The sequence below is a fragment of the Pseudomonas lurida genome (assembly GCF_002563895.1).
GTDB lineage: Bacteria > Pseudomonadota > Gammaproteobacteria > Pseudomonadales > Pseudomonadaceae > Aquipseudomonas > Aquipseudomonas lurida.
Genome location: NZ_PDJB01000001.1, coordinates 5,992,812 through 6,049,398 on the forward strand (window position 1 = coordinate 5,992,812; position 56,587 = coordinate 6,049,398).

The 56,587-nt window shown below is 61.2% G+C and carries 54 protein-coding genes and 1 other RNA gene (2 of these 55 only partly in view); 23 read left to right on the forward strand and 32 right to left on the reverse strand.

The genetic code is table 11. From position 1 onward, the window contains the following. The 9 genes from gcvH to ATH90_RS27470 form a co-directional block, all read right to left on the reverse strand. A protein-coding gene (gcvH, locus tag ATH90_RS27430) for a glycine cleavage system protein GcvH (protein ID WP_034110119.1) crosses the window boundary here: on the reverse strand, positions 1-122 show its 5' portion. Its footprint begins 262 nt before the window's first position; 122 of the gene's 384 nt are visible here — the first part of the coding sequence; its start codon is at positions 120-122; its stop codon lies beyond the left edge, outside the window. Positions 123-175: 53 nt separating this feature from the next. After that, positions 176-1,258 carry a glycine cleavage system aminomethyltransferase GcvT gene (gene gcvT / locus ATH90_RS27435; protein ID WP_098467547.1) on the reverse strand — a complete coding sequence of 361 codons (1,083 nt, stop codon included), beginning with the start codon at positions 1,256-1,258 and terminating at the stop codon, positions 176-178. A gap of 156 nt (positions 1,259-1,414) precedes the next feature. Next, positions 1,415-3,031 (reverse strand): ABC transporter permease, encoded by a 1,617-nt coding sequence (locus ATH90_RS27440; RefSeq protein ID WP_098467548.1) that lies wholly within the window; start codon positions 3,029-3,031, stop codon positions 1,415-1,417. Positions 3,032-3,194: 163 nt separating this feature from the next. Continuing rightward, positions 3,195-4,199, reverse strand: coding sequence for an extracellular solute-binding protein (locus tag ATH90_RS27445; protein ID WP_034110126.1), 1,005 nt, complete (start codon positions 4,197-4,199; stop codon positions 3,195-3,197). A 327-nt stretch (positions 4,200-4,526) separates the two neighbouring features. Beyond that, positions 4,527-5,747, reverse strand: a complete 1,221-nt coding sequence (locus ATH90_RS27450) for a 2-octaprenyl-3-methyl-6-methoxy-1,4-benzoquinol hydroxylase (protein WP_164403475.1) — start codon at positions 5,745-5,747, stop codon at positions 4,527-4,529. Positions 5,748-5,756: 9 nt separating this feature from the next. Continuing rightward, positions 5,757-6,242, reverse strand: coding sequence for a DUF4442 domain-containing protein (locus ATH90_RS27455; protein ID WP_034110130.1), 486 nt, complete (start codon positions 6,240-6,242; stop codon positions 5,757-5,759). Further along, the gene (gene ubiH / locus ATH90_RS27460) at positions 6,235-7,422 is read right to left on the reverse strand and encodes a 2-octaprenyl-6-methoxyphenyl hydroxylase (protein WP_034110132.1); all 1,188 of its coding nucleotides are present in this window, start codon (positions 7,420-7,422) and stop codon (positions 6,235-6,237) included. The genes ATH90_RS27455 and ubiH overlap by 8 nt, the downstream gene beginning before the upstream one ends. After that, on the reverse strand, positions 7,419-8,741 hold the full coding sequence (gene pepP / locus ATH90_RS27465; RefSeq protein ID WP_034110134.1) for a Xaa-Pro aminopeptidase: 1,323 nt from the start codon (positions 8,739-8,741) through the stop codon (positions 7,419-7,421). Before pepP ends, ubiH begins: the two co-directional genes overlap by 4 nt. A gap of 20 nt (positions 8,742-8,761) precedes the next feature. After that, positions 8,762-9,319 (reverse strand): YecA/YgfB family protein, encoded by a 558-nt coding sequence (locus ATH90_RS27470; RefSeq protein WP_025857400.1) that lies wholly within the window; start codon positions 9,317-9,319, stop codon positions 8,762-8,764. Between the two features lie 138 nt (positions 9,320-9,457). Here ATH90_RS27470 and ATH90_RS27475 point away from each other — a divergent pair, with 138 nt between their 5' ends. The 4 genes from ATH90_RS27475 (at position 9,458) to ATH90_RS27490 (ending at position 10,877) form a co-directional block, all read left to right on the forward strand. Continuing rightward, entirely contained in the window at positions 9,458-9,667 is a 210-nt protein-coding gene (locus ATH90_RS27475; protein ID WP_007982902.1) for a TIGR02449 family protein, read from the forward strand. Then, on the forward strand, positions 9,664-9,981 hold the full coding sequence (locus ATH90_RS27480) for a cell division protein ZapA (RefSeq protein ID WP_010207385.1): 318 nt from the start codon (positions 9,664-9,666) through the stop codon (positions 9,979-9,981). Before ATH90_RS27475 ends, ATH90_RS27480 begins: the two co-directional genes overlap by 4 nt. Before the next feature lie 30 nt (positions 9,982-10,011). Continuing rightward, positions 10,012-10,190, forward strand: a non-coding RNA gene (gene ssrS / locus ATH90_RS27485) — 6S RNA. A 57-nt stretch (positions 10,191-10,247) separates the two neighbouring features. Beyond that, positions 10,248-10,877 carry a 5-formyltetrahydrofolate cyclo-ligase gene (locus ATH90_RS27490; RefSeq protein WP_034110138.1) on the forward strand — a complete coding sequence of 210 codons (630 nt, stop codon included), beginning with the start codon at positions 10,248-10,250 and terminating at the stop codon, positions 10,875-10,877. 7 nt (positions 10,878-10,884) lie between these two features. Here the strand turns inward: ATH90_RS27490 and ATH90_RS29440 are convergent, their stop codons facing one another. Next, a complete protein-coding gene (locus ATH90_RS29440) occupies positions 10,885-11,034 on the reverse strand; it encodes a hypothetical protein (RefSeq protein ID WP_010207387.1) in 150 nt (49 codons plus the stop codon). 195 nt (positions 11,035-11,229) lie between these two features. Between ATH90_RS29440 and ATH90_RS27500 the strand changes: the two genes are divergently transcribed. From ATH90_RS27500 to ATH90_RS27515, 4 genes are all read left to right on the forward strand, one after another. Next, entirely contained in the window at positions 11,230-11,679 is a 450-nt protein-coding gene (locus tag ATH90_RS27500) for an EVE domain-containing protein (protein WP_034110140.1), read from the forward strand. Between the two features lie 69 nt (positions 11,680-11,748). Then, positions 11,749-12,714, forward strand: coding sequence for an HlyD family secretion protein (locus ATH90_RS27505; RefSeq protein ID WP_098467549.1), 966 nt, complete (start codon positions 11,749-11,751; stop codon positions 12,712-12,714). Beyond that, on the forward strand, positions 12,711-15,437 hold the full coding sequence (rbbA, locus tag ATH90_RS27510) for a ribosome-associated ATPase/putative transporter RbbA (protein ID WP_098467550.1): 2,727 nt from the start codon (positions 12,711-12,713) through the stop codon (positions 15,435-15,437). Before ATH90_RS27505 ends, rbbA begins: the two co-directional genes overlap by 4 nt. Further along, positions 15,437-16,555, forward strand: a complete 1,119-nt coding sequence (locus ATH90_RS27515; protein ID WP_098467551.1) for an ABC transporter permease — start codon at positions 15,437-15,439, stop codon at positions 16,553-16,555. The genes rbbA and ATH90_RS27515 overlap by 1 nt, the downstream gene beginning before the upstream one ends. 64 nt (positions 16,556-16,619) lie before the next feature. Here the strand turns inward: ATH90_RS27515 and ATH90_RS27520 are convergent, their stop codons facing one another. Further along, entirely contained in the window at positions 16,620-17,027 is a 408-nt protein-coding gene (locus tag ATH90_RS27520; RefSeq protein ID WP_015886451.1) for a flagellar basal body-associated protein FliL, read from the reverse strand. Between the two features lie 150 nt (positions 17,028-17,177). On the opposite strand from ATH90_RS27520, the gene ATH90_RS27525 reads away from it, so the two are divergent. Both ATH90_RS27525 and glpT read left to right on the forward strand, forming a co-directional pair. Continuing rightward, a complete protein-coding gene (locus tag ATH90_RS27525) occupies positions 17,178-18,155 on the forward strand; it encodes an NADPH:quinone oxidoreductase family protein (protein WP_034110148.1) in 978 nt (325 codons plus the stop codon). A 230-nt stretch (positions 18,156-18,385) separates the two neighbouring features. Next, positions 18,386-19,723 (forward strand): glycerol-3-phosphate transporter, encoded by a 1,338-nt coding sequence (glpT, locus tag ATH90_RS27530; RefSeq protein WP_034110150.1) that lies wholly within the window; start codon positions 18,386-18,388, stop codon positions 19,721-19,723. Here glpT and ATH90_RS27535 read toward each other — a convergent pair. Together ATH90_RS27535 and ATH90_RS27540 are read right to left on the reverse strand one after the other, a co-directional pair. Beyond that, positions 19,720-20,373, reverse strand: a complete 654-nt coding sequence (locus ATH90_RS27535; RefSeq protein ID WP_034110152.1) for a gamma-glutamylcyclotransferase — start codon at positions 20,371-20,373, stop codon at positions 19,720-19,722. The two genes, glpT and ATH90_RS27535, sit on opposite strands and share 4 nt — an antisense overlap. Before the next feature lie 26 nt (positions 20,374-20,399). Next, positions 20,400-22,787 carry a TonB-dependent receptor plug domain-containing protein gene (locus ATH90_RS27540; RefSeq protein ID WP_098467552.1) on the reverse strand — a complete coding sequence of 796 codons (2,388 nt, stop codon included), beginning with the start codon at positions 22,785-22,787 and terminating at the stop codon, positions 20,400-20,402. A gap of 327 nt (positions 22,788-23,114) precedes the next feature. Between ATH90_RS27540 and ATH90_RS27545 the strand changes: the two genes are divergently transcribed. Further along, entirely contained in the window at positions 23,115-23,597 is a 483-nt protein-coding gene (locus ATH90_RS27545) for a sn-glycerol-3-phosphate transporter (protein ID WP_069078528.1), read from the forward strand. Between the two features lie 103 nt (positions 23,598-23,700). On the opposite strand, the gene ATH90_RS27550 is transcribed toward ATH90_RS27545, so the two are convergent. From ATH90_RS27550 to ATH90_RS27575, 6 genes are all read right to left on the reverse strand, one after another. Next, complete coding sequence (locus ATH90_RS27550) at positions 23,701-24,669, reverse strand: CDP-6-deoxy-delta-3,4-glucoseen reductase (RefSeq protein ID WP_034110159.1); 969 nt, start codon at positions 24,667-24,669, stop codon at positions 23,701-23,703. After that, positions 24,669-26,135 (reverse strand): 4-hydroxy-3-polyprenylbenzoate decarboxylase, encoded by a 1,467-nt coding sequence (gene ubiD, locus ATH90_RS27555; RefSeq protein ID WP_003176824.1) that lies wholly within the window; start codon positions 26,133-26,135, stop codon positions 24,669-24,671. Before ubiD ends, ATH90_RS27550 begins: the two co-directional genes overlap by 1 nt. Before the next feature lie 59 nt (positions 26,136-26,194). Next, complete coding sequence (locus ATH90_RS27560; protein WP_098467553.1) at positions 26,195-28,177, reverse strand: acyltransferase family protein; 1,983 nt, start codon at positions 28,175-28,177, stop codon at positions 26,195-26,197. Positions 28,178-28,333: 156 nt separating this feature from the next. Beyond that, the gene (rho, locus tag ATH90_RS27565) at positions 28,334-29,593 is read right to left on the reverse strand and encodes a transcription termination factor Rho (RefSeq protein ID WP_003176825.1); all 1,260 of its coding nucleotides are present in this window, start codon (positions 29,591-29,593) and stop codon (positions 28,334-28,336) included. A gap of 234 nt (positions 29,594-29,827) precedes the next feature. Further along, complete coding sequence (gene trxA / locus ATH90_RS27570) at positions 29,828-30,157, reverse strand: thioredoxin TrxA (RefSeq protein WP_034110164.1); 330 nt, start codon at positions 30,155-30,157, stop codon at positions 29,828-29,830. Positions 30,158-30,279: 122 nt separating this feature from the next. Beyond that, entirely contained in the window at positions 30,280-30,975 is a 696-nt protein-coding gene (locus ATH90_RS27575) for a FadR/GntR family transcriptional regulator (protein WP_098467554.1), read from the reverse strand. A gap of 264 nt (positions 30,976-31,239) precedes the next feature. Here ATH90_RS27575 and ATH90_RS27580 point away from each other — a divergent pair, with 264 nt between their 5' ends. From ATH90_RS27580 to ATH90_RS27595, 4 genes are read left to right on the forward strand one after another with little or no spacing between them, the layout of a single operon-like run. Next, positions 31,240-32,025: a transporter substrate-binding domain-containing protein gene (locus tag ATH90_RS27580; protein WP_034110168.1), complete on the forward strand. Its 786-nt coding sequence runs from the start codon at positions 31,240-31,242 to the stop codon at positions 32,023-32,025. Between the two features lie 14 nt (positions 32,026-32,039). Further along, positions 32,040-32,708 (forward strand): amino acid ABC transporter permease, encoded by a 669-nt coding sequence (locus ATH90_RS27585; RefSeq protein WP_034110170.1) that lies wholly within the window; start codon positions 32,040-32,042, stop codon positions 32,706-32,708. Beyond that, the gene (locus tag ATH90_RS27590) at positions 32,705-33,355 is read left to right on the forward strand and encodes an amino acid ABC transporter permease (RefSeq protein WP_034110172.1); all 651 of its coding nucleotides are present in this window, start codon (positions 32,705-32,707) and stop codon (positions 33,353-33,355) included. The genes ATH90_RS27585 and ATH90_RS27590 overlap by 4 nt, the downstream gene beginning before the upstream one ends. Then, positions 33,342-34,079, forward strand: coding sequence for an amino acid ABC transporter ATP-binding protein (locus ATH90_RS27595; RefSeq protein WP_034110174.1), 738 nt, complete (start codon positions 33,342-33,344; stop codon positions 34,077-34,079). Before ATH90_RS27590 ends, ATH90_RS27595 begins: the two co-directional genes overlap by 14 nt. Here ATH90_RS27595 and ATH90_RS29800 read toward each other — a convergent pair. From ATH90_RS29800 to ATH90_RS27615, 4 genes are all read right to left on the reverse strand, one after another. After that, positions 34,051-34,299, reverse strand: coding sequence for a hypothetical protein (locus ATH90_RS29800; RefSeq protein ID WP_342352881.1), 249 nt, complete (start codon positions 34,297-34,299; stop codon positions 34,051-34,053). The genes ATH90_RS27595 and ATH90_RS29800 overlap by 29 nt on opposite strands. A gap of 289 nt (positions 34,300-34,588) precedes the next feature. After that, entirely contained in the window at positions 34,589-37,090 is a 2,502-nt protein-coding gene (locus tag ATH90_RS27605) for a fimbria/pilus outer membrane usher protein (protein ID WP_280523651.1), read from the reverse strand. 7 nt (positions 37,091-37,097) lie between these two features. Continuing rightward, complete coding sequence (locus ATH90_RS27610) at positions 37,098-37,814, reverse strand: fimbria/pilus chaperone family protein (protein WP_098467556.1); 717 nt, start codon at positions 37,812-37,814, stop codon at positions 37,098-37,100. 97 nt (positions 37,815-37,911) lie between these two features. Then, positions 37,912-38,571, reverse strand: a complete 660-nt coding sequence (locus ATH90_RS27615; RefSeq protein ID WP_034110177.1) for a DUF1120 domain-containing protein — start codon at positions 38,569-38,571, stop codon at positions 37,912-37,914. 447 nt (positions 38,572-39,018) lie between these two features. Here ATH90_RS27615 and ppx point away from each other — a divergent pair, with 447 nt between their 5' ends. After that, on the forward strand, positions 39,019-40,521 hold the full coding sequence (gene ppx / locus ATH90_RS27620; RefSeq protein ID WP_069078533.1) for an exopolyphosphatase: 1,503 nt from the start codon (positions 39,019-39,021) through the stop codon (positions 40,519-40,521). Positions 40,522-40,581: 60 nt separating this feature from the next. Here the strand turns inward: ppx and ppk1 are convergent, their stop codons facing one another. Together ppk1 and hemB are read right to left on the reverse strand one after the other, a co-directional pair. Beyond that, the gene (ppk1, locus tag ATH90_RS27625; protein WP_034110181.1) at positions 40,582-42,804 is read right to left on the reverse strand and encodes a polyphosphate kinase 1; all 2,223 of its coding nucleotides are present in this window, start codon (positions 42,802-42,804) and stop codon (positions 40,582-40,584) included. An 18-nt stretch (positions 42,805-42,822) separates the two neighbouring features. Then, a complete protein-coding gene (gene hemB / locus ATH90_RS27630; RefSeq protein WP_034110183.1) occupies positions 42,823-43,836 on the reverse strand; it encodes a porphobilinogen synthase in 1,014 nt (337 codons plus the stop codon). A gap of 207 nt (positions 43,837-44,043) precedes the next feature. On the opposite strand from hemB, the gene ATH90_RS27635 reads away from it, so the two are divergent. Further along, positions 44,044-44,679, forward strand: coding sequence for a DedA family protein (locus tag ATH90_RS27635; RefSeq protein WP_098467557.1), 636 nt, complete (start codon positions 44,044-44,046; stop codon positions 44,677-44,679). Here ATH90_RS27635 and ATH90_RS27640 read toward each other — a convergent pair. After that, entirely contained in the window at positions 44,660-45,895 is a 1,236-nt protein-coding gene (locus ATH90_RS27640) for a sterol desaturase family protein (protein WP_034110187.1), read from the reverse strand. The two genes, ATH90_RS27635 and ATH90_RS27640, sit on opposite strands and share 20 nt — an antisense overlap. A 116-nt stretch (positions 45,896-46,011) precedes the next feature. On the opposite strand from ATH90_RS27640, the gene elbB reads away from it, so the two are divergent. Further along, positions 46,012-46,677 (forward strand): isoprenoid biosynthesis glyoxalase ElbB, encoded by a 666-nt coding sequence (elbB, locus tag ATH90_RS27645; RefSeq protein ID WP_098467558.1) that lies wholly within the window; start codon positions 46,012-46,014, stop codon positions 46,675-46,677. Between the two features lie 104 nt (positions 46,678-46,781). On the opposite strand, the gene ATH90_RS27650 is transcribed toward elbB, so the two are convergent. Next, positions 46,782-47,237, reverse strand: coding sequence for a YaiI/YqxD family protein (locus tag ATH90_RS27650; protein ID WP_098467559.1), 456 nt, complete (start codon positions 47,235-47,237; stop codon positions 46,782-46,784). A gap of 2 nt (positions 47,238-47,239) precedes the next feature. Next, a complete protein-coding gene (locus ATH90_RS27655; protein ID WP_034110192.1) occupies positions 47,240-49,135 on the reverse strand; it encodes an FTR1 family protein in 1,896 nt (631 codons plus the stop codon). A gap of 267 nt (positions 49,136-49,402) precedes the next feature. On the opposite strand from ATH90_RS27655, the gene ATH90_RS27660 reads away from it, so the two are divergent. From ATH90_RS27660 to ATH90_RS27675, 4 genes are read left to right on the forward strand one after another with little or no spacing between them, the layout of a single operon-like run. Next, positions 49,403-50,797 carry a COG3014 family protein gene (locus tag ATH90_RS27660; RefSeq protein WP_098467560.1) on the forward strand — a complete coding sequence of 465 codons (1,395 nt, stop codon included), beginning with the start codon at positions 49,403-49,405 and terminating at the stop codon, positions 50,795-50,797. A 10-nt stretch (positions 50,798-50,807) separates the two neighbouring features. Further along, the gene (locus tag ATH90_RS27665; RefSeq protein WP_034110196.1) at positions 50,808-51,179 is read left to right on the forward strand and encodes a YcfL family putative periplasmic lipoprotein; all 372 of its coding nucleotides are present in this window, start codon (positions 50,808-50,810) and stop codon (positions 51,177-51,179) included. Between the two features lie 35 nt (positions 51,180-51,214). After that, on the forward strand, positions 51,215-51,802 hold the full coding sequence (gene lpoB, locus ATH90_RS27670; protein ID WP_098467561.1) for a penicillin-binding protein activator LpoB: 588 nt from the start codon (positions 51,215-51,217) through the stop codon (positions 51,800-51,802). Between the two features lie 3 nt (positions 51,803-51,805). Further along, positions 51,806-52,546 carry a penicillin-binding protein activator LpoB gene (locus tag ATH90_RS27675; protein WP_098467562.1) on the forward strand — a complete coding sequence of 247 codons (741 nt, stop codon included), beginning with the start codon at positions 51,806-51,808 and terminating at the stop codon, positions 52,544-52,546. 138 nt (positions 52,547-52,684) lie between these two features. On the opposite strand, the gene ATH90_RS27680 is transcribed toward ATH90_RS27675, so the two are convergent. The 3 genes from ATH90_RS27680 to ATH90_RS27690 all read right to left on the reverse strand — a co-directional run bounded on the left by ATH90_RS27680 (position 52,685) and on the right by ATH90_RS27690 (position 55,888). Continuing rightward, entirely contained in the window at positions 52,685-53,317 is a 633-nt protein-coding gene (locus ATH90_RS27680) for a LysE family transporter (protein WP_034110202.1), read from the reverse strand. Between the two features lie 88 nt (positions 53,318-53,405). Next, entirely contained in the window at positions 53,406-53,978 is a 573-nt protein-coding gene (locus ATH90_RS27685) for a mechanosensitive ion channel family protein (RefSeq protein WP_025857438.1), read from the reverse strand. Further along, positions 53,978-55,888, reverse strand: a complete 1,911-nt coding sequence (locus tag ATH90_RS27690) for an ATP-binding cassette domain-containing protein (RefSeq protein WP_034110205.1) — start codon at positions 55,886-55,888, stop codon at positions 53,978-53,980. Before ATH90_RS27690 ends, ATH90_RS27685 begins: the two co-directional genes overlap by 1 nt. Before the next feature lie 50 nt (positions 55,889-55,938). Between ATH90_RS27690 and ATH90_RS27695 the strand changes: the two genes are divergently transcribed. Next, entirely contained in the window at positions 55,939-56,406 is a 468-nt protein-coding gene (locus tag ATH90_RS27695; RefSeq protein ID WP_098467563.1) for a TIGR02444 family protein, read from the forward strand. Here the strand turns inward: ATH90_RS27695 and ATH90_RS27700 are convergent. After that, positions 56,403-56,587, reverse strand: partial view of an AlgP family protein gene (locus ATH90_RS27700; protein ID WP_098467564.1) — the 3' portion only. It continues 1,000 nt past the right edge of the window; the window shows 185 of its 1,185 coding nt (coding positions 1,001-1,185); its start codon lies beyond the right edge, outside the window — the gene reads right to left on this strand; it ends in the stop codon at positions 56,403-56,405. The two genes, ATH90_RS27695 and ATH90_RS27700, sit on opposite strands and share 4 nt — an antisense overlap.

Consider the following 56,587-nt stretch of genomic DNA (forward strand, 5'->3'; position numbering starts at 1 on the left):
ACCACGTCACCCAACGCTTCCTGAGCATGGTCGGAAATACCGACGGTCACGGTGCCGTCAGCTTCCAGGCGCGCCCATTCGTGGCTTTCGGCAAAACGCAGGTCGGCAGGGATATCGCTCATAGTCTGTGTCCTCAAGAAGTAATGTCAGCGGCCATTGGCCTGCCGGAAATAGGTTAGATCAAGGTTTTGCCATGGCGCACGAAGGTCGGTTTGACCACTCGAACCGGGTACCACTTACCGCGGATTTCCACTTCGGCCCGATCAGCGGTTGCCGTCGGAACACGCGCCAGGGCAATGGATTTGCTCAGCGTAGGAGAGAAACTACCACTGGTGATCTCCCCTTCGCCAATATTGGCGATACGAACCACCTGGTGAGCGCGCAAAACCCCGCGCTCTTCCAGTACCAGCCCGACCAGTTTCCACTGCACGCCGGCGGCTTTTTCCGCTTCCAGCGCGGCACGACCAATGAAATTGCGCTCGACAGGCTCCCAGGCGATGCTCCAGGCCATGTTCGACGCCAAGGGCGAAACATCCTGATGGATATCCTGGCCGTACAGGTTCATGCCGGCTTCCAGGCGCAGGGTATCGCGGGCGCCGAGGCCGATGGGTGAAATACCAGCGCCCACCAGGTCGTTGAAAAAGCCCGGCGCCTGATCGGCCGGCAAGACAATCTCCAGGCCGTCTTCGCCGGTGTAGCCCGTACGAGCGATAAACCAATCGCCATCGGCCTGAGCCTCGAAGGGCTTGAGCTGGTGAATCAGGGTGCCGCGAGACTGGGTCACCAACTCGGCAATCTTCTGCCGGGCGTGGGGCCCCTGGATGGCCAGCATGGCCAACTCGGACCGCTCATGCAGGTGCACCTGATAGTCGCCCAGTTGCGCGTGCATCCAGGCGATGTCCTGATCGCGGGTGGCAGCATTGACCACCAGCCGATAGGCCGCCTCGGTGCGGTAGACAATCATGTCGTCCACCACGCCGCCCTTTTCGTTGAGCATGGCGCTGTACAACGCACGGCCGCAGCCATGCAGACGTTCGACATCATTGGCCAGCAGGTGCTGGAGCCATTCCTTGGCCTGGGGGCCGGTGACATCGATCACGGTCATATGAGATACATCGAACACCCCGCAGTCGCGTCGCACCTGATGGTGCTCTTCAACTTGCGAGCCGTAGTGCAAAGGCATATCCCAACCGCCAAAATCGACCATTTTCGCGCCGAGGGCGAGATGCAGGTCATACAGAGGCGTACGCTGTCCCATGGGTTTCTCCTTCCGGGCTTGGCGAAGGTGCGCAGCCTTGCCGTTCGTGCCGGACACCTTGAATTACAAGGCCTGCAGCCACGCCCAGCGACTCGATCCGAAAGACGGACCGCACCGAATGCCGCGCATTGTAGCTGCAAGCCGTAGGACTGGCACCTAACCGATTTGCCGGGCGGAGCGTCGGATCAGCCCGATCACCGGTAACAGGCCCACAAGCACCAGGGTCAACGCCGGCAAAGAGGCCCGTGCCCACTCGCCTTCGCTGGTCATTTCAAAGATCCGCACCGCCAGGGTGTCCCAGCCAAATGGGCGCATCAGCAGGGTAGCGGGCATTTCCTTGAGCACATCGACAAACACCAGCAGCGCCGCGCTCAAGGCCCCCGGCATCAGCAACGGTAGATACACTTTGCAAAACAGTCGTGGGCCACTGACGCCAAGACTGCGTGCAGCCTCCGGCAAGGACGGCCGGATACGCGCCAGGCTATTTTCCAGCGGCCCATAGGCCACCGCCAGGAAACGCACCAGATAAGCCAGCACCAAGGCCGACAGGCTGCCTAACAGCAACGGCTTGCCCGCACCGCCGAGCCAACCGGACAGCGGCACCACCAGTTCACGGTCCAGGTAGCTGAACGCCAACATGATCGACACTGCCAGCACCGAGCCCGGCAGCGCGTAGCCGACATTGGCTAGGCTGATGCCGGAGCGGATCGCGCGGGTCGGCGCCAGGCGATTGGCGAAGGCCAGCACCAGTGCCACGCTGACGGTAATCAAGGCGGCGATACCCCCCAAGTAAAGGGTATGGATGATCAAGCCGGAATAACGCTCGTCCAGATCGAAGCGGCCGCGCTGCCAGAACCAGGCCACCAGTTGCAGCATCGGGATGACAAAGGCGCAGGCGACCACCAACCCACACCAGCTCGTGGCCGCTGCAGCCTTGAGTCCGCGCAGGTGATACAGCGCCCTGCCCCGTGGTCGCTCATTGCTCGGTCGGCTCGCGCCCCGGGCACGCCGCTCGCCATACAACACCAGCATCACCACCAGCAGCAACAGGCTGGCCAATTGGGCGGCGCTGGAAAGGCTGAAAAAGCCGTACCACGTCTTGTAGATGGCCGTGGTGAACGTGTCGAAGTTGAACACTGAAACCGCGCCGAAATCCGCCAGGGTTTCCATCAGCGCCAGCGCCACTCCGGCACCAATCGCCGGCCGTGCCATGGGCAGGGCCACGTGCCAGAACGCTCGCCAGGGTGATTGCCCAAGCACCCGCGCCGCTTCCATCAAGCCTTTGCCCTGTGCCAGGAATGCGGTGCGCGCCAGCAAGTAGACGTAGGGGTAGAACACCAGCACCAGCACGATGATCACACCGCTGGTGGAACGCACCCGCGGCAGCCTCAAGCCGGAGCCGAACCATTCGCGCAGCAGGGTTTGCACAGGCCCTGAGAAGTCCAGCAGGCCGACAAACACGAACGCCAGCACATACGCAGGAATGGCGAAAGGCAGCATCAGCGCCCAGTCGAGCCAGCGACGGCCGGGAAACTCGCAGAGGCTGGTCAGCCAGGCCAGGCTGACACCCAGCACAGTCACGCCGACACCGACACCCACCACCAGGGTCAGCGTATTGCCCAGCAAGCGCGGCATCTGGGTTTCCCAGAGGTGCGACCAGATCTGGTTGTCGATACTTTGCCAGGACAGCAACAGCACGCTCAGCGGCATCAGCACCAAGGCGGCGACGGTAAAGACCGGCAGGTACCAACGGCGTTGGGCGGGGTGGGCCAAAGGTTATTCTCAGTGGATGAATATCTTGAAGTCGCCGCTAGCCAATGTGGGAGCTGGCTAGCCTGCGATGCAGACACCTCGGTATATCCGTGTCATACCGAGGTGATGCTATCGCAGGCTAGCCAGCTCCCACATTTGGACTGCAGTGTTTTTTAAATGTGTATCAGTTCCAGCCAGCCCGATCCATCAACCGAATCGCCTCAGCCTGGCGTTTGCCCGCCACTTCCACCGGCAAGGTGTCCGCCACGAACTTGCCCCAGGTCGCCACTTCGGCCGACGGCGGCACCGCTGGGTTGGCTGGGAACTCCTGGTTCACGTCGGCGAAGATCTTTTGCGCCTCAGGCGTGGTCATCCACTCCACCAGCGCCTTGGCCGCTTCCGGGTGCGGCGCGTGCTGGGTCAGGCCGATGCCCGACAGGTTCACGTGCACGCCACGGTCGCCCTGGTTCGGCCAGAACAGCTTCACCGCCAGGTCCGGCTTCTGCTTGTGCAGGCGCCCGTAGTAGTAGGTGTTGACGATGCCCACGTCGCACTGCCCGGCGTTGATGGCTTCGAGCACGGCAATGTCATCGGAGAACACGTCAGTGGACAGGTTGTTGACCCAGCCCTTGACGATTTCCTCGGTCTTGGCCGCGCCGTGGGTTTCGATCAGGGTGGCGGTCAGCGACTGGTTGTAGACCTTTTTCGCCGTGCGCAGGCACAGGCGGCCTTCCCACTGCTTGTCGGCCAGGGCTTCGTAAGTCGTGAGGTCACCCGGTTTGACCCGGTCGGTGGAATAGGCGATGGTCCGGGCACGCAGGCTCAAGCCGGTCCAGGTGTGTTTGGAAGAGCGATATTGCAGGGGAATATTCTTGTCGATCACCGCCGAGGTGAACGGTTGCAGGATACCCATTTGCTCGGCCTGCCAGAGGTTCCCAGCATCAACAGTGAGCAGCAGGTCGGCAGTGGCGTTTTCGCCCTCGGCCTTGATGCGCTGCATCAGCGGGGCTTCCTTGTCGGTGATGAACTTCACCTGCACGCCGGTCTTCTTGGTATAGGCATCGAACACCGGCTTGATCAGTTCGTCGATGCGCGAGGAGTAGACCACCACTTCGTCGGCCGCCTGCACAGTGGTGCTGCCGATCAGGGTGAGTGCCAGAGCAGTCAGGAGGCGCTTGGGTGCCAACATGGGGACGGTCTCTCATTTGCAAAAAGAGGGCAAATGATAAGGACTCACATTTAGTGGCGCTTGGTCGAGGCGTTACCAGATGTTGCAGCCCGGATTTGCACTGTGAACGCCCTGACAACGAACGCTAACCACGCTTCGACGCGAGTAGCTCTTGAGCTTGATCCTGCCTTTGATCCAAGGCGCCCCCCAGGAACCCAAAGTGGCCGTTACCTGGATAACAGGTATGTACTCGGTCTGATCCAATACCCAGGTCGCCCGTCAGGCCGCTTTCGCGGGCAAGCCCGCTCCCACATTTCTGGATCGCGGGGTTACGCTGTCGGGCCGCGCCTACAGGGGTTTGGCGAGATCGGGCAAGTCACCGGTCAAGCCCAAGGCTTGGCGCACGAACACCGCCTTGGCTTCGGGCATCTGGTCGACGAGCTTCAGGCCGGCATTGCGCAACCAGCGCAGCGGCAGTTGATCGGCCTGGAACAGGCGCTCGAAACCTTCCATCGCCGCCATCAACGCCAGGTTGTGCGGCATGCGTCGACGTTCGTAACGGCTCAGCACCTTCACGTCCGCCAGTCGTTCACCCCGCTCGGTCGCCGCCAACAGCACTTCGGCCAACACCGCGGCATCCAGGAAACCCAGGTTCACGCCCTGCCCCGCCAAGGGGTGGATGACATGGGCCGCGTCGCCAATCAACGCCAGGCCTTCGGCCACATAGCGCTTGGCATGTCGCTGACGCAACGGCACGCAGACACGCGGGTCGGCGCTGATCACGTGACCCAGTTGCCCTTCGAAGGCGCGCTCCAGTTCACGGCAAAAGCTTTCATCGTCCAACGCCATCAAGCGTTCAGATTCGGCCGGCGTGGTCGACCAGACGATCGAGCACCAATCCTCCTGTCCATCCCGCACCAGCGGCAAAAACGCCAGTGGGCCGGTATCGGTAAACCGTTGCCATGCCGTGCGCTGATGCGGCTGGCTGCTGCGCACGCTGGTAACGATGGCGTTATGCAGGTAATCCCATTCGCGGGTCGCGGTGCCGGTCAGGCGGCGCACAGCGGAATGGGCGCCGTCAGCGGCCACCACCAGGGGCGCGCGCAATTTGCGCCCATCGGCCAACGTCAGCAGCCAGTCATCGCCGGAGCGGCGCATCTGTTCCAGGCGTGCATTGGCAAGCAGGCCCAGGTCGCAGTCATGCAGGCGGTCAAGCAAGGCATCCTGAACCACGCGGTTCTCGACGATGTGCCCGAGCACCTCGGCATGCACGCTGGCCGCCGAGAAGTGGATCTGCCCGGTGCCGCTGCCGTCCCACACCTGCATCTCGCCGTAGGGGCTGGCGCGCCGTGAGACGATGCCGTCCCATACACCCAGGCGCTCGAGGATGCGCTGGCTGGCGGCGGACAAGGCACTCACCCGGGGCTCGAAGGCCGCGTCGCGGTCGAACGGCTTGACACTCAGCGGGCTGCCGTCGAGCAGCAGCACCTGCAAGCCACTGCCCTGCAACGCCAGCGCCAGGGCGCTTCCGACCATTCCGGCCCCGACAATCAGCACATCTGCGCGCATGTCCATGCTTTAAGCCTGTCTCACTGGCGGCTTGCGCCGCACGTAAAGGGTTTTATCGACCCGCGCCACCAGGGTGCCGGAGCCGTCATGAATCTGCACCTCGAGGTGGGGCAAATATTTCTCGCCACCTTCGGTCTGTCGACGAATCTCGTCCAGCAAGGCCTCGTCGATGGAAAATTCGGCATACACCGGGCCTTTGCCCGGCGAAACGAAGTCGATACTCGCGGCCTTGTCCCACACGATGTAATCGCGCCCCAGGTTCTCCATCAGCATCAGCATGTAGAACGGGTCGACCATCGAATACAGGCTGCCGCCGAATTGCGTGCCGACATAGTTGCGGTTGTACCAGCCCAGGCCCATGCGCACTTTGACGTGACGAAAGTCGGCGCTCATGTGCCGGACGCTGACCCCCGCCCCCAGGTAGGGCGGATACAGGGTCATGACCCAACGCAACAACCGCGCCTTGCCCAGGCGCTCGATCAACCCCTTACGCATCGGGTCGCGTGCCCAGGCCCATGGCCTGGCGGGCGAACCAGCGCTTGGCCGGTGGCAACAGGTCCAGGCCCAGCAGGCCCATGTTGCGGCCTAGCGCGACCAGCGGCTGGGCGCTGCCAAACAGTCGGGTGACCTGGTCGGAGAAGCCCACGGTGAGTTTCTGATCCAGGCGCTGACGCTCGCGATAGCCTTGCAAGGTTGCCAGGTCACCCGGCACCTGCGGCCCTGCCAGCAAGGCCTCGGCCAACGCATGCGCATCGCGCAGGGACAGGTTGAAGCCCTGCCCGGCGATCGGATGCAGGCTGTGGGCGGCGTTGCCGAGGACGGCCAGGTGGGAACGCACTTGTTCCTCGGCTTCCACCAGCGTCAACGGGTACAGGTGGCGGGCCCCCACTTGCTTGAGCGTGCCCAGGCGGTAGCCAAACACGCCCTGCAATTCGCTCAAGAAGCTGCGCTCGTCGAGGTTGGCCAGGCGCTGCGCATCCATGCCAATACGGGTCCAGACCAGCGCGCAGCGGTTGTCCGGCAGCGGTAACAGGGCCATCGGGCCTTCGTCGGTGAAGCGCTCGAACGCTTCGCCGTTATGCGATTCGCTCGGGGTAATGTTGGCGATCAGCGCGCTCTGGTTGTACGGACGGGTTTTCACGCCAATGCCCAGCTGTTCGCGCAGTCCGGAGCGGCCACCATCGGCCAGTACGGCGAGGTCGCAGTCCAGCACGGTTTCATCGTTGAGGACCAGGCGGTAGCCATCGGGCAGCGGCTCCATGCGCGTGACTTCCGCCGGGCAACGCCAACTGACCACGTCTTTGTCCAGGCCTTGCCACAGGCATTGGCCCAGCCAGGCGTTTTCCACCACGTAACCGAGGGCCGGCACGCCCTCCTCCATGGCGGACAAACGCGCGGTGGAGAAACGCCCACGGTCCGACACGTGGATCTGCTTGATCGGCTCGGCGCGGCGGGAAATGTCCTGCCACAGGCCCAGGCGCTGATAGATCTGCCGGGCGCCAAAGGACAGCGCTGAAGAGCGCGCATCGTAGCTCGGCTGGTAGCTGTCGCCCGGCGCGAAGGGTTCGATCAGCACGATCTTCCAGCCTCGCGCCTTGGCCCCGGCCTGCAACGCCAGCGCCAGGCTGGCGCCCACCAGGCCACCACCGATGATCGCCAGGTTGACCCGGCTCATCGGGCGGCCGCCATCAGCGCTTCGATGTCAGCGACAGTCTTGGGCACGCCGCCGGTCAGGATTTCACAGCCTTGCTTGGTCACTACCACGTCGTCCTCGATGCGTACGCCAATGCCACGCCATTTCTTTGCCACGTTCTGGTTGTCCGGCGAAATGTAGATCCCCGGCTCCACGGTCAACGCCATGCCGACTTCCAGCACACGCCATTCACCGCCGACTTTGTACTCGCCCACATCATGCACATCCATGCCCAGCCAGTGCCCGGCGCGGTGCATGTAGAAGGCGCGGTACGCTTCGCTGGCGATCAGCTCGTCGACGTCACCCTGGAGCAGCCCCAGCTCGACCAGCCCGGAGGTAATCACGCGCACCGTCGCCTCATGGGCCTGGTTCCAATGTTTGTTCGGCGCGATCTCGGCAAAGGCGGCTTCCTGGGAAGCCAGCACAATCTCGTAGATCGCCTTCTGTTCCGGCGAAAACTTGCCGTTGACCGGCCAGGTGCGCGTGATGTCGCTGGCGTAGCAATCGATCTCGCAACCGGCGTCGATCAGCACCAGGTCGCCGTCCTTGAGCACTGCGTCATTCTGCTGGTAATGCAGGATGCAACTGTTGCGCCCGGCGGCGACGATGGAGCCATAAGCAGGCATCTTCGCGCCACCCTTGCGGAATTCATAATCCAGCTCGGCTTCCAGGCTGAATTCGCGCAAACCGGCGCGGCTGGCCTGCATTGCCCGCACATGGGCGGCGCAGGAGATTCGTGCGGCCTCGCGCATCACCTTCACTTCTGCCGCCGATTTATACAGGCGCATGTCGTGGAGCAGATGATCCAGGGCAACGAATTCATTCGGCGGCTGCGCGCCCAGGTGCGCTTTAGAGCGGATCACATTGATCCACTCCATCAGGTGCCGATCGAATTCAGCGTTGCTGCCCATGGCCGAATACACCCGGTCGCGGCCTTCGATGAGGCCGGGCAGGATGTCGTCGATATCAGTGATGGGGAAGGCATCGTCGGCGCCGAAGTCACGGATCGCGCCTTCGGTGCCGGCGCGCAGGCCATCCCACAGTTCGCGTTCGGCATTGCGCTCGCGGCAGAACAGCACGTACTCGCCGTGCTGGCGACCGGGCATCAGCACGATCACCGCTTCGGGCTCGGGGAAACCGCTCAGGTACTGGAAGTCACTGTCCTGGCGGTACACATGCTCGACGTCACGGTTGCGGATCGCCACGGCCGCGGCCGGCAGGATCGCGATGCTGTTGGGTTCCATCTGCGCCATGAGCGCCTTGCGGCGTCGGGTGTATTCCGCTCTGGGGATATGGATCATGGGCAGATGGGCTTCCTTTCTTAATGCAGCGACGGCTTGGGTGCAGCAGGCTCAGCGGACTTCTTGGTCTCGGTGAACAGCAGCAGCGGCGCGACGCGCAGGTATTCCATCACTTCCATGTAGTCGCTTTCGCCGTCTTCGGATTCTTCCAGGGCATCTTGCACCTGGGAGATGGCTGCCAAATCCTGCAACACTTCCTGGGCATCGGTGCTCAGCTCCAGGCCGCCGGCGTTTACGCCGAAACCGTGGAGGAAACCTTGGCACCATTGGCCCAGGGCGGCAGCGCGTTCGGTGAGCGGCGCATCGTCGGTCGGCAGCAGCAAGACCACGGTGACGTCATCACCGGTCAGCTCGCCCTTGACCATTTCTTGCAGGCCGATCAGCGCGTTACGCACGTTCTCGGTCGGTTCGGTTTCCAGCAGCTCGGCCACATCGGCCAGCCAGTTGTCGGCATCAAAGCCAACGCCGGTGCAGCTGCGACCCAGCAACACGCCGTGCAGTTCGGCAGGCGAGCAGGGGTGGCCGCTGGCGCTCAGCAGTTTGGAGAAAGCATCGTACGGGGAGTTCTGAATGGGCATGGTGAGCTAGGCGCCAGACGGCGCAATGTCTAGAATGGAGCGCTGTATCCTAGCACCGGCAGACGTACCAAGACTATCAAGGGCGTCAGATCGTTTATCCTGCAGTTGCCATTCATCAGACAAATCCAGTGGAACCCAATGGAAGACACCGACCTGCAAGCGCTGATGGCCAGACTCGAATTGCTAATTACTCGGGTCGAGCAACTTAAGAGTCAAAACGGACTCCTATTAGCTCAGGAAAAGACCTGGCGCGAGGAACGCGCTCACCTCATTGAAAAAAACGAAATCGCCCGGCGTAAGGTCGAATCGATGATTTCGCGCCTGAAGGCCCTGGAGCAAGACTCATGAGTTCAAGCAATAGCGTCACCGTGCAGATCCTCGATAAAGAATATTCGATCATCTGCCCCCAGGAAGAGCGCAGCAACCTGGTGAGCGCCGCCCGCTACCTGGATGGCAAGATGCGTGAGATCCGCAGCAGCGGCAAAGTGATCGGTGCCGATCGCATCGCCGTGATGGCCGCGCTGAATATCACCCACGATTTGCTGCATAAGCAGGAACGCCCTGACGTGCAGGCCAGCGGCTCGACGCGCGAGCAGGTGCGTGACCTGCTGGAACGTGTTGACTTGGTGCTTTCCAGCGATTCAGACGCACCCAAGGGCTGATTGCCGCGACTGTTTAAGGTATACTCGCCCCACTCCCTGGCGTGTTTGCCAGTCGGCGATGTCCCTGAGCCGATTCGCACTACCCTGGAAGTTGCACGTTGGGCTGGTGTGCATGTCCGCTAGACGGAAAGCCTTAAAGCCTACTGCATCTTCCACCTTGAACTTTCGGGTTCAAGGGCTAAGTCGACAGCGGCTCTGTCGGGGAGCCTGAATTCCCAAACTCAATGCCAGTCCTCGGACTGGCATTGTTTTATGAGCCGAAAACCATGACCGAACCTGCGCCGCTTTCCCGTCCGCAACTTCGACGCATGTTGCGCAATGCCCGCCGCGCCCTCACACCGAGCGAGCAGCGCAAGGCCGCCCACGGCCTGTATCGGCAACTGGCACAGCACCCGCTGTTTCGCCGGGCCAAACATATCTCGTTGTATCTACCGACGGACGGCGAAATCGACCCGCGACTGCTGCTGCGCGCTGCCCAGCGCCGGGGCAAGGCCACCTACCTGCCGGTGCTCAGCGCCTGGCCGCGGACCAAGATGGTGTTCCAGCGCGTACGGCCTGGGGAAAAGCTGCTGCCCAATCGCTTTCGCATCCTGGAACCACGGGTGAATATCAGCCGGCAACGCAAGGTCTGGGCACTGGACCTGGTGCTGCTGCCATTGGTGGGGTTCGATGATGCGGGGGGACGCCTGGGCATGGGCGGCGGGTTCTACGATCGCAGCCTGGCGTACCTGGCGCGTCGTCAGAGCTGGCGCAAGCCGACGCTGCTGGGGCTGGCCCATGAATGTCAGAAAGTCGAACGATTGGCGCAGGCGAGTTGGGATGTGCCCTTGGCAGGCACCGTCACCGATAAGCATTGGTATATTGCGAAGACGCCACTGGAGTCAGCGGCGCCTTGAAGAAGGGTCAGCGCTTGAACGGTTGTGGCTGCTGCTGAGCCAGTTCAACGGGAGCATCGGTCTTGTTCGACCACAAGCTTTGGGCATACCCGGTGGTCACGACGCCCAGACCAAACAAAATCACCAAAATCCATAGTAAATCCGGTTTACGTTGCATCGATTGCCCCCCTTCAGGCACCTCGTACACGATGACAACAACGTTCCAAAGTAGTCCGTTGCAGCTGCGTCAAGCTTTAAAAGCCGGCATTCTGCGGTAACGTGAACCAACACGCAAACCTTGGCGCCAACCGACTGTCGGTTTGTCATCAAATTGCCTGACAACTTGCCCACGCCCTTTTTCAGGAGCCCAAAAATGGCCTACTGGCTGATGAAATCCGAGCCCGACGAACTCTCCATCAAAGGCTTGGAAAAGCTCGGCGAAGCGCGTTGGGACGGGGTGCGCAACTACCAGGCGCGCAACTTCCTGCGTGCCATGGCAGTGGGTGACGAATTTTTCTTCTACCACTCCAGTTGCCCCGAGCCGGGCATCGCCGGCATCGGCAAAATCGTCGAGGCGGCCTACCCGGACCCTACGGCACTGGAGCCAGAAAGCCACTACTTCGACGCAAAGGCCACCCCGGAAAAGAATCCCTGGAGCGCGATCAATGTCGCCCACGTCCAGACCTTCCCCAAGGTTCTCGGACTGGGTTACCTCAAGCAGCAAACCGCCCTTGCCGAACTGCCCCTGGTGCAAAAAGGCAGCCGGCTATCGGTGATGGCCGTCACGCCCGAGCAATGGGCCGCCGTGATCCATTTGCTTTAACTGACCGGTATCAACGCCCCGCCGGGGCAAACCGTTCAAACTAGGACGCTAATGCCGCAGGAAGCAGCCATGTCGACGAATCACCGCACCTCCCGCCTTTTCGCCAGCGCACTGATCGTCCTGTTACTGGGCGCAGGCGCCTTCGGTTACTGGCGCTCCACCCAGGACCGCCTGCCCGACGGCCTGAGCATGGGCAATGGCCGCCTGGAATCTACTGAAGTGCAGATCGCTGCGAAGATCCCCGGGCGCCTGGCCGACGTGCGCGTCGACGAAGGCGACAAGGTGCTCAAGGGCCAACTGCTCGCACGCATGGACACCCGCACCCTCGAAGCCCAGCGCGCACAGGCCGAAGCCGAAGTACTGCGCGCCAAGGAAAACTTCGCCGCCGCCGAAGCCAACGTGCAACTGCGCCAGAGCGAACAACTGCTGGCCAACCAGGAACTCAAGCGCACCCAGGAGCTGTACAAGCGTGGCTTCGCCAGCAGCCAACTGATCGACCAACAGCAGGCACGGCAGAACACCGGAAACGCGGCGGTGGTTGCTGCGCAGGCCCAGGTCAACTCGGTAAAGGCCGCCATCGGTGCCGCCGAGGCCCAAGTGGCCCAGCTCACCAGTGAGATCGACGACAGCAGCCTGCGCGCGCCTATCGACGGCATTATCCAGCTGCGCCTGGCCGAGCCGGGTGAAGTGCTGGGCGCGGGCGGGCGTGTATTACTGTTGATCGATCCCAATGATCAATACATGAACCTCTACCTGCCCGCCTCCGTGACCGGCCGCCTCACCGTCGGCAGTGACGCGCGCGTCCTGCTCGACGCCTTGCCCGACCAGCCGCTGCCGGCCAAGATCAGTTTTGTCGCCGCCAAATCCCAATTCACGCCCAAGGAAGTGGAAACCCGCGACGAACGCCAGAAACTGGTGTTCCGCGTCAAACTGCGCCTGGCCCAACCCAGCGCCGTGCCCCAGGCCAAACCGGGTATGCCCGGCGCAGGCTATGTGCGCACGGCTGACATTGACTGGCCGGCCAACCTGCAATGACCGCCCTGGCGCTGCAGGCGACGGGGATCAACCACCGCTACGGCAAGCAGCAAGCACTGGTCGACATCACGTTCAGCTTGCCGGCCGGCACGCGCTGCGGGTTGATTGGCCCGGATGGCGCGGGCAAGTCGAGCCTGCTGGGCTTGATCGCCGGGGTCAAAAAGCTCCAGGACGGCCAGTTACACGTGCTCGGTGGCGCCATCGAGGACCGTCGTCACCGCAACAGTCTGTACCCGCGCATTGCCTTTATGCCCCAGGGTTTGGGTGGCAACCTGTACCCCGAACTGTCCATCCGCGAAAACATCCGGTTCTTTGCCACCCTGTTCGGCCTGTCGAAAGCCGATTGCGACCAACGCATGCACAACCTGCTGCTGGCCACCGACCTCGCACGCTTTGCCGACCGCCCGGCCGGTAAATTGTCCGGCGGGATGAAGCAGAAGCTCGGCCTATGTTGTGCGCTGATCCACGACCCGGACCTGCTGATCCTCGACGAACCCACCACCGGCGTTGACCCGCTGTCACGGCGGCGCTTCTGGGAACTGGTTGAAAGCGTACGCAGCGAGCGTCCGCAATTGACGCTGCTGGTGGCCACGGCCTATATGGAAGAAGCCGAGCAGTTCGAACATTGCCTCATGCTCGATCGCGGCAAGCTGATCGCGGACGGCCTGAGCAGTGAACTGGCATCGGCAACATCCGGCGGCAAATTAGATGAGGCGTTTACCCACTTCCAGGGCGACAGCGCCCACGACAACCAAGCGCTGGTCATCCCTCCAAGGGCAAACGCCAACGCCGATATCGCCATCCAAGCCCATGACCTGACCCTGCGCTTTGGTGATTTCACCGCGGTGAACAAGGTCAGCTTCGCCATTGGCCGAGGCGAGATCTTCGGTTTCCTCGGCTCCAACGGCTGCGGCAAGACCACCACCATGAAAGTCCTCACCGGGCTGATGCCGGCCACTGAAGGCAGTGCGATGCTGCTGGGCAATCCGGTGAACGCCAAGGACCTGGCTACCCGCAAGCGTGTGGGCTTCATGTCGCAAAGCTTCTCGCTGTATGGCGAGCTCAGCGTGCGCCAGAACCTGGTACTGCATGCACAATTGTTCGACTTGCCCAAGGTGGACAGCGGCCAGCGGATTGACGAGTTGATCCAGCGTTTCGACCTCGGTGACGTGGCTGAACAACCGTCCGGCGAACTGCCCCTTGGCCTGCGCCAGCGCTTGTCACTGGCGGTGGCGGTGCTGCACCGCCCGGAAGTGCTGATCCTCGACGAGCCCACCTCGGGTGTCGACCCGGCCGCGCGAGATGACTTCTGGCGGCTGCTGGTCGAGCTTTCCCGCGAGCAGGGCGTGACCATTTTCCTGTCCACCCACTTCATGAACGAAGCCCAGCGCTGCGACCGCATTTCCCTGATGCACGCGGGCAAGGTGCTTGCCTGCGATACGCCGGACGCGCTGCAACGGCAATTCCACGGCGATACCCTGGAGGCTGCCTTCGTCACCTGCCTGGAACAGGCCCAGGGCGAAGCAGAACCCGCCGCACCCACTGCAACCCCTGCAACCGTCAACGCAACCAGCACACCGCCCGTGAGCAAGCCTGGTTTCAGCCTGCCGCGCCTGCTGGCCGTGGCCAGCCGCGAAAGCAAGGAGCTGCTGCGCGACAAAGTGCGCATGGCCTTTGCACTGCTGGGTGCGATGTTCATGATGGTGATCTTCGGCTACGGCATTTCCCTGGATGTGGAAAACCTCGCGTTCGCGGTCTACGACCAGGACCAGACTCCCCAAAGCCGTGCCTACCTGGAGGCCTTTCGCAGCTCCCGCTATTTCGCCGAGCAGTTGCCCATTCAGGACTCGAATGAACTGCACCGACGCTTGCAACGCTCGGAAATCAAACTGGCCCTGGAGATCCCGCCCGGTTTTGGCCGCGATCTCTACGCTGGTCGCCAGCCCACGGTGGCCGCATGGCTCGACGGCGGCATGCCGTTTCGTGCGGAAACCAGCCGTAACTACGTAGAGGCCGTGCACCAGGGCAACCTTGCGCAACTGGCCGAGCTGAGCAGCGTGCCACGCAACAACCAGGCGGCCGCCAAGCTGGAGACGCGCTTTCGCTATAACCAGGACGTGGTCAGCGTAAACGCCATCGGCCCCGGCGTGATGGCGCTGATCCTGGCGTTTATCCCGGCGATGCTCACCGCCCTCGGCATCGTGCGCGAGAAGGAGCTGGGCTCGATCACCAACTTCTACGCCACGCCACTGACCCGCCTGGAATTCCTGCTCGGCAAACAGGCGCCGTACCTGGCCGTGAGCCTGGTCAACCTGGCGGTATTGGTGGCGATGAACCGCTGGCTGTTCGGCGTGCCGTTCAAGGGCAGCGCCCTGACGCTGGCATGCGGCGGCCTGCTGTACGTACTGGCGACCACCAGCATGGGCCTGCTGATTTCGGCGTTCACCCGTACGCAGATCGCGGCGATCCTGGGCACCATGATCATCACCAGCTTGCCGACGATCCAGTTCTCCGGGCTGATCGTGCCGCGCTCGTCACTGGAAGGTGCGGCGGCATTGATGGGCACGTTGTTTCCGGCCGGGCACTTCCTGGATATTGCCGTGGGCACGTTCACCAAGGCCCTGGACCTGCGCCAGTTGTGGCCGCAGTGCCTGGCGTTGTTCGGGTTTTTCGTAGGGTTTACCGGGCTGAGCCTGATCATGCTCAAGAAGCAGGAGGCCTGATGCATACATGCGCGCACATCCTGCGCCTGGGGATCAAGGAACTGACCAGCCTGCGCCACGACAGCGTGTTACTGCTGTTCCTGTTCTACGCCTTTACCGTCGCTATCTATATGCCCGCCGCGGGTTCGGTGATCGGCGTGCACAACGCCAGCGTCGCGTTTGTCGATGAGGACCACAGTGCGCTGTCGCGGCAGATGGCCGAGGCGCTGCAGCCGCCCGAGTTCCAGGCGCCCGCGCCGCTGGCCTACGACCAACTGGACAAGGTGATGGACAGCGGTGAATACACTTTCGTGATCAATGTGCCGCCGAATTTCCAGGCCGATCTGCTGGCGGGGCGCCAGCCAGGCGTGCAGGTGAATGTGGATGCCACGGCCATGAGCCAGGCGTTCATGGGCGCGGGCTACATCGGGCGGATTTTCCAACGGGAATTGCTGACCTATAGCGGACAAAGCGATGTCGCCAGCCAGGCACCTGCGCTGCTCACCACTCGGGCGCTGTTCAATACCAACCTGGAAGGCGGGTGGTTCCTGGCGGTGATCCAGATCGTCAACAACATCACCATCCTCGCCATTATCCTGACCGGCACCGCACTGCTACGCGAGCGCGAGCACGGCACCCTCGACCACCTGCTGGTACTGCCGCTGACGGCGCTGGAAATCATGCTGGCGAAAATCTGGAGCAACATGCTGGTGGTGGTGCTGTGCACCTGGCTGTCACTGGAGGTGGTGGTCAAAGGCCTGCTGGGCGTGCCGCTGGCCGGGTCGCTGAGTTTGTTTCTGTTGGTGACGGCGCTCTACCTGTTTGCCAGCACCGCGCTGGGCATCTTCCTCGCCACCCTCGCCCGCTCGACGCCGCAGTTCGGCCTGCTGGCAATCCCGGTGATTATTCCAATGCTACTGCTCTCAGGTGGCAGCACGCCGCTGGACAGCATGCCTGAGTGGCTGCAGTGGGTGATGCAGGGCTCGCCGTCGACGCATTTTGTCAGTTTGAGCGCGGCGATTCTGTTTCGGGATGCGGGGGTGAGTGTGGTGTGGCCAGACTTGCTGGCGCTGGCGGGGATTGGGCTACTGTTTTTTGCGGTGGCGTTGGCGCGGTTCAGGAAGAGCCTGGCGTCGTAACCGGCAGTAACCCACGTGTCGTGGTGGACCGGCCGGCCCACCACGACACGTGCGCTTGCGACGCTTACTGGATGATCAAGTTGTTGAACAACAGGTCTTCCACCACCGGTTTGCCGGTCTCGTCGTTCATCACTTGCTGGGTTTGCTTGAGCGCTTCCTGGCGCAGCTTTTCCTTGCCTTCAACGGTGCTCATGGCCTCGTTGGTCTGCTGGGTGAACAGCGCCACCAGTTGGTTACGGATCAAGGGGTCATTGGCTTTGACCAACGCCGCGGCTTCGGTGCCGGTCACGCGCAGGGCGATGTCGGCCTTGAACACCTTGAGTTTCGCTGTGCCGTCCAGGCCGTAGTTACCCACGAACGGCGGGCTCAGGCTGATATAGCTGACCTTCGGCGCCTCGCCTTCCTTGGCTTCTTCGGCCTGGGCTGCCATCGGCAAAGTCAGGGCCAGCATCAACAGGATCCACGCTTTCACAGTTCATTCCTCACATTCGGTTGCCGGGTAGCATAACGCTAGCAAGGCAGAGCACAAGCTTATGGCGGCTTATCAGGCCTGGGCATGCTCGTTGACCCACGGGCGTACCCTCCTACACTTATCGGCCACGACGCCAAAAGGAATAGTCCGATGAAAGCTGTGCTGTGCAAAGCCTTCGGCCCCGCCGAAACCCTGGTGCTGGAAGAGATCGCCAGCCCGGCGATCAAGAAGAACGAAATCCTGCTGGACGTGCATGCCGCCGGGGTCAACTTCCCGGACACCCTGATCATCGAAGGCAAGTACCAGTTCAAGCCGCCCTTCCCGTTCTCGCCCGGTGGCGAAGCGGCAGGCGTGGTCAGTGAAGTGGGGGAAAAGGTCAGCCACCTGAAGGTCGGTGACCGGGTCATGGCGTTGACCGGTTGGGGCAGCTTTGCCGAACAGGTTGCGGTGCCGGGCTATAACGTACTGCCGATCCCGCCGAGCATGGACTTCAACACCGCCGCCGCTTTCAGCATGACCTACGGCACCTCGATGCACGCGCTGAAACAACGCGCCAACCTGCAGCCCGGCGAAACCCTGCTGGTCCTCGGCGCATCCGGTGGCGTGGGCCTGGCCGCAGTGGAAATCGGCAAGGCCATGGGCGCACGGGTGATCGCCGCCGCCAGCAGCGCGGACAAGCTCGCGGTAGCCAAGGCCGCCGGCGCCGATGAGGTGATCAACTACAGCGAAACTGGCCTGAAAGACGAGATCAAGCGCCTCACCGACGGCAACGGCGCCGATGTCATCTACGATCCGGTGGGTGGCGATCTGTTTGACCAGGCCATCCGTGCCATCGCCTGGAATGGTCGCCTGCTGGTGGTGGGGTTCGCCAGCGGGCGTATCCCGGAACTGCCGGTGAACCTGGCATTGCTCAAGGGGGCTGCGGTGGTCGGGGTGTTCTGGGGCTCATTCGCCCAGCGTCAGCCGCAGGACAATGCGGCGAATTTCCAACAATTGTTCACCTGGTACGGCGAAGGCAAACTCAAGCCGCTGGTGTCGCAGGTGTATCCGCTGGAACACGCCGCCCAGGCGATCAATGACCTGGGGCAGCGCAAGGCGGTGGGCAAAGTGGTTGTCCAAACCCGATAACACACCTGCAATGCCGTCCATGTGGGAGCTGGCTTGCCGGCTCCCCTATGAGTGATTCGTTGGCCCCAGGATCCAATCACGACCAGCACTTATCTATTAGCGACATGTTCATAAGAGAACATGCAATTGCTCCCATTTCCTGTGTTTGCAGATAAGAGGCGATGCTATTTTCGGTAACGAAACTGTAACATTCGCATCCGCAGTCAAAACAAGAAATTTGGAGCTCTTGAATGTTTGCTTTCTTTCGACCTGCCGCACACCAGGCGCCCCTGCCTGAAGAAAAGATAGACAGTACCTACCGACGCCTGCGCTGGCAGATCTTCGCCGGCATTTTCTTCGGTTACGCCGGGTACTACCTGCTGCGCAAGAACTTTTCCCTGGCCATGCCCTACTTGATCGACGAGGGTTACACCCGCGGCGAGCTGGGCTTGGCGATGTCCGCCATCGCGATTGCGTACGGCCTGTCCAAGTTCCTCATGGGCCTGGTGTCCGACCGCTCTAACCCACGCTACTTCCTGCCCTTCGGCCTGCTGGTTTCAGCGGGGGTCATGTTCATTTTCGGTTTCGCACCTTGGGCGACGTCCAGCGTGACCATGATGTTCATTTTGCTGTTCATCAACGGCTGGGCCCAAGGCATGGGCTGGCCGCCCAGTGGTCGCACCATGGTGCACTGGTGGTCGCAGAAAGAGCGCGGCGGCGTGGTGTCGGTGTGGAACGTGGCGCACAACGTCGGCGGCGGCCTGATCGGCCCGCTGTTCCTGCTCGGCATGGCCTGGTTCAACGACTGGCATGCCGCGTTCTACGTGCCAGCCACGGTGGCCTTGCTGGTGGCGGCGTTTGCCTTCATCACCATGCGCGACACCCCACAGTCGGTGGGCTTGCCCCCGATCGAGCAGTACAAGAACGACTACCCGGAAGGCTACGACGCCAGCCACGAAGACGAATTCAGCGCCAAGGAAATCTTCGTCAAGTACGTGCTGCGCAACAAAATGCTGTGGTACATCGCGTTCGCTAACGTGTTTGTCTACCTGCTGCGCTACGGCGTACTGGACTGGGCACCCACCTACCTCAAGGAAGCCAAGCACTTCACCGTGGATAAATCGTCCTGGGCGTACTTCTTCTACGAGTGGGCCGGTATCCCGGGCACGCTGCTGTGCGGTTGGATGTCGGACAAGATCTTCCGTGGCAACCGTGGCCTGACCGGCATCGTATTCATGGCCCTGGTGACCGTGGCGACCCTGGTGTACTGGCTCAACCCGCCGGGCAACCCGATGGTCGACATGATCGCGCTGGTCTCCATCGGCTTCCTGATCTACGGGCCGGTGATGCTGATCGGTCTGCAGGCGCTGGAGCTGGCACCGAAGAAAGCCGCTGGCACCGCTGCGGGGTTCACCGGCCTGTTCGGTTATCTGGGCGGTTCGGTGGCGGCGAGCGCGGCCATGGGCTACACCGTGGACCATTTCGGCTGGGACGGTGGTTTCGTGCTGCTGATCGGCGCGTGCCTGCTGGCGATCGCCTTCCTGATCCCGACACTGTGGCACACCAACAGTGTCAGCTCGGCACGCTAACTGCCTGAGCAATCCTTTGCACAACGCTTGAGCCGCGCCTCCAGGTTCTTATCTGGCATGGCGTGGCTACGCAGGGCGTTGACGGTCTGCTCGACATAATCGCGAGTCGTGCCGTAACGCCCGCAAGCGCTTTCGAGTACATGGTTCAGCACGATGTCGGGCAAGTTGCCGGCGTAGCTGGGCAAGTGCCGCTCCAACACAAACCCCAGCGCCTGCACCGTAGTGCCATCTTCCAGGCGGCAGCTGAGCCAGTGCGGCCGGTAGGAGGGGTAAGGCATCTCGCGCTGCCATAAGGCGTAGAGCGAGGCCTCCAGCTGATCTTCCGGCAAGCGGTAGGCAAACCCGCTGCAGGAGCCACCGCGATCCAATCCGAATACCAGCCCCGGCAGCTCCGGCGTGCCCCGGTGCTCGTGAGACCACAGGTACAGGCCCCGGTGATAACCGTGGACCCGTGCCCGCACCCGCTCGGTCGAGGAGCATTCAGGGCGCCAGATCAGCGAACCATAAGCGAATAACCAGACCGGCCCACCCTTATGCCGCGCCATCGTGGCCTGCATCGAGCTCATCAACTGTTCGTGAGTGAGTTGCGGCCCAAGATCGAGCCGCGGAGGGTACGCCAATTGCAAAAGATCAGATTCAATGACGGTCATGGCAAATCGCTTAGGTCTCCTGTGCTTTACCAGTTATAGGCAACTTTACCGTAATAGAACGCGCCGCTGTAACCGTACGGCGAAAAAGTGCTATAGGCCAGATTGCCCCCACTGCTGGCGAAGGCGTTGACCTTCTCCGGGTATTTATCGGTGACGTTGTCGCCGCCCAGGGTGAAGGTCCAGTTCTTCAGCTTGTAGTCTGCCGAGAGGTCCAGCACCCAGGCGGCCTTGAAGGTCTGGTCATTGACCTTGTCTGCCTGGTAGCTGGTGAACTCACCATAGCGCACCAGGTTGCTGTGCAGCGCCCAATTGCCGAACGTGAAGTCGTTACCCAGGCTCAGCTTGTGCTCGGGCGTGGTGTCGCCCAGCAAGCCGCTTTTTTCGCGACGGTCCACCCGTAACAGGTTCACACCCAGGCTGTCGAGGATCGCCGGGTTGGCTTTCACGTCGGTCACTTTGGTGTGGTTGTAGTTGTAGCCCACGGTGCTGTTCCAGCGAATACCGTTGTCGAACTGGTAGCGATAGTTGGCCACCAGGTCGACACCGTCAGTGCTGGTGTCGGTCGCGTTGGTGAAATAGCGGGCGCTGGTGTAGTTGATGTTGCCCACGCCGTTGGCTTGCAGGTAAGCAATCGCGGCCGGGTTGAGGTTCAGGTTTGACGACAGGCTGATGCGATCGCGGATGTCGATGCGGTACACATCCAGTGTCACTGTCAGGTCATCGGCAGGCTCCAGCACCAGGCCGAGGCTGTAGTTGCGCGACTTTTCAGCCTTGAGGTCTTCGGCGCCGAGCAAGCGCGCCACCTGGCTGTTGGCCGGGAAGGTGCCCGCTTCCTGGACAGTGCTGCCGATCAGCTGCGATGAGGTATAGGCGAAGTTCTGCTGGGCCAGGGATGGCGCACGGAAACCATTGGAAATACTGCCGCGCAAAGCGACCTGAGGGGTGAAGTCGTAGCGGGCAGACAGTGAACCACTCACGTTGGAACCGAAGTCGCTGTAATCCTCATGGCGCACGGCGGCCGACGCGCTGAGCTTTTCGGTAAAGTTGGTTTCCAGGTCCAGGTACTGCGCCCAGTTATGCCGCGCGCTGGTACCGGCATCGGCCTCGCGGAAGCCGCCCAGGCCGGAGCTGCCGGTCTGGTAGTAGGACGCCGGTTCACCCGCCTCGATTTCATAGCCCTGGTGCAGGTACTCGCCGCCGAAGGCCACGGAAACCGGGTAAGGCAGGAAGCCCACGTCGAACTCACGAGACAGGTCCAGGCTCAGTTGCTTCTGGTCGTTGCTCAGGGTGCCGTTGTTGAACTTGCGCGGCGTGGCCAGGCCCAGGGAAGTGTTGATGGTTTCAGTGCCCAACGCGTACTGGTTCTTGCCGTAGTTGGCCGACAGGTCGTAATGCCAGTCATAAGCGAGCAAGCCACGCAGGCCCACTACCAGCGAAGTGTCTTCCAGGTTGCCCTTGATCAGCGGCAGGTAGCCGTTGGGGTTGAGCGCCGGGATGTTGTTGGAGGCATTGCTCGCCCGATAGAACGCCGCCGTCTCGCCGCGCCGTTTGCTGTAGCCACCGAAGGTGTAGAACTCGGCTGCATCGTTGAAGGGATATTCCGAGTTGAACTGGAATTTGCCTTCATTGGTGGCCGGCTCGCCCTGGCGGAACACCCGCTGGCCGTACGTGGTGGAGCCGATGCTGGCGGGGCGGTAATCATTGCCGGCGCGATTGGTGTAGTCGTTATCGGCGCCTTCAGCCGACAGGTTGATGAAGCCGTTGTCACCCAAGGCCAGGCCGGTATTGCCACTGACATTTCGCTGGATGCCGTCGCCCTTCTTATATTCGCCGAACTTGGTGGAGATCGAGCCGCCATGATCGGCATGCTTGAGGATCACGTTGATCACCCCGGCAATCGCATCGGAGCCATAACGCGCAGAGGCACCATCACGCAGCACTTCAATGTGGTCTACCGCCGACAGCGGGATCGCATTCAAGTCCGCCGGGGCCGACCCACGGCCCACTGCCCCGCCAAGGTTGACGAAAGCGCTGGTGTGGCGACGCTTGCCGTTGACCAGCACCAGCACCTGATCCGGCGACAAGCCGCGCAATTGCGCGGGGCGCACCAGTTCGGCACCGTCTACCAGGCTTGGGCGCGGGAAGTTGATCGACGGAATCAGCCGCGCCAACACCGCGCCCAGCTCGTCGGAGCCGGTACTGCGCAAGGAATCGCCGGAAATTACATCGATCGGTGACAGCGATGCACTGGCGGTGCGCTCTTGGGCGCGGGTGCCGGTGACGATCACAGTGTCGAGCTTGGGCGCATCGGTGGCGGACGTTTCGGCCGCGAAGACTGGATTGAAACCCACAGCGGTCAGCAAATTGGCCGATAAAATCGCCGTGTATAGCGCGTGTTGCTTGTAGCTCCCCATACCGCTCCCCTTGGATTCAAACCCTAGAACGTCATGCTCTGAGTTCGTACGATCGATCCGGCTGGCGGGCGGTGGCGGTCAGTTATTGGTGGTTGTGAGTCAGTCGGTAGTCCGTTGATATATAGCTTAATGATATTTATGTAACAAATTAAATACCTTTAAAGAATAAGCGAATGCATAAGCACAGCGCCCCATTCGTCAGGATTCAGGGGGCAATCCCGCTACTTTCAGCCCAGGTTCAGCCTGGGGACGCGCCAAGCCGTCAAAATGCCCTACACGTCACGACCCACCTAGCCGCCCATCAAACCGACTACCGAGGTCGCACCCATGATGAAATTCCGACTGCCTGGCCTGCTGTTCCTGGCCCAGGCAACCACGGCCCTGGCTGGCGAAACGCCGGCTACCGAGGACGACAAAGGCTTTTGGTACGCGCAGACCAGCGTCTACACCCGACATTTCGCGCCGGACCCCGAGCACAACAACAACCAGGACCTGATCGGCCTGGAGCGCAATGAAGCATCCGGTTTCGTGTATGGCGGGGCGACGTTCCGCAACTCATTCCGCCAGCGCTCGTACTACGCCTATGCGGGCAAGCGCTATGACATGGCCGACTATCCGGTGTATTTGAAGCTGACAGGCGGGGCAATCCAGGGGTATCGCGGCAAGTACCGCGACAAGATCCCGTTGAACCGTTATGGCGTGGCGCCGGTGATCATTCCGTCAGTGGGCACGCACTACGGGCCGGTGGCAGCGGAGATGGTGTTGCTGGGGTTCAATGCAGCGATGGTGACGACCGGCTTACGGTTTTGACACTGACACGGCACGGTCTACTGTGGGAGCTGGCGTACGTGCGATAGCGGTGTTGGCTGACAACGCAGGCAAGCCAGCTCCCCTATGGATTCCGCTTGAGTCTCTAGGGACGTGGGGCGTAGGCAAATACGTCGGCGCGCATCTGGTGCGCATCCATACCGGCCTCGACCAACGCATCCAGGGTGCCGTAGATCATCGCCGGTGAACCGCTGGCGTAGACATGCACGCCTTTGAGGTCGGCAATGTCTTCACACACCGCTTCATGCAGCAACCCGCACCGCCCCTCCCAGCCGCACAGGTCGCTGACGACCTTGTGCAAGAACAGGTTGGGCAGCTGCAACCACTGGTCCCAGTGTTCGATCTCGTAGAAATCTTCCGGGCGACGTACGCCCCAATACAGATGCACCGGGTGCTTGAAGCCGGAAGCGCGGCAATGTTCGATCAGGCTGTGCATCTGCGCCATGCCGGTGCCGGCGGCGATCAGCACCAGCGGCCCGTCCGGCAGCTCGGCCAAGTGAGTATCGCCAAACGGCAGTTCCACACGCGCCATCTGGTTGCGCTGCAGTTGCTCCAGCAGGCTGCGCGCACTGTCCTCGCGAACCAGCACGTGCAGCTCCAGCTCGCGTCCGGCGTGGGGCGCCGAGGCTAGGGAAAAAGCCGATTTCTCGCCGTTCTCCCGCTCGATCATCAAGTATTGACCGGCGTGGTAACGCACCGCCTTGCCGGCCGGCGCACGCAGGCGCACGCGCCACACGTCGCCACCGACCTCTACACATTCACTCAATTGGCACGACAACTTGCGCAACGGCAATTCTCCCGGCGCCAGCACGCCATCCCACAATACGACGCAATCTTCCAGCGGCTCGGCGATGCACGTGTAGAACTCACCGTGGTCACGAACCTCACCCGCCTGCTGCACCCGGCCTTCCACCAGTAGAGCGGCACACACGTGGCATACGCCGTTGCGACATGCCTGTGGGCATTCGTAGCCCAGGCGACGTGCGCCTTCGAGGATCCGCTCGCCGGGGACCAGCTCCAGCACAGCGCCGGAAGGTTGCAGGGTTACACGCATCAATCTATTCCCAATTCTTTCCAGATCGCATCGACACGGGCGGTGACGGCCTCATCCTTGACGATCACCCGGCCCCACTCGCGGGTAGTCTCACCTGGCCATTTGTGGGTAGCGTCCAGGCCCATTTTCGACCCCAGGCCAGATACGGGCGAGGCAAAGTCGAGGTAGTCGATCGGCGTGTTGTCGATCATCACCGTGTCGCGCTTGGGGTCCATGCGCGTGGTGATGGCCCAGATCACGTCGTTCCAGTCGCGGGCGTTGATGTCGTCGTCGGTGACGATAACGAACTTGGTGTACATGAACTGTCGCAAAAACGACCACACACCGAGCATTACCCGCTTGGCATGGCCCGGGTACGACTTCTTCATGGTCACGATGGCCATGCGGTACGAGCAGCCTTCTGGCGGCAGGTAGAAGTCGGTGATCTCCGGGAACTGCTTCTGCAGGATCGGCACGAACACTTCGTTGAGCGCCACGCCCAGAATCGCCGGCTCATCCGGCGGACGGCCGGTGTAGGTGCTGTGGTAGATCGGCTTGATGCGGTGGGTGATGCGCTCGACGGTGAACACCGGGAAGCTATCAACCTCGTTGTAGTAGCCCGTGTGGTCGCCGTAAGGACCTTCATCGGCCATCTCGCCCGGATGAATCACACCTTCGAGGATGATCTCGGCGGTGGCCGGTACCTGCAGGTCGTTGCCACGGCACTTCACCAGCTCGGTGCGGTTGCCGCGCAGCAGACCCGCGAAAGCGTATTCGGACAGGCTGTCTGGCACTGGGGTCACAGCACCCAGAATGGTGGCCGGGTCCGCGCCCAGGGCCACGGACACCGGGAACGGTTTGCCAGGGTGTTTTTCGCACCACTCGCGAAAGTCCAGCGCACCGCCACGGTGGCTCAGCCAGCGCATGATCACCTTGTTGCGGCCGATCACTTGCTGGCGGTAGATACCGAGGTTCTGGCGGTCTTTGTTCGGCCCCTTGGTGACGGTCAGGCCCCAGGTGATGAGCGGGCCGACGTCGCCGGGCCAGCAGGTCTGCACCGGCAACATGGCGAGGTCGACGTCATCGCCTTCGATGACCACTTCCTGGCACACCGCGTCCTTGACCACTTTAGGGGCCATGGCAATGATCTTGCGGAAGATCGGCAGCTTAGACCAGGCATCCTTCAGCCCCTTGGGCGGCTCGGGCTCCTTGAGGAAAGCCAGCAGCTTGCCGATCTCGCGCAGTTCGCTGACCGATTCGGCCCCCATGCCAAAGGCCACGCGCTCGGGGGTACCGAACAGGTTGCCAAGCACCGGGATATCAAAGCCGGTCGGGTTTTCGAACAGCAGCGCCGGGCCCTTGTTGCGCAGGGTACGGTCGCAAATCTCAGTCATTTCCAGCACCGGGGAAATCGGCATCTGGATACGTTTCAACTCTCCGCGCTGCTCAAGTTGCTGCACGAAATCCCGAAGATCCTTGAATTTCATTAACCATGCCACCCGTAAAATAGGCGTACATCCTACCTGCTCTGACGGCCGCTGGCAGCTTAATTGGCCGTCAGCTCCCTTGATTGCAGCGAACGGAACAGCGGTTCCAGGAAGGCCTCGATGTGCCGCGCCCCTACCTCGGAGAGGTGGTTGTCGTCGGTGTACAGCGCGCGGCCATTGAGCTCGACCCGGCACAGGCCATCGGCGCCACACAGCAGGGGCGCGGGGTCCAGTACCGCGACGCCGCTGTCGGCCGCCGCCAGTTCGTCAAAAAGTCGCGTGATAAACGCCTGGCGCGCCACGTGCTCCTCCACGGGCAACCCTTCCCTGTCCACCGGACGGTGCATCATGGCCAGGCGACTGAGGCGGTATGGCACAATGATTTCCTGCAACGGCACCTCCTTGACCAGCCATACCCGATGCCCGGCTGCACGCAATCCGTTGATGCGCTCGCGCAGGCCCTCGGCGAAGCGCTGTTCAGCCACGGCGCGCACGTACTCGCCAGTGCGCGGGTCCTTGAGCGCATGCTCCTTGTCGCCCGACATCTGTCCGTAAAGGTACAGGCTCCAACGCGCGGCCAATACCACATCACTGAACGACTGTTCGGCCAAGGCTTTCTCGACGCGCTGGTTAAAATGCGCACAACGGGCAATGTTCTCCAGGCCATCGAGCGGCATGCAACCGGCGAAACTCGCCTGCACCAGGCTGATAGCGTGACGATTGGCACCGTCCTCCAGGGCCGGGATCAACGCGGTGGCGTGGCTGTCGCCCCAAACCAGCGCAGACACCGAGCGCCCCTTGGGGCCGAAGTGGCAAAACAGACGTTCATCCGGCGTGTCCTTGTCGGCCATGCACGCCATTAACACAGGGCTCCACGTCTTCGCCTGGGCATAACGCAGCGCCTGGTCGGACAAACGCCACGGCACCCCCTTGGCTTCACGCAATGCCAGGCCGGTAAAACCCAGGCACAGGATGCCGGCGGCGCCGGCTGCCAGGATCGCCTTGCGCCCCGCCAACAAGCGCTTTTCACGAAACGGAGCTTCCACGAATCGCCAGGACAGATAGCCCAGCACCAGGCTCAGCAGCATGAGCCCCGCCAGCTCAAGCGTGCCCAAGCCATCCACCGCGGCATAGTTGGCGTACACGAACACCGGCCAGTGCCACAGGTACCAGGAATATGAAATGAGCCCCACACCCACCATCACCCGCGAGCTCATCAGGCGCCCGACCCAAGTGTGTTGCTGCCCATTGGCCCAGATCAACCCGACCACGCCCAGTACCGGCAGCAATGCGGCCGCACCAGGAAACGGCGTGTGTCGATCAAAACCGAACACGGCAACCAGGATCAACCCGATGGACACCAGGCTGACACCTTGGGCCAGGGCGGGCGAGGCGCGCCAGTCACGCGTGGGCAGCACCGCCAACATGGCCCCGGCGAGCAATTCCCAGGCACGCAGGTGCAGCAGATAGAAGGCCTTTTGCGGCTGATGCGTGACCGCCCAGACGCTCATGCCAAAAGACACCAGCAGTACGCAGAACAGCGCCAGGCGCCAGTGTTTCAAACGGCTTGAAAGCAGTGTCAGCAACAGCGGGAAGACGATATAGAACTGTTCCTCCACCGCCAGCGACCAGGTATGCAGCAGGGGCTTGATGTCGGAGGCCGCATCGAAATAACCGTGCTGGCGAGCGAACAGTAGGTTGGAACTGAAAGTCGCCTGATAGTGCGCCGAACGTCCCAGCGCTTCGTAGTCCTTGGGCGCCAGCAGGAACCAGCCCACCACCAGCGTCGCCGCCATCATCACAAACAGTGCTGGCAGGATGCGCCGGGCGCGACGCGCCCAGAAATCAACGAAACTGAAACGCCCCGCCTGGCGTTCACGCCAAATGATCGAGGTGATCAGGAAACCGGAAATCACAAAAAAAACATCAACGCCGACAAAGCCGCCCGTGACGCCTGGAACACCGAAATGGAACAGCACTACGGCCAGGACAGCAATGGCACGCAGGCCGTCGATGTCTCTGCGATAAACAAGAGTGGTCATAAATCAATGGTCAGCCAGATACGAATGGGGATGAGCGTAGCCGCACTCACGCTTTTTTGTTTCCTAACTGACACCTAAGGCGGGCAAACCTCCCTTCTCGGACACAAAAAAAAGGCGCCCCTGAGGGCGCCATTCTTTCGGACCTGAAACGTCGTATTACTTACGCTTCATCGACAAGAAGAACTCATCGTTGGTCTTGGTGGTTTTCAGCTTGTCGATCAGGAACTCGATGGCGGCGACTTCGTCCATCGGGTGCAGCAGCTTGCGCAGGATCCACATACGCTGCAGCTCGTCGTCGGCGGTCAGCAACTCTTCGCGGCGGGTGCCGGAACGGTTGATGTTGATCGCCGGGAACACGCGTTTTTCCGCGATGCGACGGTCCAGGGGCAGTTCCATGTTACCGGTACCCTTGAACTCTTCGTAGATCACTTCGTCCATCTTCGAACCGGTTTCAACCAGTGCGGTGGCGATAATGGTCAGCGAGCCGCCTTCTTCGATGTTCCGCGCTGCGCCAAAGAAACGCTTCGGTTTCTCCAGGGCGTGGGCATCGACACCACCGGTCAATACCTTGCCGGAGCTCGGGATCACGGTGTTGTAGGCGCGGGCCAGGCGGGTGATCGAGTCGAGCAGGATCACCACGTCTTTCTTGTGTTCGACCAGGCGCTTGGCCTTCTCGATCACCATTTCGGCAACCTGCACGTGGCGAGTTGGCGGCTCATCGAACGTCGAGGCAACCACTTCGCCGCGCACGGTGCGCTGCATTTCGGTTACTTCTTCCGGACGTTCATCGATCAGCAGCACGATCAGGTGAACTTCAGGATTGTTGCGCGCGATGTTCGCTGCAATGTTTTGCAGCATGATGGTCTTACCGGCTTTCGGCGGTGCGACGATCAGGCCACGCTGGCCTTTGCCGATCGGGGCGCACAGGTCGATCACACGACCGGTCAGGTCTTCGGTGGAACCGTTACCGGCTTCCATCTTCATGCGCACGGTCGGGAACAGCGGGGTCAGGTTCTCGAAGAGAATCTTGTTTTTCGCGTTCTCGGGACGATCGAAGTTGATCGTGTCGACCTTGAGCAGGGCGAAATAACGCTCGCCTTCCTTCGGTGGGCGGATCTTGCCAACGATGGTGTCACCGGTGCGCAAGTTGAAGCGACGGATCTGGCTCGGCGAGACGTAGATATCGTCTGGGCCGGCAAGATAGGAGGCGTCTGCAGAGCGGAGGAAGCCGAAGCCGTCCTGGAGAATCTCCAGCACGCCATCACCGGAGATTTCCTCGCCGCTTTTCGCGTGCTTTTTCAGCAAGGAGAAAATCACGTCCTGCTTGCGCGAACGGGCCATATTTTCTATGCCCATTTCTTCGGCCAGTTGGAGCAGGTCGGTAATCGGCTTTTGCTTGAGTTCAGTCAGATTCATATAGGAATGACGTAATCATTTATGGAGGGGGGAAATTAAGCTTTTGGCTTAATGAGGCCGCGCCGCAGAGAAGGCGACAGGATCGCGTACTAATCGAAAAGGAATGCGTCGGCGACGGCTTGCAGGGGGCAGTGGAGAAACCAGTGCGGGGCCGAATGTACCACCTGAGTTTCGGAGCGTCTAGCCCTGTTTCACGAAAAAGCCCCGCTGTTTGCGGGGCTTTTTGGAGGACGCTTAGATGTTCGCGTCGAGGAAAGCTTGCAGCTGAGACTTCGACAGCGCGCCTACCTTGGTCGCTTCGACGTTGCCATTCTTGAACAGCATCAGCGTAGGAATACCACGCACGCCGTGCTTGGCCGGGGTTTCCTGGTTGTCGTCGATGTTCAGCTTGGCAATGGTCAGCTTGCCTTCGTAGGTGGTCGCAATATCGTCCAGGACTGGAGCGATCATTTTGCAAGGGCCACACCATTCAGCCCAGTAGTCAACCAGCACCGGGCCTTGAGCCTTGAGTACTTCGGCCTCAAAGGTCTCGTCGGTGACGTGCTTGATAAGATCGTTGCTCATGGATGTCTCCGGATTGTAAGCAAAAAAAACGTGGCCCATCATAGCCGCCCTTCCCCCGTTCAGGAAGCCGCCTCTGATTGAGTCTTCCTATGGTGGCGCATGAGTTTGGGTATAAGCCCAACTCAAGGCGTGACGGGCGTCACAAAGGCAATGCCGGTGCGCAATGCGGCGTTGCGCACGTGTTCCTGCATGGTTTTCTGGGCTGCGGCACTGGCGCGCCGGGCCAGGGCGCGCAGTATCCTGCGGTGCTCCTGCCACGTCTCCATGGCCCGCTCCGGCCGGATGAACGGTAGTTTCTGGCTCTCCAGGAACACCTCGGCACTGGCGCTGAGGATGCTGACCATCGCCTGATTCCCGCTGGCCAGCAGGATACGTTGATGGAATTCGAAGTCGAGCCGGGCCGCCGCTTCGAAGTCACCAGCCTTGAGCACCTTGCGCATGGCCTCGACGTTATCCTCCAGGCTGTCCAGTTCATCGATGCTCAACGTCACCGCCGCCAACCCCGCCGCGAACCCCTCCAGGGCATAACGCAACTGGAAGATATCCAACGGCGTGGCCTGGGCCGCAAAAGGCCAGGCGAACCCCGGCGACTCCTCGGCCGCTTGCACGAACACCCCTTTACCTGGTTGCACACTGACCACGCCCAAGGCGCTGAGGGACGACAACGCCTCGCGCAATGACGCCCGGCTGACCCCCAATTGCACCGCCAGGTCGCGCTGGGACGGCAAGGCGTCGCCCGGGCCGAAGCCTTGCTCCTTGATCAGTTTGCGGATGGCCTGCAGGGCCGCTTCCGGTACGGCTTGGGCGAAGGAATTCATAAAAAACTCAAGGTTCCAGTCAACGTATCGGCTAGTTGTAAAGCTATTCGAAGCCGGCGGCAAGCCACGCCCCAAAGGGGCTCGCACCGTTTTGTCGACGCTCGAAAAGGGTGCGAAAACGCCGATCACTGTTCAGACCAGTCCGACCACGCCAACTCAATAAATACCGGCCTTGCAGACGATTCGGGAGGTGATGGCATGGGCTGTGCAATCACCGCATGAACCCAATGCAGAAAATGCCTTCGCCCTTCTCGGAGAGTTGCCATGACCAAACGCTACAGCGCCCTGCTTACTGCCCTGTTTGCCAGCCTGATGCTGAGCCAGGCCCCCGCCCAGGCCAATGGTCTGGACGACATCGTTGCTCGTGGCACCCTTAAGGTCGCCGTGCCCCAGGACTTCCCGCCGTTCGGCTCGGTCGGCCCCGATATGAAGCCCCGCGGTCTCGACGTCGACACCGCCAAGCTGCTGGCCGACCAGCTCAAGGTCAAGCTGGAACTGACCCCGGTCAACAGCACCAACCGTATTCCATTCCTCACCACCGGCAAGGTCGACCTGGTTATCTCAAGCCTGGGCAAGAACGCCGAACGCGAGAAAGTCATCGACTTCTCCAAGGCTTACGCACCGTTCTACCTGGCGGTGTTCGGCCCGCCTGAAGCTGCCATCAGCAGCACTGACGACCTCAAGGGCAAGACCATCAGCGTGACCCGTGGCGCCATTGAAGACATTGAGCTGACCGCCGTCGCGCCCAAGGAAGCCACGATCAAGCGTTTCGAAGACAACAACTCGACCATCGCCGCCTACCTGGCCGGCCAGGTCGACTTGATCGCCAGTGGCAACGTGGTAATGGTGGCGATCAGCGAACGCAACCCTAAACGTGTGCCGGCGCTGAAAGTGAAGCTCAAGGACTCTCCGGTGTACGTGGGCGTGAACAAGAACGAGCCGGCGCTGCTGGAGAAGGTCAACCAGATCCTGGTCGCGGCCAAGGCGGATGGCAGCCTGGAAAAGAACGCTATGCAATGGCTGAAAGAGCCGCTGCCCGCCGATCTGTGAAGCGGAGCTGACTCATGGCGTATCAATTTGACTTTGTGCCGGTGCTGGCCAACACCGACCTGTTGCTGCGTGGCGCGCTGTTCACCCTTGAGCTGACAGCTATCGGCACCGTTCTGGGCGTGGCCCTGGGTACCGTCGGCGCTGTGGTGCGAGCGTGGAAGCTCCAGCCGTTCGCATGGTTCTTTGGCGTTTACGTCGAGTTGATTCGCAACACGCCGTTCCTGGTGCAGTTGTTCTTCATCTTCTTCGGCTTGCCGTCCCTGGGGCTGAAGATCACCGAGTGGCAAGCAGCCGTGCTGGCGATGGTGATCAACCTGGGGGCCTACTCCACGGAAATCATCCGCGCCGGTATCCAGGCCATTCCACGCGGGCAACTGGAAGCCGCCGCCGCGCTGGCCATGACGCGCTTCGAAGCCTTCCGCCACGTGGTGCTGCTACCGGCGTTGGGCAAGGTGTGGCCGGCCCTGAGCAGCCAGATCATCATCGTGATGCTCGGTTCGGCGGTGTGCTCACAGATCGCCACCGAAGAACTGAGCTTTGCCGCCAACTTTATTCAGTCGCGCAACTTCCGTGCGTTCGAAACATATGCCCTGACCACTCTGGTGTACCTGTGCATGGCGCTGATGATTCGCCAACTGCTCAACTGGATCGGCCGCCGCTTCGTGATGAGGAACAGCCGATGAGTGATTTTTCCTTCTGGGACATCGTGCGCAACCTGGCCATCGGCCTGCAATGGACGCTGCTGCTTTCACTGGTGGCATTTATCGGTGGCGGCGTGATCGGTTTGCTGGTGATGACGATGCGCATCAGCCGCAAAGCCTTCCCGCGCAACCTTGCACGCGCCTACATCGAACTGTTCCAGGGCACGCCCCTGTTGATGCAGCTGTTCCTGGTATTTTTCGGCATTGCCCTGCTGGGCGTGGATATCTCGCCCTGGCTGGCGGCGGCGATTGCCCTGACCCTGTTTACCAGCGCCTACCTCGCCGAAATCTGGCGTGGCTGCGTCGATTCCATCGCCCACGGGCAATGGGAGGCGTCGGCCAGCCTGGCGCTTAACCCGCTGGAGCAATTGCGCTACGTGATCCTGCCGCAGGCCCTGCGCATTGCCGTGGCGCCGACGGTGGGTTTCTCGGTGCAAGTGGTCAAAGGCACCGCCGTAACCTCGATCATCGGTTTCACCGAGCTGACCAAGACCGGCGGCATGCTCGCCAACGCCACCTTCGAACCCTTCATGGTCTATGGCCTGGTGGCCCTTGGTTACTTTTTGCTCTGCTACCCCTTGTCCCTCAGTGCCCGCTACCTGGAAAGGAGACTGCATGCCTCTGCTTAGAATTTCCGCCCTGCATAAGTACTACGGCGATCACCATGTACTCAAGGGCATCGACCTGACCGTTGAAGAAGGCCAGGTGGTGGCGATCATCGGCCGTAGCGGCTCGGGCAAATCCACTTTGCTGCGTACCCTCAACGGCCTGGAGTCCATCAACGACGGCGTGATCGAAGTCGATGGCGAATACCTCGACGCCGCACGCGCTGACCTGCGCAGCCTACGGCAGAAAGTCGGCATGGTGTTCCAGCAGTTCAACCTGTTCCCGCACCTGACCGTCGGCGAAAACGTGATGCTCGCGCCGCAAGTGGTGCAGAAAGTGCCCAAGGCCAAGGCCGCCCAATTGGCCAGGCAAATGCTCGAGCGGGTCGGGTTGGGTGAGAAGTTCGACGCCTTTCCCGATCGCCTGTCCGGCGGCCAGCAACAACGTGTGGCGATAGCCCGCGCCCTGGCGATGTCACCCAAGGTGCTGCTGTGCGATGAAATCACCTCGGCGCTGGACCCGGAACTGGTCAACGAAGTGCTCAGCGTGGTGCGCCAACTGGCCAAGGATGGCATGACACTGATCATGGTGACCCACGAGATGCGCTTTGCCCGGGAAGTCGGTGACAAGCTGGTCTTTATGCACCAAGGCAAAGTGCATGAGGTAGGCCCTCCCCAGGAGTTGTTCGCCAACCCAAGGACCCCTGAGTTCGCCAACTTCATCGGCTCAGTGGAGCAGCCGGGCTGATCAGCTCGAACGTACCCTGCCCCTCAAGCACGGTTTGATGACGCACTTGCAGGGCATCCGACGGCAGGTCGACATGGATTTCGACCTGCGCCGTCAGCCGTTTGCCTTTGACCGCTGCTCCTGCGGCGCTTGCCACCAGGACCTGGCCCGGTAGCAACTGCCCGCCACCATGCTCACCCGCCTGAGGCGCCGCCGCCCACTCGACGGTCAGCCCATCCACCTGGGCATGCCTGAGGTGTATACGGAACCTCCCCTGACGACCAAAACGAAAACCGCTGCCATTGGCTGCTCCGAGAAACCGCAACGCCATCGCTGAAGGCTCTACACACAGTACGCTTAGTTGCAGCGCACGCGTGCCAAGCGCCAAGGTGGAACTATCGGCCGTTTCCTCCCTGCGAATAAGGCCATAGTCGATGCGTGGCTGGCTCACCGATAGCTGGCAGTTGTCAGCCCGCGCGCTCTGGGTCGATAACACTGCACAAAAAAGTACGCCCCCCACACAGTTCAACTTAACGCCCATGGCACACCGCCGATGTCGTTTCATAGAACGTGTCATTATCAGGCTCGGCCGTGGGGGAAATGTTAAGCAGGCAGCGGGAGGAATCCGGCAATGAAACCTGCAGTGCCTGTGAGTCATTCACATCGTTCAGGAAAATCATGCCCTCACCCACCACGCTGGTTACAAAGTGATTGTCCTTGCCGAACACCGAGGCGCCCTGAGGCAGTGGTCGGCCTTGTTCATCGCTTGCCGTGACCAACAGACGGCGCACTTTCAACACATCGAACGCGACGGTATTGACTGACCCTCGGGCCGCAGAAAGCACTTGGGTGCCGTTTTTCAAGTCAACACGTTTAGGCAAGGACTGTGTCTGCACTTCGATACGGCTGCTGGTGTAAGCGGGTAGGCCCGGGATCACCGCTTGCCCGCTGAAATCGGTCCATACCGGACCTTGCGGCGTGTCGATTCTTGCAGAGCCGATATCCCCCACTGACACGATGCCGAACGTGTCCTGCACGGTGTAGGGCGAGAAGGTCACCCCACCTTCGTGAGCCACGACCCCACCTTGCAGTCGCCCGTTGTAGCCAGTGCCCAGCGCGTCGCGGGTGCCTCCCAGACTGACTTGGGTATAACGCGGCATGAAATCGACCTGGCTACGAATAGACTGCTCCCGGGCATTCATGTCGCGCTCGACACCCACCTCGTAGTTCACGTACTCATTGACCCGCTCACTCAGCGCCGTCCCGGCACGAGCGCGCTCCCCGCGGCGACTGATGTAGCTGTTCAGGCGACGATCGCCCCCCAAGGGCACGCTGACCTGCAGCCGCACGGACAGATCATTCTCCAGGTTGGCATCACGTTGGCGGTCACCCCGCGTGGCGTCACGGCGCGCCTGGGTGCTACCGACCTGCGAGTCGGCGATCAACGTGACATCGACGCGGCTGAACGACCGGTTCCATGAAGCAAACACATGCTCACTCGACTGCCCGTCAAATTGAGAACCGTGGGTATAGCCCAGGGAAAACGCACCCAGCATGGGGTCGGCCCAACTCAACGCGGCGGTGTACTGATTTTTGAAGCGTGAATCCAGTTCGTCGACCTTGGTCGCGCGACCCGCCTCCAGAACATCGCGATATCCACGGGTCTGGCGGGTTGCGCTAAGGCTCAGATCCAGGTTGTTGTAGACCGGGCTGTTGATAGACACGCTGCTGCGTGAGCCAGATAGGGCATTACGGCTGTCACGGGACAGGTTATGGCGCACGCCAACGGAAACTCGCTGGAAAAATACGCTGCCCAATGTCCCTCCTGCTGACCAATAGTCATCGGCGCTCAACATGCCAAACCCCGCAGACGAGTCACGCCCCAGCCCCCAGGTACCGCTACCCATCGCAACTACCGGCGTCGGGGACTCCCCCTGTGCATCATCACGTACCTTGCCAAGGGAGAAGTAATAGCCGGGCGCCGCAGGCGCTGCCCCCGCGAAAGAAGCCGCCGGCACCACGAAGTTGCGCCTGGCGCCTTGCACATCGATCAAGCTGACCTCCAGGTCGCTGGTGCCATTGAGCAAGGGCAATCCGGTAAGCCTGAAGGGACCTTCGGGCACCAGCGTGCTGTGGATCAACACACCGGACTGACGCACTTCTACCCGCGACTGGCTCTGGGCCAAGCCTTCTACCACGGCATTGTTGCTACCCGCCGGCGCACGCAACTGGCCATCGGGAGAGAACTGCACACCGGACATTTGGATCCCCCCAAACAGCGGGTTGCTGCTGGAGAGCTGGCCGACCTGGAAAGTCGATTTCAGCGCAGTAATATCCTTCTGGGCATAGGCATAGAGGTGCTCATTGCGGCTTGACCCGTTGTCGGACACATAGAACTGACGGCTGCGAACAATCCAGTCGCCCAGATTGAAGCCCGCCTCGGTGTAGGCTGAAACAAACCGACTGCTCCCTGTGCGCGAGTGGCTGTCGAAGCCCTGCACGTCATAGTTGAACAACCCCGCAGCACCGCCCCGCGCGAAGTGCCCGGACTCCCATTGCGGTTCGCGAAGTGATTGGGTGGGCACGACCAGCGCTACCTCATCGCTGCCCGGCCGCAGACGTATCATCGTCGTCGGGAAAGCACCGAGGAAATCATGGCAGACTCGATCTTCGGTAGGGCCCGCCTGGAAGATGCCATCGGGTTTTACCAGCCCGGCTTTTTCCAGCAACCCCGCGGTGAAACACAGCTGCCCTTGTGAATCAAACCGCGCATCCACCAAGCCGAGCGGGTTCCCATTGACCCGTAACCCGACCACCTGGACACCTTCGCGAAAACGCGTTGCGGTGCGGAAGTAGTCGGAAACCTTCGGGTCAATACCATGGGCGGTCAGCGCGGCGAGGTCGAAGCCTTCGCCCAACTCCAGCGCAGGAACAGCGCCAGGCAGGCTCCACAATGTTGCGACCCCCATCAGCAGCGTGGGACGACGGGGCCACGACAAGGTCATTAATGTGTTGCTCAACAGGTTGGTCATGGGTCGATCAAACCCCATCGGTCTTGATCGAGGCCCTGTAGCTGCCCGCCGAAAACCCGTAGACCGTGGCGGGCTGCATGTCGACGGCAGTCGAACCCTCCAGCGCCCCGTCCACCCTTAATTCGAGCGCTTCGCCTGGCAAAACGTAGGTACGCGGCAAAGTCCCCAGGGTTCCTTGCGGAAACATCCTCACCTGCGGCGCCAGGCGCACGATGTAGGCACTGTCGTTATTAACCGTGAGGCGCCCCCCCACACGCTTCCATGTCAACAGTTCCCACGGGGTGTCATGCACAGGCAAGCCACGTGGGTGCAGGATAAGCGGCAGATTCTGCCGCAGGGTGATACCGATGGTCGCACCGCCCGCAGCACTCGCCTGGGGGATACCCTCGAAGGTCACGCGCTTCAACCGCTGGGTTTTCAGTGGCTCCTTCAGCGTACTGATGAAGCGCACCAACTGGGTTTCACCCGCCTCCACTCGTGTAATGGGGGGTGTCACGATCAATAGCGGCTCCACGTCCTCCGGCACGTTCGCCACGACAGAATGAAGCAACGCCGGCGTCGCATCGGTGTTCTTGATATTTATCGTGGCCTCGCCCTGTTCCTCATAGAGCAAGACCACCGTTGTTTCTGGCAACATACCGTCGGCGGCTGCAACCGGGATAAAACACAACCCCACACTTGCACCAAACACCCACGCACGACTAATTACTGAAAGGCCATTCACTCAGCTTCCCCACACCTTGAAGTTGGCCATATATAGCCAGGCGCTAAAGAACAGCCGATAAGAAATAGACACTTTCCAACCAGCTGTATTTTATTTATTAGTAGATATAACTCAACTCAAGCGTTGCGCGCCCGTCGAGGGTTATGTCACGGCTCAAGTCCAAGTCGGCGCCTTTGTTGATAACCGGCCTAACGGCGATAGTGCCGGTAAGTTGTGAGATCGAGGCTGGAGTAACCGCCGTGCTGCTGCGCCACGAATGCTGACTCGGTGATTGGGCAACTTTGCCATCACCGCTTTGCCAGGCTCCGGTCCCGACCCGCATGATGGGATACAGCGCGGCGGTCGACGACCTGAGGTCCTTGAGGGCGACCGCGAATCCGCCGGTCTTGCGGCCCGAGGTGATGCCCAAGCCATAGTTGTGTGCCTCGGTGTAGCCTGCGCCCAGCACATTGAGAATACCCGGCACCTTGCTGCCAGGCTGCAGGTCGACAAATTTCAGCCCGAAAAGAGTGGGCGTTGTGCCGCAACTGACGGTCAGGGGGGTGGTCTTTTCCGCCAGCGGGTTGAACGCGGTTGAAGACAGCTGACCCGAGGGAATGTTGCCATAGTTGATAATGCCACCGCCGGTCATGCTCAGGTTACAAGCGGCGGGTTTGATAGTGCCCCTGACGATCAGTTCGGCGCTGGTCGAGGCATGGGCATTGAGAGTGGCGGCCACGCAAGCGAGACCAAGAGTCAATCCAACAATTTTTTTCATAGTTAACCTGTCACTGAAAGTTTTCAGGTGTATTTATTTTTGCCTAACCGTCACGAAGCATAAATAAATAACACCACGGCAAAATTGCCGAGTGACAGTCTGTCGCTTTGGCACCTCACTATAGAATAAGACGACACATCAAATACCGTGAGATCGATGAAAATAAACCGTCGGTGGTACGAGCCTCGGCAGTCAGTTTAAATACAAGAGCGAACAAACAATCGACATCATACTTGTAGGCAAAATCATAATTTGCCTTATGACCATCTAAAGTTAAAACTTCCTACATGGCTGCCGACAACTTCAACAAGCGCGAGGAAAGACAGGCTGCATTTCCCACGATATAGCCCTACAGATAGCCTCAGAAAAATTCCCGAAGCACTACGCGTTGGCTCCAGCGGTCGATCGTGGCACGATGGTCAGGTTATCGACCGAGAACCCTTAACCATGCCGCAATCCCAGCCCAAGAATCTGTCCCTGATCGCCGCCATCGACCTGGGCTCCAACAGCTTTCACATGGTCGTGGCCAAGGCCCAGAACGGTGAGATCCGCATCCTTGAGCGACTCGGGGAAAAAGTGCAGCTGGCTGCCGGTATCGACGACGAGCGCCAGCTCAATGAAGAATCCATGCAGCGCGGGCTCGATTGCCTGAAACGGTTTGCCCAACTGATCAACGGCATGCCCCTGGGCGCCGTGCGAATCGTTGGAACGAACGCCCTGCGCGAGGCGCGCAACCGTGGTGAATTCATCCGCCGCGCCGAGGAGATCCTCGGGCACCCGGTCGAAGTCATCTCCGGCCGTGAAGAAGCACGCTTGATCTACCTCGGCGTGTCCCACACCCTGGCCGACACGCCTGGCAAACGCCTGGTCGCCGACATTGGCGGCGGCAGTACCGAATTCATCATTGGCCAGCGCTTCGAGCCGCTGCTGCGCGAAAGCCTGCAGATGGGCTGCGTCAGCTACACCCAACGCTATTTCAAGGATGGCAAGATCACCCCGGCACGCTATGCCCAGGCCTACACGGCGGCGCGGCTGGAGATCATGAGCATCGAGCACGCCCTGCACCGCCTGACCTGGGATGAGGCCATCGGTTCGTCTGGCACCATCCGCGCCATTGGCCTGGCCCTCAAAGCCGGGGGCCACGGCACTGGCGAGGTCAACGCCGAAGGCCTGGCGTGGCTCAAGCGCAAACTCTTCAAGCTGGGGGACGCCGAGAAAATCGACTTCGACGGCATCAAGCCTGATCGTCGCACGATCTTCCCGGCGGGCCTGGCGATTCTCGAAGCGATCTTCGACGCCCTCGAACTGCAGCGCATGGACCACTGTGACGGCGCCCTGCGTGAAGGCGTGCTCTACGACCTGTTGGGCCGTCATCACCACGAGGACGTGCGTGAGCGCACGCTGACCTCGCTGATGGAGCGTTACCACGTCGACCTGGAGCAAGCAGCCCGCGTGGAGCGCAAGGCCCTGCACGCCTTCGACCAGGTGGCCGAGGACTGGGACCTGGAAGACGGCGTATGGCGCGAACTCCTGGGCTGGGCTGCCAAGGTGCATGAAGTGGGCCTGGATATCGCCCACTATCATTACCACAAGCACGGCGCCTACCTGATCGAACACTCGGACCTGGCAGGTTTCTCCCGGGAAGACCAGCAAATGCTCGCCCTGCTGGTGCGCGGCCATCGCCGCAACATCCCCAAGGACAAGTTCGCTGAGTTCGGTGACGACGGCATCAAGCTGATTCGCCTGTGCGTGCTGCTGCGCTTTGCGATCCTGTTCCACCACATTCGTGGCACCCAGGAAATGCCCCAGGTGACCCTGCGCGCCAACGGCGACAGCCTGGATGTGGTGTTCCCGAAAGGCTGGCTGGATGAGAACCAACTGACCCAGGCGGATTTTGGCCAGGAAGCCGAGTGGCTGACGCGGGTGGGGTTCAGTCTGAACCTGCGCTGATCCAACGCAAAGAACACGACAAAACAAATGTGGGAGGGGCTTGCCCCCTCCCACATTTTTTTAGTTCACGGTGAGAATCGGGCTGCCCAACTTCTCCAGCAACGTCGCCTGTGCACTGCGCGGGTTCTGGTTACCGGTCGGCGTGTTGCGCACATAACGGCCGTCCGACTGCAGGCTCCAGCTGTGGGTGTTGTCGGTCAGGTAGCTTTCCAGCTCCTTCTTCACCCGCATGATCAGCTTCTTGCCTTCGACCGGGAAGCACGTCTCTACACGCTTATCGAGGTTGCGCTCCATCCAGTCGGCACTGGAGAGGAACATCTGCTCTTCGCCGCCGTTGAGGAAGTAGAACACCCGCGTGTGCTCCAGGAAGCGGCCGATGATCGAGCGCACATGAATGTTGTGCGACACCCCGACGATGCCAGGACGCAGGCAGCACATGCCACGCACCACCAGGTCGATACGCACGCCAGACTGGCTGGCCTTGTACAGGGCGCGGATGATCTTCGGATCGGTCAGCGAGTTGAACTTGGCGATGATGTGCGCCGGCTTGCCGTCGAGGGCGAACTGGGTCTCGCGGGCAATCATGTCGAGCATGCCCTTCTTGAGCGTGAACGGCGCGTGCAATAGCTTCTTCATGCGCAACGTCTTGCCCATGCCGATCAGCTGGCTGAACAACTTGCCAACGTCTTCACACAAGGCATCGTCGGAGGTCAGCAGGCTGTAGTCGGTGTAGAGCTTGGCATTGCCGGCGTGGTAGTTACCGGTGCCCAAGTGGGCGTAACGCACGATTTCACCGGCTTCGCGGCGCAGGATCAGCATCATCTTGGCGTGGGTCTTGAAGCCGACCACGCCATAGATCACCACCGCGCCCGCCGCTTGCAGGCGGCTGGCCAGTTGCAAGTTGGACTCTTCGTCGAACCGTGCACGCAACTCGATCACCGCGGTGACCTCTTTGCCGTTACGCGCGGCGTCGACCAGTGCGTCGACGATTTCCGAGTTGGCGCCGGAGCGATACAGGGTCTGGCGTACGGCCAAGACATGCGGGTCCTTGGCGGCCTGGCGCAGCAGGTCGACCACCGGAGTGAAGGACTCGAACGGGTGCAACAGCAGGATGTCCTGCTTGCTCACCACACTGAAAATGTTCTCGCTGTTCTGCAGCAGTTTCGGGATCTGCGGGGTGAACGGCGTGTATTGCAGCTCCGGGTGGCTGTCCAGGCCGGTGATGCTGAACAGGCGCGTCAGGTTCACCGGGCCATTGACCTGGTACAACTCGGTCTCGCTCAGGTTGAACTGCTTGAGCAAGTAGTCCGACAGGTGTTTGGGGCAGGTGTCGGCCACTTCCAGGCGCACCGCATCACCGTAGCGCCGCGAGAACAACTCGCCACGCAGGGCGCGGGCCAAGTCTTCGACGTCTTCGGAGTCCAGCGCCAGGTCAGCGTTACGGGTCAGGCGGAACTGGTAGCAGCCTTTTACCTTCATGCCCTGGAACAGGTCATCGGCGTGCGCATGGATCATCGACGACAGGAATACATAGTTATCGCCAGCCCCCCCCACCTCTTCCGGTACCTTGATGATCCGTGGCAACAGACGCGGGGCAGGGATGATCGCCAGGCCGGAATCGCGACCGAAGGCGTCGATACCTTCCAGCTCGACGATGAAGTTGAGGCTCTTGTTCACCAGCAAGGGGAACGGGTGCGTCGGGTCGAGGCCGATCGGGGTGATGATCGGTGCGATCTCGTCGCGGAAGTAGCGGCGCACCCAGGTCTTGATCTTGGTGGTCCAGTGACGGCGACGGATGAAGCGGACCTGATGTTTTTCCAGTTCCGGCAGCAGGATATCGTTGAGGATCGCGTACTGGCGATCCACATGACCGTGTACCAGCTCGCTGATGCGCGCCAGTGCCTGGTGCGGCTGCAGGCCATCGGCGCCGGCTTGCTCGCGGGCGAAGGTGATCTGCTTCTTGAGGCCGGCGACACGGATTTCGAAAAACTCGTCCAGGTTGCTGGAGAAGATCAGCAGGAATTTCAGCCGCTCCAACAGCGGGTAGGACTCATCCAGCGCCTGTTCCAGCACACGAATGTTGAATTGCAATTGTGACAGTTCACGGTGGATGTACAGGCTGCTGTCATCCAGGTTGGTCACGGCGACCACCGGGGCAGGCACGGGCGGCTCGGCCACCACCACAGGCGCAGCGGGCTCGTGCTCCGGCGGGGTCTCGGTGACTTGTTCAACCACCGGGTGAGCGTCTTTTACGGCAACTTCTGTGAGTCCTTCGGTATTCATCGAGTGTTCCTGTGAGGGCTATTGTTGCTCTCTAAGCAATTGTGCAGCGCGGGCGGCGAAGTAGGTCAGGATGCCATCGGCCCCGGCGCGTTTAAAGGCTGTCAGGGATTCTAGGATCACCCCTTCACCCAGCCATCCATTCTGTATTGCAGCCATGTGCATCGCGTATTCGCCGCTGACCTGATAAACGAAAGTCGGCACTTTGAATTCGTCTTTGACCCGATAAAGGATGTCCAGGTAAGGCATCCCCGGCTTGACCATCACCATGTCGGCGCCTTCGGCCAGGTCGGCCGCCACTTCGTGCAGGGCTTCATGGCTGTTGGCCGGGTCCATCTGGTACGAGGCCTTGTTGGCCTTGCCCAGGTTGAGCGCGGAGCCCACCGCATCGCGAAACGGGCCGTAATAGGCGCTGGCGTACTTGGCCGAGTAGGCCATGATCCGCACGTTCACGTGGCCGGCCAGCTCAAGGGCTTCGCGGATCGCCTGGATACGGCCATCCATCATGTCCGACGGCGCAACCACCTGGGCACCCGCGGCAGCGTGGGACAAGGCTTGCTTGACCAGCGCGTCGACGGTGATGTCGTTTTGAACATAGCCGTCTTCGTCAAGAATGCCATCCTGCCCATGGGTGGTGAACGGGTCCAACGCCACATCGGTAATCACCCCAAGCTCAGGGAACCGCTCGCGCAAGGCACGGGTAGCGCGCTGTGCAATCCCTTGCGGGTTCCAGGCTTCGGCAGCATCCAGGGACTTGAGTTCAGAAGGCGTGACCGGGAACAACGCCAATGCCGGAATCCCCAGCTCGACCCATCCTGCGGCTTCTTCAAGCAGCAGATCAATGGTCAAGCGCTCCACACCCGGCATCGAAGCCACCGCTTCCCGACGATTTTCACCGTCCAGCACAAACACCGGCAGGATCAGATCGTTCGTCGTCAGCACGTGTTCACGCACCAGGCGGCGAGAAAAATCATCACGGCGATTGCGACGCAGACGGGTGGCGGGGAACAGGCGATTGGCAGGGGTAAAGCTCACGACAGACTCCTGAGCCCGGGTTTACGGGCGAGCGTTGCAGTTATAAGCGGCCATTATGACGAAGGTATGACAGTTGTGCTTACCGATGCGACCTGTAGTCGCATTCGTCATTTTGGTGGGAATTGTTCACTTCGTGACACATCTCGATACTTTCATGAATCTTCGTGAAGGCGTAGGCTGCGCGTTCATTTCGCCAGCACCCAGACCATGCTTCAACAATTTCTGCATGACTTCGGCTACTTTGCCCTGTTCCTAGGCACCTTCTTTGAAGGCGAGACCATCTTGGTGCTCGCAGGCTTCCTGGCGTTCCGTGGCTACATGGATATCAACCTGGTGGTCGTGGTTGCGTTTTTCGGCAGCTACGCCGGCGATCAGCTTTGGTATTACATGGGCCGAAAACACGGTCGCAAGCTGTTGGCGCGCAAGCCACGCTGGCAATTGATGGGCGACAAGGCCCTGGAACACATTCGCAAGCACCCAGATATCTGGGTACTGAGCTTCCGCTTCGTGTATGGGCTGCGCACTGTCATGCCGGTGGCGATCGGCTTGTCCGGTTACCCACCGATGCGCTACCTGATCCTCAATGGCATTGGTGCCGCGATCTGGGCTGCCGCCTTGGGCGCGGCGGCGTATCACTTCGGCGCCGTGCTGGAAGGCATGCTCGGCAGCGTCAAGAAATACGAGCTGTGGGTATTGGGTGCATTGCTGGTACTGGGCTTCGGCCTCTGGCTGCGCCGCCGCTTCAAGAATGCGCGCATCGCCCGTGAAGCCTGCGCCGAAGCCAAGGCTCGGCTTACCGCCGAGCCCGCCCGGGTCGAAGCCCCTAAGACACCAGTCGAGTAACCTGGCTTCTGCAGCAGTAGAGGCCAATCACGCTGAGCAGGCTGTAACTCAGCAGGCCCAGCCAGCCCAGGTTGCTGGCCGGCCATAACCCGACCAATGGCGCCAGCCATACCAGCGGTACATTCAGCACCAGCCTCAAGAGTTCGGCCTTCAATGCCCATGGCCGGTTCTCCAAGGCCACGCCCAGCGTAAACAGCCCCAGCGCCATGGCGCTCCACCCCAGGATCAGCGCCGGCAAGGGCAAATTTTCGCCGAAATTCATCAAATAGCTGCCAAAACCCACATACGCCGCGAATTGCAGTGCGATGTAGACCTGCTGGCGCACATCCAACGGCACTTCGAATTTGCGGAACTGGCTCAAGTCGTGTTTCGCCAGGGGGTACTTGGCCTTCACATCTGCCGGGCGCCAGCCGGTGCGCATGAACCAGATGCGCAGCTTGTCCCACCGGCTCTCGGTGCGCCGCGCGTCACTCCACAGTTGTGCATAGAACTGCAGGTTCGCCCATAGCGGGTTCCAACTGGCCAACGGCGTGGTGACGCCAAAAATCACCGGCTCATTATCGTCCTCCTCCTGGAAGGTGCCGAACAGCCGGTCCCAAAGAATGAACACCCCGCCGTAGTTGCGATCCATGTAGAGAGCGTTCTGTGCATGGTGGGCCCGATGGTTGGACGGCGTGACGAAAAACCACTCATACCAGCCGAGCTTCGGCACGTGACGGGTGTGCACCCAGAATTGATACAGCAAATTGAGCGAGGCCACGCTGATAAACACCACCAGTGGCACGCCCAGCACCGCCAGGGGCAGGTAGAAGATCCAGCTGAGCAGGAAGCCGGTGCTGGTCTGGCGCAGGGCGGTGCTGAGGTTGTAGTCCTCGCTCTGGTGATGCACCGAGTGCGCGGCCCAGAGGATGTTGCGTTCGTGGCCCATGCGGTGCAGCCAGTAGTAGCAGAAGTCATAGAACACAAAGGCGAACACCCACGTCCAGACACTCTGGGCAGGCAGTTCGATGAGTGCGAGATGCTCGAGGGCGAACGCGTAGGTCAAGAGCCCCACGCCCTTGGTCAGCAACCCCGTGGTCGTCGATAGCACACCGGTGCTGAGGCTGTTGATGGCATCGGCGACCCGGTAGTTGCGCTCGCCGCGCCAGCGGTCGGCAAGCAGCTCCACGACGATCAAGGCGATGAAAAACGGTACCGCGTAAGGCACGAAGTCCATGGTCTGGTCCGGTCTGTTTTTGTTACATCAAGATTAGGTGGAGCCGTGCGAGATCCCATTGGCAACAGATGACAAATTAGTAGACATTTAACGCCAAGAACCCAGGAGAAATGCCCATGAGCAAAAAGATTGCAGTGATCCTTTCCGGCTGTGGCGTATATGACGGCGCAGAGATCCACGAAAGCGTGATCACCTTGCTGCGCCTGGACCAGCGTGGCGCTCACGTCCAATGTTTTGCCCCGGATATCGCGCAATTGCATGTGATCAACCACCTCACCGGCGAAGAGATGCCCGAGTCGCGCAATGTGCTGGTGGAGTCGGCCCGGATCGCCCGGGGCAACGTGAAAGACCTGCGCGAGGCCAACGCCGAGGAGTTCGATGCGCTGATCGTGCCAGGCGGGTTTGGCGCGGCGAAAAACCTCTCCAACTTTGCCGTGGAAGGCGCCGGCTGCAGCGTCAACCCGCAGGTTCTGGAGCTGGCCGAGGCCTTTGCCGAAGCGGGCAAGCCTGTAGGGCTGATCTGCATCTCCCCTGCCCTCGCGGCAAAGATCTACGGCCCGGGCGTGACCTGCACCATCGGCAACTGTGCCGAGACCGCCGCCGCACTGGACAAGATGGGCGCCACTCACCAGGAATGTGCGGTGGAAGATATCGTCGAAGACAAGGCGCGCAAGCTGGTGACCACGCCGGCGTATATGCTCGGCAAGAACATCAGTGAGGTCGCTTCGGGGATCAATAAGCTGGTGGACCGAGTGCTGGAATTGACCCACGAGAACGACTGATGCCCTCCGTGTAGGAGCGAGCTTGCTCGCGAAAAACGTCAACGAAAACGCGAGCACGCAGCAAGAACGCGGTGTTCTCAGGCGCTTCGCGAGCAAGCTCGCTCCTACACAGCCTTCATCAACCGCGTGAGAATGCGGTCCAACGCATTGGCAAACGCCTGCTTCTCCTTCTCCCCGTGAGGCGGCGGGCCACCGCCCATCTGGCCTTGCTCACGCAGGTCAGTGAACAGGTTACGCACCGCCAGGCGTTCGCTCATGTTCGCGGGGCTGAACTCTTTGCCCCGCGGATCGAGCGCCGTGACGCCCTTCTTCACCAAACGATCGGCCAGGGGCACATCGCTGCAGATCACCAGTTCACCGGGCACGGCGTGCTCTACCAGGTAGTCATCGGCCGCATCCGGGCCGCTGGGCACCACGATCAGCTTCACACAGGCAAAGCTCGGCTTGATCTGGCTCTGCCCGGCCACCAATACCACCTCGAACTGGCGCTTGAGGGCAAACTTCACCACTTGGTCCTTGGCTGCGCGCGGGCAGGCGTCTGCATCGATCCACACCCGCATACTTATGCGACCACCCGGCGCTTCTCGGCCAAGCGGCTGCGGCCATACAGCACCACAATCGCCAGGATCGCCAACGCCTGCGCACTCAACGAGTACGCATCGGCGTGGATGCCCAGCCAGTCGAAGTCAAAGAATGCCACCGGGCGTGTGCCGAAGATGCCAGCTTCCTGCAACGCCTTCACGCCATGCCCGGCAAACACCACCGAGAGCGCACACAGCAATGCCGCGTTGATACCGAAGAACAACGCCAGCGGCAGCTTCGCCGAACCGCGCAGGATCACCCATGCCAGGGCCACCAACAGCACCAGCGCCGTGGCGCCACCCGCCAACACCGCGTTGTGCCCGGCCGGGCCGGCTTGCAGCCACAGGGTTTCGTAGAACAGGATCACTTCGAACAGCTCGCGGTACACCGAGAAGAACGCCAGCATCGCAAAGCCGAAGCGCCCACCGCCGCCCACCAGGCTGCTCTTGATGTAGTCCTGCCAGGCGGCCGCGTGGCGTCGGTCGTGCATCCACACACCAAGCCACAGCACCATCACGCTGGCGAACAGGGCCGTGCAACCCTCAAGCAGTTCGCGCTGGGCGCCGCTTACGTCAATCACATAGGCCGCCAGTGCCCAGGTCGCCAGACCCGCCAGCAGCGCCAGGCCCCAACCCACGTTGACGCTGCGCACCGCCGATTGCTGGCCGGTGTTACGCAGGAACGCGAGGATCGCGGCCAGTACCAGGATCGCTTCCAGGCCTTCACGCAACAGGATCAGCAAGCCAGAGATATAACTCAACGACCAGCTCAGGCCGTCGCTGCCCAGCAAGCCGGCAGATTCGGTGAGCTTGCCCTTGGCCACGTCCAGGCGCTGTTGCACCTGCTCGACCGGCAAACCGTCCTGCAATGACTGCCGGTAGGCCATCAGCGCTTTCTCGGTGTCCTTGCGCACGTTGGCGTCGACGTTGTCCAGGGAGCTTTCTACCAGCTCGAAGCCTTCCAGGTACGCGGCCACCGACAGGTCGTAGGCCTGCTCGTGGTCACCCTTCTGGAACGCGGCCAGGCTCTTGTCCAGCGTGGTGGCGGTGTAGTCGAGCAACTGCGCCGGGCCGCGCTTGACCTGCGGCGGTTGCGCACGCTGCGCGCGAAACGTCGCAGCCGCCGCAGGGCCGTTTGCGGCCAGCACTTCGTTGGGGGTCTGGCGGGCCAGGTCGGCGAGGTTGAACGGCTGCTCGCTGTTCGCGGCGGCCGGGTCGGCAGTGAATCCGGCGATGTAGGTGGCCAGGTCCCAGCGCTGGCGGTCGTCCAGCTGGTCGGTGAAGGACGGCATGTCGGTGCCTTCGACGCCCAGGCCGAGGGTGTTGTAGATCGCGTAGAGGCTCAGGCGATCCAGGCGCACAGCATCCCGCAGGTTGGCGGGCGGCGGCGTCATACCCACGCTGGCCGGGCCGTCACCGGCGCCAGCAGTGCCATGGCATACCGAGCAATGCTGGGCGTAGAGCGGTGCTCCGCGCGTTGGGTCAGGGGTGATCGCCGGAGCTTGGCTGACTTCATAAGCCACTGCCAACTGCGCGCCCAATTGACGGGCTTGGCGAGCGACTGTAGGGCCGTCCTGATGGACGGTTACCGCCGCTAACAGTTCGTCGACGCCTTTGACCAACGCCGCGCGCTCCGGCCGCTGTGGCAGTTCTGCCACCAGGCCCTGCAACACCCCGAGAAATTCCAGTTGTTCGCGGTATTCGGATTCATCGATAACCTTGCCCGCCTCCACCGTCGCGGGATAGTCAGCGCCAATGTAGTCCAGCAAATGCAGGGCTTGTGGCGCGCCCTCGGCAGTCGCGGCCAACAGGTTGAAGCTGCACGACATCAACGCCGGCAACATCAGCCAGGCGAGAAAACGGAAGGGGGCAGTCATGAACGAATCTCAAAGGGAAATACGAAGTAACACATTGTTAGGGCTTAACGGATTTGACTCAAGGCGTAAGTGATTGGGCGTTTGCACGGGAGGGCAGTTTCAGAAGCGGACTAGTGGCGCTTTTGTTGAGGTTGCTAGGCAAAAAGCCATTGTTTTGCCATTAATGGTGCTTATAATGCCGCGCCCTGTTAGTGCGAAAGGGAATTTCGTTCCTCGTTTTTATGAGGAATGACCACATCGGTTGATACTTTCAGGGAAGAAGTCTGCATGGCATTTCGCGCCTTACCTTCGCTCGCGCTCGCGGCGGTGACGTTGTTGTCCGGCTGTTCGATGTTCCGCAGCTACGACAACGAGCTGCAAGCCACCAATCAGCAATTGGCCACCGGCAATGTCGACGCCGCCCTGACCCTGCTGGAAAAGAACAACACCGGCGACGACAAGGACCTGCTCTATTTCTTCGAAAAGGGCGAGCTGCTGCGTGCCAAGGGTGATTTGACCGGTAGCCAGACCGCCTGGCGCAGCGCCGACCTGCAAGTCTACCAGTGGGAGGAGTCGGTCAAGTTCGACAGCGCCAAGTACCTCGCCCAGTTCGGCAGTTTCCTCGCCAACGACAAGGTGCGTCGCTACGAAGGCTATGACTACGAAAAGGTCATGCTGACAACGCAGATGGCCCTGAACCTGCTGGCCATTAACGACTTCGACGGTGCACGCACCGAAATCAAGAAGACGCATGAACGCGAAGCAGTCATCGCCGACCTGCGCGACAAGGAATACCTCAAGCGCGAGGACGAAGCCCAGCGCGAAGGCGTGACCACCCAGATGAAAGACCTGCGCGGCTATCCAGTGGAAACCCTGGACGCGCCGGAAGTGGTCGGCCTCAAAAACAGTTACCAGAGTGCGTTCAGCCATTACCTGGCGGGTTTCGTCTACGAAGCCCTGGGCGAAAAAGACCTGGCCGCGCCAGGGTATCGCAAGGCCGCCGAGCTACGCCCCAACACCCCGCTGCTGGAAAAGGCCCTGCTCGACCTGGACAAATCCAAGGTCGGCGCCGATGAAACCGACGTGTTGATCGTGGTGCAGAGCGGCCTGGCACCGGCCCGTGACTCGATTCGCCTGCCGCTGCCAATCCCGATCAATGGCAACCTGGTGATCACCCCGCTGTCGTTCCCGGTGATCAAGGCGGACACCTCCACCGCGCCCTTCGCCCAGATCGGCGTCGACGGCCAGCAACAGAACCTCACTGCACTCAACAGCACCACGGCGATGTCCCGCCGCGCCCTGCGCGACGACATGCCGGGGATCATCCTGCGTACCACGGTGCGTGCGGTCACCCGTGGCGTGGCGCAAAACAACCTGAACAAGACCAACCCCATGGCGGGCCTGGTGCTGGGTATCGCCTCGGCCGTCACCGAAGGTGCCGATACCCGCACCTGGCGCACCCTGCCGGACATGACCCAGGTGACTCGCTTGCGCCTCAAGCACGGTGAGCACCAAGTCAGCCTGCCCAATGCCCTGGGCGGCACGCTGGTGACAGTCAAGGCCGATCAGCGTTACCAGGTCGTGACCCTGCGCGTCGTCGGCAACCAGGTATTCGCTGGCGGCCTGGCCGCCCATGTGGTGCCAAGTACCGTCAACCAGGCCATCGCCCTCAAACAACCTTAAGGAGCACGCTATGCGTCATTTCATCCTCGGCGCCCTGGCGCTGGTCCTGCTTGCCGGCTGCGCCACCCCGCCGCCACCGGAACCCGGCAGCGCCGCGAGCAAAATCGTGGTCATGGGCAAGTTCAAGGGCATTGCAGTCGGCGCCATCCGTGTTGCCCGCGAGAACGGCTTCCTCACCGCCAAGGTGCAGTTGAGCAACATCACCAGCAGCAACCAGATGATGTATTACCGCTTCGCCTGGCTAGGGGCAGACGGTTTCCCGGTGGGCGAAGAAGAAACCTGGAAGGTGCTGAACCTGTACGCCAACCAGGCGACCTTCCTGCCGGCGATTGCCAATTTGCCGCAGGCGGCGGACTTCCGTCTTGAAGTGAAAACCCCTTGAGCCGTCCATCCTTTTTGCTGCTGAGAGATTTCCCAATGTTTGCACGCTTCTCGATCCTTGCCGCCGTCGCCATCCTGGCCAGCGGCTGCGCCAACACGTCCCCGGTACTGGGCGGTAAAAACATCAGCTACGGCGATACCAAGGCCGTGGAACTGGTGACTAACGAGTTCGGTTCCACCGACCTGCAGATGATCGCCGAAAGCATGACCCGCTCCCTGGCCCAGTCCGGAATCCTGCAAGGCCGTCCGGTGGTGCAGGTGTACGACGTGAAGAACAAGACCAGCGAGTACATCGATACCCGCGAAATCACCACGTCGATCAAGACCCAACTGATGAAGACCGGCACCGCACGCTTCGCCAGCGACAACACTGACATGCAGAGCCAGGTCGACCAGCTCAAGCTGCAGAACCAGAGCGGGCTGTACAAGAAGTCCACCGTCAGCAAGACCGGCAACATGGTTGCCGCCAAATACCGCCTGGAAGGCTCCATCAGCTCCATCGTCAAGCGCAGCGCTGACTACAAGGACGTGTTCTACAAATTCAGCCTGCAGCTGATCGACGTCGAGAGCGGCCTTGCCGAATGGATGGACGAAAAAGAAATCCGCAAGACCACGGAGCGCTAAACAATGCGTGCATGGATCGGCATGATCGGCCTGCTGTGCGCCTTCGGCGCCTCGGCCGCCCCGAAAATCGCGGTGACCGACCTGGCCTATGAGGCACGGGTCGAGGAATACATCCACCAGGTTTCGGCGAGCAACAACTTCCAGGCCAGCGCTTACCACGCCAGCGGCGCCTCGAACTACAGTGAGTACGAAAGCCGTACCAGCTACATCGAACAGACCGAGCTGCGCAAATTCAGCGGTGATATCAAGGGTGAAATCCTCAAGTCCCGGCAGTTCCAACTGGTGCAGGGCACGCCCTACACCGCCGAGGCCAAGGGTGACGTCTACGATGTGATCAAGCGCATCAAGGCCGGCAACTTCAAGGGTGCGGACTACGTGTTGTTCGGCACCCTGTCAGACATCGATTTCACCCAGGACATCAATGCCCTGGACCACACCAACGGTTACTCGGCGGTGCTGGGCCTGACGCTGGTGGCGGATTTCAGCCTGATCAATACGCGCACCTACGAGATCACCTCGGCGTTTACCGCCATGGGTGAAGGCCAGGACACCAAGCTGGTGAACAGCCGTGATGTACGCGTAAGCCTGAATCGGCCGCGTGTGGTCAGGGAAGTATCGAAAGCCTTGGGTGAGGATGTGGCTCGGCAGTTGGCGGAGCAGTTGGGGGGTGGGTATCAAGACCCGGGCCAACCGCCGTTGCGCAACAACCTGCCAAGGGATGAAGCGCCGAAGATCTTGCGCTGAACCGGGACGTCACCAGCAACTCAAAGGCTTGCTCACGAATGCGGTAGATCAGTCAGTACTTCTGTTAACTGACACGCCACATTCGCGAGCAAGCCCGCTCCCACCTTCTCTAGACGTCTTCTTCAGTTGAATCGTGGTTTACGCCGTGGCGCGATGCAAGCTGGCCAGAAAACCTGCCGCCCCCACGAACAAGCCGGCAAACGTACGGTTCATACGCTTCTGTTGCTTGGGCGTACGCAACAGGCGCAAGACTTTCGACGCCAGCCCCGTATACCCCGCCATCACGACCATATCGACGCAGATCATCGTTGCACCCAGGATCAGGTACTGGACCAGCAGGGGCGCCTGCGGGTTCACGAACTGCGGCAGTACTGCCAGCATGAACACCAGGGCCTTGGGGTTGCTGGCGTTGACCAGAAAGCCACGGAACATCATTGCCATCGGCTTGCCGATTGGGCGCACGGCTGCGTCATCGGTCATGTCCATGGGCAAGGCTCGCCATTGCTTGATGGCCAGGTACACCAGGTACGCCACGCCAAACCATTTGATCGCATAGAAGGCAGTGGACGACGTCGCCAGAATGGCGCCCAGGCCGCACGCCACGACCGCAATCTGCATCGCCAGGCCCAACTGCAGGCCAATGGCATTCCAGTAACCGCGCAGGAAACCGTATTGCAGGCCGCTGGACATCGAAGCGATGGCGCCGGCGCCGGGGGAAAGGGAGATGATCCAACTGGCCAGGAAAAAGGCCAGCCACGTATCGAGAGCCATTACACACCTCAGGAGGGAGTTTGCTGTTGCGCTTTAAGCTAACTCCACCGGCCAAAGTATGGCTATAGATTTTTACAAGATGTGAATGCTAGCGGTCGCCCGGAAACACATGGGTACCTGGCCAACGTCGCACCGAGCGCTGGAAGAACAAGCTGTTGGGCACTTGCACCATCGCGCTGTCGGTTCCGGCCTCCGCCACTTCAACCAGCGTGGTGTAGAGCAGGTTGATCGCCACGACCCTGCCTTTCACCCCTGGTTTGTCGACGGTGTCCACCAGTTCGACGATATCACCGAGACGAAACGGCCCGACGGTGAAGATCAGAATGGCGCACAGCAGGTTGGACAATACCGACCACATAGCGAAGAACGCCACCGCTGCGACTGCGACAAACCCCGACAGCGCCGTCCACAACACCGTGGCAGAAACACCCAGGCGACCCAGTACAAAGATCAGCGCACTGCCCATGATCAGCCAGCGCAGGCCTCCGCGCAGCGGCATCAGCAATTGCGGGGGGAACGGGTAACGCTCACCCAGGCGAGTCAAGCCCTTGGCAACAAAACGCTGCGCGAGGTAGCCGGCCAGCAGGATCAGCAGGATTTGCACACCGATCCATACGGGCTCGACCCACTGCGTCGGTATAGGCAGCTGTAACGCTTCCATCAGGACAGCGCCTCCAGCTCCGCTTGCAGGGTTTCCAGCAGTTCGAGGGCTTCCATCCAGGTTTCCTCCAATTGCCCTTCGCGCACCTTGAGCTTGGCTTGTTCAGCCAGCAGGTCGCGCAACTCGTCCTTGCGAGCAGCTTCGTACACCGCGCTGTCGCCCAGGCTGGTTTCGATCTTGGCCAGGCGCTCGTGCACCTTGCCCAACTCGGCTTCCAGCTTGTCGGCTTCACGCTTGTGCGGCGCCAATTGTTGGCGCAATGCAGCGGCCGCCTGACGCTGGGCCTTCTTGTCGGTCTTGTCGGGGTTGACCGGGGTATTGCTGACCGGCGCGTTGCGCAGGCGATATTCCGTCAACCAGCGGGCGTAGTCGTCCAGGTCGCCGTCGAATTCTTCGACTTTGCCATCGGCCACCAGCAAGAAGTTATCCGTGGTGCTCTTGAGCAAGTGGCGATCGTGAGACACCACCAGTACCGCACCACTGAATTCCTGCAGGGCCATGGTCAGTGCCAGGCGCATTTCCAGGTCGAGGTGGTTGGTGGGTTCGTCGAGCAACAGCAGGTTCGGACGGTCCCAGGCGATCAACGCCAGGGCCAGGCGGGCTTTTTCGCCGCCGGAGAAATTCAGCACCGGCTCATCAATGCGCGCGCCACGGAAGTCGAAACCGCCCAGGAAGTCGCGCAGGGTCTGCTCGCGCTCGGTCGGCGCCAGGCGCTGCAAGTGCAGCAATGGGCTCGCCTTGGAGTCCAGAGAGTCCAACTGATGCTGGGCGAAGTAGCCCACCACCGTGTTCTCGCCACGGGTCAGCCGGCCGGCCAAGGGCGAAAGCTCACCGGACAGGTTCTTGATCAGTGTCGATTTGCCCGCACCGTTAGGGCCGAGCAAACCAATACGCGCACCCGGTGTGAGTTGCAGCTTCACTTTTTCCAGGATGGTTTTGTCGCCATACCCCAGGCGCGCATCGGAAAGATCCAGCAAGGGGCTGGAGATCTTCACCGACTCGCGGAACACGAAGTCGAACGGCGAATCAACGTGGGCCGCCGACAGTTCCTCCATGCGCTCCAGGGCCTTGATCCGGCTCTGGGCCTGACGGGCCTTGGTGGCCTGGGCCTTGAAGCGGGCGATGTAGCTTTCCATGTGCGCACGCTGCGCCTGCTGCTTCTCGTAGGCCTGTTGCTGCTGGGCCAGGCGTTCGGCGCGAGCGCGTTCGAAGGCTGTGTAGCCGCCACGGTAGAGCGTGATTTTCTTCTGTTCGACGTGGGCGATGTTGTCGACCACGGCGTCGAGGAAGTCCCTGTCGTGGGAGATCAGCAGCAAGGTGCCCTGATAATTCTTGAGGAAGTCTTCCAGCCACAGGATCGCATCGAGGTCCAAGTGGTTGGTCGGTTCGTCGAGCAGCAACAGGTCCGATGGGCACATCAACGCCTGCGCCAGGTTCAGGCGCATGCGCCAGCCCCCGGAGAAATCGGCGACCGGACGGTCCATTTGCTCGTTGGTAAAGCCAAGGCCGGCGAGCATCTTGCGGGCGCGGGCGTCGGCGGTGTAGCCGTCGGCGCTGTCGAGTTCCGAATGCAGGCGGGCCTGGGCGGCGCCGTCCTGGGCTTTCTCGGCCTCGGCCAGGTCGTGTTGCACCTGCCGCAGGCGCAGGTCGCCATCGAGCACGTAGTCGATCGCGATGCGGTCCAGGGTGTCGATCTCCTGGCGCATATGGGCGATGCGCCAGTCGGCCGGCAGCAAGCAGTCCCCGGAATCCGGGGTCAGCTCGCCCAGCAACAGGGCGAACAACGTGGATTTGCCGGCACCATTGGCACCGATCAGGCCGGCTTTGTGACCGGCGTGCAGGGTCAGCTCGGCGTCTTCGAGAAGACGTTGCGGGCCACGCTGTAATGTTAGGCTTTGAAGTCGGATCATAATGGCGGCGGAGTCTACCAGCTTCGTTGGCCGCTGGCTTGGGTGTGAATATGTGCGCTGACCTGTGGAGCTTTGCCCTATCGACTTACGCCCGGCCGGGCGTCGAAGCCGCTTGCCTGCGTTTGCAACAGCAAGGTGCGGATGTGTGCCTGTTGCTGTGTGGCGCCTGGCTGGAGCAGCGCGCAGTGACCGCGACCGCCGAACGCATGCAAGCCCTGAAACAGATTGCCAGGCCTTGGCAGGCGCAGGTGATCGAACCGTTACGACACGTACGTACGCAATGGCGTGGCATGGCGCAGCAGGATGAGGATCTGGCGAGTTTACGCGAACGGGTCAAGGCCTTGGAGCTGGACGCCGAACGGCAGCTGCTGACGCGACTGCAAACGCTGGCACAAGCATGGCCGACAGGCGAGCCGATGGACCCAGGATTGTGGCTGGAAGGACTGGCGGCTGAGGATGCCGCCAACCTTGACCACGACGCGCTGCAGCAGCTGCGCGTCGTGGCCACCAGCACTTAGGAAGCGCTGGTTGGGGTGGTGCTTGGCGCTACCGGAGCAGGGGTGCTGCTGGCCGGTGCAGTTGGAGCGGTGGGCGCTACCGGGGCGGCAGCAGGTGTCGCTGGCTTGGCCGGTGCTGGTTTTGCAGCAGCAGGTTTGGCAGCTGGCTTGGCGGCTGGTTTCGCAGCAGCAGGTTTGGCAA

Coding starts and splice junctions, on each gene's coding strand:
- gcvT (WP_098467547.1), bottom strand. CDS start 1,258: ATGGGACAGCGTACGCCTCTGTATGACCTGCATCTCGCCCTCGGCGCG.
- ATH90_RS27445 (WP_034110126.1), bottom strand. CDS start 4,199: ATGTTGGCACCCAAGCGCCTCCTGACTGCTCTGGCACTCACCCTGATC.
- ATH90_RS27450 (WP_164403475.1), bottom strand. CDS start 5,747: ATGCGCGCAGATGTGCTGATTGTCGGGGCCGGAATGGTCGGAAGCGCC.
- ATH90_RS27455 (WP_034110130.1), bottom strand. CDS start 6,242: ATGCGTAAGGGGTTGATCGAGCGCCTGGGCAAGGCGCGGTTGTTGCGT.
- ubiH (WP_034110132.1), bottom strand. CDS start 7,422: ATGAGCCGGGTCAACCTGGCGATCATCGGTGGTGGCCTGGTGGGCGCC.
- pepP (WP_034110134.1), bottom strand. CDS start 8,741: ATGATCCATATCCCCAGAGCGGAATACACCCGACGCCGCAAGGCGCTC.
- ATH90_RS27470 (WP_025857400.1), bottom strand. CDS start 9,319: ATGCCCATTCAGAACTCCCCGTACGATGCTTTCTCCAAACTGCTGAGC.
- ATH90_RS27475 (WP_007982902.1), top strand. CDS start 9,458: ATGGAAGACACCGACCTGCAAGCGCTGATGGCCAGACTCGAATTGCTA.
- ATH90_RS27480 (WP_010207385.1), top strand. CDS start 9,664: ATGAGTTCAAGCAATAGCGTCACCGTGCAGATCCTCGATAAAGAATAT.
- ATH90_RS27490 (WP_034110138.1), top strand. CDS start 10,248: ATGACCGAACCTGCGCCGCTTTCCCGTCCGCAACTTCGACGCATGTTG.
- ATH90_RS29440 (WP_010207387.1), bottom strand. CDS start 11,034: ATGCAACGTAAACCGGATTTACTATGGATTTTGGTGATTTTGTTTGGT.
- ATH90_RS27500 (WP_034110140.1), top strand. CDS start 11,230: ATGGCCTACTGGCTGATGAAATCCGAGCCCGACGAACTCTCCATCAAA.
- ATH90_RS27505 (WP_098467549.1), top strand. CDS start 11,749: ATGTCGACGAATCACCGCACCTCCCGCCTTTTCGCCAGCGCACTGATC.
- rbbA (WP_098467550.1), top strand. CDS start 12,711: ATGACCGCCCTGGCGCTGCAGGCGACGGGGATCAACCACCGCTACGGC.
- ATH90_RS27515 (WP_098467551.1), top strand. CDS start 15,437: ATGCATACATGCGCGCACATCCTGCGCCTGGGGATCAAGGAACTGACC.
- ATH90_RS27525 (WP_034110148.1), top strand. CDS start 17,178: ATGAAAGCTGTGCTGTGCAAAGCCTTCGGCCCCGCCGAAACCCTGGTG.
- glpT (WP_034110150.1), top strand. CDS start 18,386: ATGTTTGCTTTCTTTCGACCTGCCGCACACCAGGCGCCCCTGCCTGAA.
- ATH90_RS27535 (WP_034110152.1), bottom strand. CDS start 20,373: ATGACCGTCATTGAATCTGATCTTTTGCAATTGGCGTACCCTCCGCGG.
- ATH90_RS27540 (WP_098467552.1), bottom strand. CDS start 22,787: ATGGGGAGCTACAAGCAACACGCGCTATACACGGCGATTTTATCGGCC.
- ATH90_RS27545 (WP_069078528.1), top strand. CDS start 23,115: ATGATGAAATTCCGACTGCCTGGCCTGCTGTTCCTGGCCCAGGCAACC.
- ATH90_RS27550 (WP_034110159.1), bottom strand. CDS start 24,669: ATGCGTGTAACCCTGCAACCTTCCGGCGCTGTGCTGGAGCTGGTCCCC.
- ubiD (WP_003176824.1), bottom strand. CDS start 26,135: ATGAAATTCAAGGATCTTCGGGATTTCGTGCAGCAACTTGAGCAGCGC.
- ATH90_RS27560 (WP_098467553.1), bottom strand. CDS start 28,177: ATGACCACTCTTGTTTATCGCAGAGACATCGACGGCCTGCGTGCCATT.
- rho (WP_003176825.1), bottom strand. CDS start 29,593: ATGAATCTGACTGAACTCAAGCAAAAGCCGATTACCGACCTGCTCCAA.
- trxA (WP_034110164.1), bottom strand. CDS start 30,157: ATGAGCAACGATCTTATCAAGCACGTCACCGACGAGACCTTTGAGGCC.
- ATH90_RS27575 (WP_098467554.1), bottom strand. CDS start 30,975: ATGAATTCCTTCGCCCAAGCCGTACCGGAAGCGGCCCTGCAGGCCATC.
- ATH90_RS27580 (WP_034110168.1), top strand. CDS start 31,240: ATGACCAAACGCTACAGCGCCCTGCTTACTGCCCTGTTTGCCAGCCTG.
- ATH90_RS27585 (WP_034110170.1), top strand. CDS start 32,040: ATGGCGTATCAATTTGACTTTGTGCCGGTGCTGGCCAACACCGACCTG.
- ATH90_RS27590 (WP_034110172.1), top strand. CDS start 32,705: ATGAGTGATTTTTCCTTCTGGGACATCGTGCGCAACCTGGCCATCGGC.
- ATH90_RS27595 (WP_034110174.1), top strand. CDS start 33,342: ATGCCTCTGCTTAGAATTTCCGCCCTGCATAAGTACTACGGCGATCAC.
- ATH90_RS27605 (WP_280523651.1), bottom strand. CDS start 37,090: ATGACCAACCTGTTGAGCAACACATTAATGACCTTGTCGTGGCCCCGT.
- ATH90_RS27615 (WP_034110177.1), bottom strand. CDS start 38,571: ATGAAAAAAATTGTTGGATTGACTCTTGGTCTCGCTTGCGTGGCCGCC.
- ppx (WP_069078533.1), top strand. CDS start 39,019: ATGCCGCAATCCCAGCCCAAGAATCTGTCCCTGATCGCCGCCATCGAC.
- ppk1 (WP_034110181.1), bottom strand. CDS start 42,804: ATGAATACCGAAGGACTCACAGAAGTTGCCGTAAAAGACGCTCACCCG.
- ATH90_RS27635 (WP_098467557.1), top strand. CDS start 44,044: ATGCTTCAACAATTTCTGCATGACTTCGGCTACTTTGCCCTGTTCCTA.
- ATH90_RS27640 (WP_034110187.1), bottom strand. CDS start 45,895: ATGGACTTCGTGCCTTACGCGGTACCGTTTTTCATCGCCTTGATCGTC.
- elbB (WP_098467558.1), top strand. CDS start 46,012: ATGAGCAAAAAGATTGCAGTGATCCTTTCCGGCTGTGGCGTATATGAC.
- ATH90_RS27650 (WP_098467559.1), bottom strand. CDS start 47,237: ATGCGGGTGTGGATCGATGCAGACGCCTGCCCGCGCGCAGCCAAGGAC.
- ATH90_RS27655 (WP_034110192.1), bottom strand. CDS start 49,135: ATGACTGCCCCCTTCCGTTTTCTCGCCTGGCTGATGTTGCCGGCGTTG.
- ATH90_RS27660 (WP_098467560.1), top strand. CDS start 49,403: ATGGCATTTCGCGCCTTACCTTCGCTCGCGCTCGCGGCGGTGACGTTG.
- ATH90_RS27665 (WP_034110196.1), top strand. CDS start 50,808: ATGCGTCATTTCATCCTCGGCGCCCTGGCGCTGGTCCTGCTTGCCGGC.
- lpoB (WP_098467561.1), top strand. CDS start 51,215: ATGTTTGCACGCTTCTCGATCCTTGCCGCCGTCGCCATCCTGGCCAGC.
- ATH90_RS27675 (WP_098467562.1), top strand. CDS start 51,806: ATGCGTGCATGGATCGGCATGATCGGCCTGCTGTGCGCCTTCGGCGCC.
- ATH90_RS27680 (WP_034110202.1), bottom strand. CDS start 53,317: ATGGCTCTCGATACGTGGCTGGCCTTTTTCCTGGCCAGTTGGATCATC.
- ATH90_RS27685 (WP_025857438.1), bottom strand. CDS start 53,978: ATGGAAGCGTTACAGCTGCCTATACCGACGCAGTGGGTCGAGCCCGTA.
- ATH90_RS27690 (WP_034110205.1), bottom strand. CDS start 55,888: ATGATCCGACTTCAAAGCCTAACATTACAGCGTGGCCCGCAACGTCTT.
- ATH90_RS27695 (WP_098467563.1), top strand. CDS start 55,939: ATGTGCGCTGACCTGTGGAGCTTTGCCCTATCGACTTACGCCCGGCCG.